45 protein-coding genes (1 of these 45 only partly in view) are annotated in these 41,403 nt (G+C 59.6%); 25 read left to right on the top strand and 20 right to left on the bottom strand.

Annotated features, from left to right (window positions below):
• Nucleotides 1-1,356: FdhF/YdeP family oxidoreductase (locus ACODTY_RS08530; RefSeq protein WP_488993856.1), on the bottom strand; the 1,356-nt coding region annotated here is incomplete at its 3' end.
• Between the two features lie 528 nt (nt 1,357-1,884).
• On the opposite strand from ACODTY_RS08530, the gene ACODTY_RS08525 reads away from it, so the two are divergent.
• The 9 genes from ACODTY_RS08525 (at nt 1,885) to ACODTY_RS08485 (ending at nt 9,572) form a co-directional block, all read left to right on the top strand.
• Nucleotides 1,885-2,847 carry a helix-turn-helix domain-containing protein gene (locus tag ACODTY_RS08525; RefSeq protein WP_488993855.1) on the top strand — a complete coding sequence of 321 codons (963 nt, stop codon included), beginning with the start codon at nt 1,885-1,887 and terminating at the stop codon, nt 2,845-2,847.
• Nucleotides 2,848-3,002: 155 nt separating this feature from the next.
• Nucleotides 3,003-4,520, top strand: a complete 1,518-nt coding sequence (gene adh / locus ACODTY_RS08520; protein WP_488993854.1) for an aldehyde dehydrogenase — start codon at nt 3,003-3,005, stop codon at nt 4,518-4,520.
• Between the two features lie 171 nt (nt 4,521-4,691).
• Nucleotides 4,692-5,048, top strand: coding sequence for a DUF779 domain-containing protein (locus tag ACODTY_RS08515; protein ID WP_488993853.1), 357 nt, complete (start codon nt 4,692-4,694; stop codon nt 5,046-5,048).
• A 128-nt stretch (nt 5,049-5,176) separates the two neighbouring features.
• Nucleotides 5,177-5,410, top strand: coding sequence for a hypothetical protein (locus ACODTY_RS08510; protein ID WP_488993852.1), 234 nt, complete (start codon nt 5,177-5,179; stop codon nt 5,408-5,410).
• Nucleotides 5,404-6,462, top strand: coding sequence for a FecCD family ABC transporter permease (locus ACODTY_RS08505; RefSeq protein ID WP_488993851.1), 1,059 nt, complete (start codon nt 5,404-5,406; stop codon nt 6,460-6,462). Before ACODTY_RS08510 ends, ACODTY_RS08505 begins: the two co-directional genes overlap by 7 nt.
• Nucleotides 6,453-7,262: an ABC transporter ATP-binding protein gene (locus tag ACODTY_RS08500; protein WP_488993850.1), complete on the top strand. Its 810-nt coding sequence runs from the start codon at nt 6,453-6,455 to the stop codon at nt 7,260-7,262. Before ACODTY_RS08505 ends, ACODTY_RS08500 begins: the two co-directional genes overlap by 10 nt.
• Complete coding sequence (locus ACODTY_RS08495; protein ID WP_488993849.1) at nt 7,255-8,268, top strand: ABC transporter substrate-binding protein; 1,014 nt, start codon at nt 7,255-7,257, stop codon at nt 8,266-8,268. Before ACODTY_RS08500 ends, ACODTY_RS08495 begins: the two co-directional genes overlap by 8 nt.
• A gap of 18 nt (nt 8,269-8,286) precedes the next feature.
• Entirely contained in the window at nt 8,287-8,523 is a 237-nt protein-coding gene (locus ACODTY_RS08490) for a hypothetical protein (RefSeq protein WP_488993848.1), read from the top strand.
• A 92-nt stretch (nt 8,524-8,615) separates the two neighbouring features.
• Entirely contained in the window at nt 8,616-9,572 is a 957-nt protein-coding gene (locus ACODTY_RS08485; RefSeq protein WP_488993847.1) for an LLM class flavin-dependent oxidoreductase, read from the top strand.
• Between the two features lie 50 nt (nt 9,573-9,622).
• Here ACODTY_RS08485 and ACODTY_RS08480 read toward each other — a convergent pair whose 3' ends face one another.
• The 7 genes from ACODTY_RS08480 to ACODTY_RS08450 form a co-directional block, all read right to left on the bottom strand.
• A complete protein-coding gene (locus tag ACODTY_RS08480) occupies nt 9,623-9,922 on the bottom strand; it encodes a hypothetical protein (RefSeq protein WP_488993846.1) in 300 nt (99 codons plus the stop codon).
• 106 nt (nt 9,923-10,028) lie between these two features.
• Nucleotides 10,029-10,571 carry a MerR family transcriptional regulator gene (locus tag ACODTY_RS08475; RefSeq protein ID WP_488993845.1) on the bottom strand — a complete coding sequence of 181 codons (543 nt, stop codon included), beginning with the start codon at nt 10,569-10,571 and terminating at the stop codon, nt 10,029-10,031.
• Between the two features lie 196 nt (nt 10,572-10,767).
• Complete coding sequence (locus ACODTY_RS08470; protein ID WP_056243190.1) at nt 10,768-11,091, bottom strand: integration host factor subunit alpha; 324 nt, start codon at nt 11,089-11,091, stop codon at nt 10,768-10,770.
• Between the two features lie 99 nt (nt 11,092-11,190).
• Nucleotides 11,191-12,162: a beta-ketoacyl-ACP synthase III gene (locus ACODTY_RS08465; protein ID WP_488993844.1), complete on the bottom strand. Its 972-nt coding sequence runs from the start codon at nt 12,160-12,162 to the stop codon at nt 11,191-11,193.
• A 7-nt stretch (nt 12,163-12,169) separates the two neighbouring features.
• Complete coding sequence (gene plsX / locus ACODTY_RS08460) at nt 12,170-13,240, bottom strand: phosphate acyltransferase PlsX (protein WP_488993843.1); 1,071 nt, start codon at nt 13,238-13,240, stop codon at nt 12,170-12,172.
• Nucleotides 13,241-13,338: 98 nt separating this feature from the next.
• Nucleotides 13,339-13,887: a YceD family protein gene (locus ACODTY_RS08455; protein WP_488993842.1), complete on the bottom strand. Its 549-nt coding sequence runs from the start codon at nt 13,885-13,887 to the stop codon at nt 13,339-13,341.
• Nucleotides 13,888-13,899: 12 nt separating this feature from the next.
• Entirely contained in the window at nt 13,900-14,436 is a 537-nt protein-coding gene (locus ACODTY_RS08450; RefSeq protein ID WP_488993841.1) for a ubiquinol-cytochrome C chaperone family protein, read from the bottom strand.
• 121 nt (nt 14,437-14,557) lie between these two features.
• On the opposite strand from ACODTY_RS08450, the gene ACODTY_RS08445 reads away from it, so the two are divergent.
• A complete protein-coding gene (locus tag ACODTY_RS08445) occupies nt 14,558-15,076 on the top strand; it encodes an outer membrane protein assembly factor BamE (protein WP_488993840.1) in 519 nt (172 codons plus the stop codon).
• Between the two features lie 323 nt (nt 15,077-15,399).
• Here the strand turns inward: ACODTY_RS08445 and ACODTY_RS08440 are convergent, their stop codons facing one another.
• The 3 genes from ACODTY_RS08440 to ACODTY_RS08430 all read right to left on the bottom strand — a co-directional run bounded on the left by ACODTY_RS08440 (nt 15,400) and on the right by ACODTY_RS08430 (nt 17,433).
• Complete coding sequence (locus ACODTY_RS08440; protein ID WP_488993839.1) at nt 15,400-15,759, bottom strand: hypothetical protein; 360 nt, start codon at nt 15,757-15,759, stop codon at nt 15,400-15,402.
• An 81-nt stretch (nt 15,760-15,840) separates the two neighbouring features.
• Nucleotides 15,841-17,220, bottom strand: coding sequence for an aspartate aminotransferase family protein (locus ACODTY_RS08435; protein ID WP_488993838.1), 1,380 nt, complete (start codon nt 17,218-17,220; stop codon nt 15,841-15,843).
• A gap of 54 nt (nt 17,221-17,274) precedes the next feature.
• Entirely contained in the window at nt 17,275-17,433 is a 159-nt protein-coding gene (locus ACODTY_RS08430) for a capsid protein (protein WP_488993837.1), read from the bottom strand.
• Nucleotides 17,434-17,568: 135 nt separating this feature from the next.
• On the opposite strand from ACODTY_RS08430, the gene ACODTY_RS08425 reads away from it, so the two are divergent.
• From ACODTY_RS08425 to ACODTY_RS08415, 3 genes are all read left to right on the top strand, one after another.
• A complete protein-coding gene (locus tag ACODTY_RS08425) occupies nt 17,569-19,134 on the top strand; it encodes a trimethylamine methyltransferase family protein (protein WP_488993836.1) in 1,566 nt (521 codons plus the stop codon).
• A 71-nt stretch (nt 19,135-19,205) separates the two neighbouring features.
• Nucleotides 19,206-21,776 (top strand): GcvT family protein, encoded by a 2,571-nt coding sequence (locus ACODTY_RS08420; protein WP_488993835.1) that lies wholly within the window; start codon nt 19,206-19,208, stop codon nt 21,774-21,776.
• A 20-nt stretch (nt 21,777-21,796) separates the two neighbouring features.
• Entirely contained in the window at nt 21,797-23,158 is a 1,362-nt protein-coding gene (locus ACODTY_RS08415) for a M24 family metallopeptidase (RefSeq protein WP_488993834.1), read from the top strand.
• Here the strand turns inward: ACODTY_RS08415 and ACODTY_RS08410 are convergent.
• Both ACODTY_RS08410 and ACODTY_RS08405 read right to left on the bottom strand, forming a co-directional pair.
• A complete protein-coding gene (locus tag ACODTY_RS08410) occupies nt 23,155-23,976 on the bottom strand; it encodes a phosphate/phosphite/phosphonate ABC transporter substrate-binding protein (RefSeq protein ID WP_488993833.1) in 822 nt (273 codons plus the stop codon). The genes ACODTY_RS08415 and ACODTY_RS08410 overlap by 4 nt on opposite strands.
• Before the next feature lie 68 nt (nt 23,977-24,044).
• Nucleotides 24,045-25,055, bottom strand: a complete 1,011-nt coding sequence (locus tag ACODTY_RS08405) for a fatty acid desaturase (protein WP_488993832.1) — start codon at nt 25,053-25,055, stop codon at nt 24,045-24,047.
• Nucleotides 25,056-25,278: 223 nt separating this feature from the next.
• On the opposite strand from ACODTY_RS08405, the gene ACODTY_RS08400 reads away from it, so the two are divergent.
• Both ACODTY_RS08400 and bmt read left to right on the top strand, forming a co-directional pair.
• On the top strand, nt 25,279-26,127 hold the full coding sequence (locus ACODTY_RS08400; protein WP_488993831.1) for a helix-turn-helix domain-containing protein: 849 nt from the start codon (nt 25,279-25,281) through the stop codon (nt 26,125-26,127).
• An 81-nt stretch (nt 26,128-26,208) separates the two neighbouring features.
• On the top strand, nt 26,209-27,225 hold the full coding sequence (gene bmt / locus ACODTY_RS08395) for a betaine--homocysteine S-methyltransferase (protein ID WP_488993830.1): 1,017 nt from the start codon (nt 26,209-26,211) through the stop codon (nt 27,223-27,225).
• Nucleotides 27,226-27,654: 429 nt separating this feature from the next.
• On the opposite strand, the gene ACODTY_RS08390 is transcribed toward bmt, so the two are convergent.
• From ACODTY_RS08390 to ACODTY_RS08370, 5 genes are all read right to left on the bottom strand, one after another.
• Entirely contained in the window at nt 27,655-29,664 is a 2,010-nt protein-coding gene (locus ACODTY_RS08390; protein ID WP_488993829.1) for a vWA domain-containing protein, read from the bottom strand.
• Nucleotides 29,665-29,666: 2 nt separating this feature from the next.
• A complete protein-coding gene (locus ACODTY_RS08385) occupies nt 29,667-30,227 on the bottom strand; it encodes an RNA polymerase sigma factor (protein WP_488993828.1) in 561 nt (186 codons plus the stop codon).
• An 85-nt stretch (nt 30,228-30,312) separates the two neighbouring features.
• Nucleotides 30,313-30,816: a cytochrome b gene (locus ACODTY_RS08380; RefSeq protein ID WP_488993827.1), complete on the bottom strand. Its 504-nt coding sequence runs from the start codon at nt 30,814-30,816 to the stop codon at nt 30,313-30,315.
• A gap of 88 nt (nt 30,817-30,904) precedes the next feature.
• The gene (locus ACODTY_RS08375) at nt 30,905-31,564 is read right to left on the bottom strand and encodes a hypothetical protein (RefSeq protein WP_488993826.1); all 660 of its coding nucleotides are present in this window, start codon (nt 31,562-31,564) and stop codon (nt 30,905-30,907) included.
• The gene (locus tag ACODTY_RS08370; RefSeq protein ID WP_488993825.1) at nt 31,561-32,187 is read right to left on the bottom strand and encodes a LysE family translocator; all 627 of its coding nucleotides are present in this window, start codon (nt 32,185-32,187) and stop codon (nt 31,561-31,563) included. The genes ACODTY_RS08375 and ACODTY_RS08370 overlap by 4 nt, the downstream gene beginning before the upstream one ends.
• A gap of 336 nt (nt 32,188-32,523) precedes the next feature.
• On the opposite strand from ACODTY_RS08370, the gene ACODTY_RS08365 reads away from it, so the two are divergent.
• Nucleotides 32,524-32,757: a hexameric tyrosine-coordinated heme protein gene (locus ACODTY_RS08365; RefSeq protein WP_488993824.1), complete on the top strand. Its 234-nt coding sequence runs from the start codon at nt 32,524-32,526 to the stop codon at nt 32,755-32,757.
• An 11-nt stretch (nt 32,758-32,768) separates the two neighbouring features.
• Complete coding sequence (locus tag ACODTY_RS08360) at nt 32,769-33,320, top strand: redoxin domain-containing protein (RefSeq protein ID WP_488993823.1); 552 nt, start codon at nt 32,769-32,771, stop codon at nt 33,318-33,320.
• Between the two features lie 138 nt (nt 33,321-33,458).
• On the opposite strand, the gene ACODTY_RS08355 is transcribed toward ACODTY_RS08360, so the two are convergent.
• Nucleotides 33,459-35,033, bottom strand: coding sequence for a trimethylamine methyltransferase family protein (locus ACODTY_RS08355; protein WP_488993822.1), 1,575 nt, complete (start codon nt 35,031-35,033; stop codon nt 33,459-33,461).
• 256 nt (nt 35,034-35,289) lie between these two features.
• On the opposite strand from ACODTY_RS08355, the gene ACODTY_RS08350 reads away from it, so the two are divergent.
• Nucleotides 35,290-35,991, top strand: coding sequence for a corrinoid protein (locus tag ACODTY_RS08350; RefSeq protein ID WP_488993821.1), 702 nt, complete (start codon nt 35,290-35,292; stop codon nt 35,989-35,991).
• 65 nt (nt 35,992-36,056) lie between these two features.
• Here ACODTY_RS08350 and ACODTY_RS08345 read toward each other — a convergent pair whose 3' ends face one another.
• Nucleotides 36,057-36,194: a hypothetical protein gene (locus ACODTY_RS08345; RefSeq protein WP_488993820.1), complete on the bottom strand. Its 138-nt coding sequence runs from the start codon at nt 36,192-36,194 to the stop codon at nt 36,057-36,059.
• A 64-nt stretch (nt 36,195-36,258) separates the two neighbouring features.
• On the opposite strand from ACODTY_RS08345, the gene ACODTY_RS08340 reads away from it, so the two are divergent.
• The 7 genes from ACODTY_RS08340 to ACODTY_RS08310 form a co-directional block, all read left to right on the top strand.
• Nucleotides 36,259-36,891 carry a DUF1638 domain-containing protein gene (locus ACODTY_RS08340; protein WP_488993861.1) on the top strand — a complete coding sequence of 211 codons (633 nt, stop codon included), beginning with the start codon at nt 36,259-36,261 and terminating at the stop codon, nt 36,889-36,891.
• Nucleotides 36,892-36,914: 23 nt separating this feature from the next.
• Nucleotides 36,915-37,490 (top strand): DUF4893 domain-containing protein, encoded by a 576-nt coding sequence (locus ACODTY_RS08335; RefSeq protein ID WP_488993819.1) that lies wholly within the window; start codon nt 36,915-36,917, stop codon nt 37,488-37,490.
• 194 nt (nt 37,491-37,684) lie between these two features.
• A complete protein-coding gene (locus ACODTY_RS08330; RefSeq protein ID WP_488993818.1) occupies nt 37,685-37,987 on the top strand; it encodes a virulence factor in 303 nt (100 codons plus the stop codon).
• Complete coding sequence (locus tag ACODTY_RS08325) at nt 37,980-38,639, top strand: methylenetetrahydrofolate reductase C-terminal domain-containing protein (protein ID WP_488993817.1); 660 nt, start codon at nt 37,980-37,982, stop codon at nt 38,637-38,639. Before ACODTY_RS08330 ends, ACODTY_RS08325 begins: the two co-directional genes overlap by 8 nt.
• Nucleotides 38,636-39,736 carry a methylenetetrahydrofolate reductase gene (locus ACODTY_RS08320; protein WP_488993816.1) on the top strand — a complete coding sequence of 367 codons (1,101 nt, stop codon included), beginning with the start codon at nt 38,636-38,638 and terminating at the stop codon, nt 39,734-39,736. The genes ACODTY_RS08325 and ACODTY_RS08320 overlap by 4 nt, the downstream gene beginning before the upstream one ends.
• Before the next feature lie 74 nt (nt 39,737-39,810).
• A complete protein-coding gene (locus ACODTY_RS08315) occupies nt 39,811-40,779 on the top strand; it encodes a methyltetrahydrofolate cobalamin methyltransferase (RefSeq protein WP_488993815.1) in 969 nt (322 codons plus the stop codon).
• A 192-nt stretch (nt 40,780-40,971) separates the two neighbouring features.
• Nucleotides 40,972-41,403 carry the 5' portion of an ASKHA domain-containing protein gene (locus ACODTY_RS08310; protein ID WP_488993814.1) on the top strand. Its footprint extends 1,641 nt past the window's final position, so 432 of the gene's 2,073 nt are visible here — the first part of the coding sequence; it begins with the start codon at nt 40,972-40,974; its stop codon lies beyond the right edge, outside the window.

Genomic DNA, 41,403 nt, shown 5'->3' with positions numbered 1-41,403 from the left:
AACCGGGGTCCCTTTTACATGAAAAAAAAGGGTCCCGATTCCGCGGTCATTGACACCCAACTCTCTCTCAAGTGCATCAAGGAAGGCCGCCGGCGGCTTCTCGTTGATGCCAACCGTTCGATCGCCCTGAACATTGGAGTGTCCCCGCACCGGGCAGAAGCCAGCGCCCGGCCGGCCGACATTGCCGCGCAGGAACATGAAGTTCGCAATCTCGCGGATGGTGACGACGGAATGCAGATGCTGCGTGACGCCCATGGCCCATGTGCAGATCACACGCTCGGCGTTGATGTAGACATCCGCCGCTTCCTCGATCTGCTCGCGCGTCAGGCCAGACTGGTCTTCGATCTGCTCCCAACTCGTGGCATCAACGGCGACGCGGTACTCTGCAAAATCGACGCAATGCTCGGCCAGGAATGCATGGTCAAGGATCGAAGGCCGGCCAGCCGCAACCGCTGCATCCTCTGCCGCCAGAACGGCTTTGCTCATGCCGCGGACCGCGGCCATGTCGCCGCCGAGACGCGGCTGGTAGTAGTGGCTGGCGATGTTTTGCGAACCGCCCCGGATCATCTCGATCTTGTCCTGCGGATCGGAGAAGCGCTCCAGTCCGCGCTCTCTCACAGGGTTGAACACGGCGATGCGAGCGCCGCGCATGGCCGCACGCCGGAGATCCCCCAGCATGCGGGGGTGGTTGGTTCCAGGGTTCTGGCCGATAACGAAGATGGCATCGGCCTCCTCGAAATCCTCCAGCAGAACCGTACCCTTGCCCACGCCGATCGAGTGGCGCAGCCCTACCCCGCTCGCTTCGTGGCACATGTTGGAGCAATCCGGGAAATTGTTGGTGCCGTAGATGCGAACGAACAACTGGTAGAGGTAGGCAGCTTCGTTGCTGGCGCGGCCTGACGTGTAGAACTCGGCGCGGTTAGGGCTGTCGAGGCCTTGCAGGATCGCGCCGATTTCGGCAAAGGCGTCATCCCAGCTAACGGGCAGGTAGCGGTCGCTGGCCGCGTCGTAGCGCATGGGATGCGTAAGGCGACCGTTGAGCTCCAACTCGTAGTCGGTCTGCTCACGCAGTTCGGAAACGGTATGGGCAGCGAAAAACTCAGGCGTGGCGCGCTTTTCCGTCGCCTCCCAGGCGACAGCCTTGACGCCATTCTCGCAGAATTCGAATGAGGACCCATGCTCGGGATCGCCCCAGGCGCAGCCGGGGCAGTCAAAGCCGTCAGGCTGGTTGGCCTTGAGCATTGCGCGGGCGCTCGTAAGTGGCGATCCGCTCTCCAGAAGCCGCTTGCCGCAGCTCTTGAGCGCTCCCCAACCACCCGCAGCGGAAGATTTTTTGCCGATGAAAACTGTGGCCATGTCCTAGTCTCTTCGTCGCAATACGGACCGGGTTCGCCCACTAATGCGAGGGCAACTTCATCCAAAAACACAGGGGCAATGGTCTCGGTATATGGGCCCACTTCCGGCGGGTCAGAGCCCTACGGCAGGAGGCATACGTTCCAAGGAAATAGATAGTACGAGGTATAACTCTCGTAAATATGAGTTATTTTTCAAGTATTTGCGCATTTTTGATCAATTAGAACCGAGATATCGAAATATATAATATGAAAGGAATTTCATATCATTCCTCAGCTCACCTGTTCTGCCTGCCCGCGATTGCCATGACGGCATGTGCCTCTGCCGATGCCAAGGGCGCAGACCTCTGCCCAATATCCGGGTGCTATACTTCGAGCGTGAAGCACGTTATATTTCTTCGCATCTAACGGATTAGCCCTACATCGCGAACCGTCAGGCTACGAAGGCCGAGTGCGCACTTTGCGGGCACAAAGTGCGTGATACGGATGACAAGTTCTTTGGGAAGAGGAAGGCAAGTTCGGGAGGAGCCGAATGAGCGCACCCACATTCGCTCAGCACGCAGACAAGATACAAACGGCAATCGAATCCAATGCCGCAGCGAAGTCCGCGCTCGTCGCCTCATGGCGACGATCCGCAACACTTCATCATCTTGACCCCACTACCCGGCAAGCACCCCGACGACTGTCAGAGGCGGAACTTGCACAAGCACGCGAACGGATCGGTTTGCTCCTGCATGCTGCGCAGAACTCGCTCGACCGCCTTTATCTGGCGGTAGGCGGCGTTGGTTGTTGCGTGTTGCTGGCCGACCGTGACGGTGTTCCCGTCGAGCGCAGAGGGTCTGTCGTCGATGACGATACGTTCGAAGAGTGGGGCCTTTGGACGGGCACCATCTGGAGCGAAGACAGCGAAGGCACCAATGGAATCGGCACTTGCCTGACCGAGCAACGGGCTCTCACCATCCATCGCGATCAGCACTTCTTCTCGCGCAACACGCTGTTGTCGTGCACCACAGCGCCAATCTACGATCACGAGGGTAATCTTGCAGCAGCGCTCGATGTGTCATCGTGCCGGGCAGACCTCACGGAAGGATTTGTCCAACTGATTGCCATGGCGGTGGGCGATGCTGCCCGCAGCATCGAGGCTGAGAATTTCCGCTCTGCCTTTGCCGGTGCGCGGATCATGCTGGCGCCGGGGACCGATAGAAGCGCCAGCGCGATGATTGCGGTGGATGCCGACGATCTCGTAGTCGGCGCGACGCGGTCGGCGCGGCTGGCTCTCAACCTCACGCCCGAAGCGCTGTCGAAGCCCCTGCCCGCACGAGATTTGCTTGGCATGAGCGAATGTGAAGGCCTCACTGATGCCGAGCGCGGCGTTCTGCAAAGAGCGCTAGCGCGTGCTGATGGCAACGTGTCGGCCGCTGCCGCCAGTCTCGGCATTTCGCGCGCAACATTGCATCGCAAACTCATTCGGTTTGGCATTCGCCGCGCGCACTAAAGCCCGATTGACGACTCGATTGTCTGGACTGTCGCAACATTGCGACAGTCCGAATGGTTGGCTTTGCCTCCCTGGGCTGACACACAAACGGAATTCAACAACGCTCCATTTCGGAAGCGCCGCGAGGTGCGGCGCGCTTCATGGGAGGAGCCCACATGAACAAGGTTGAATTTTCCCGCACGGCCAAGGTTCCCTTTGCCAAACGCTACGACAATTTTATTGGCGGCAAATGGGTCGCTCCGAAATCCGGCCAGTATTTCGAGAACATCTCGCCGGTGACCGGCCGCCCGCTGGGCGAAATCGCCCGCTCCAATGCCGCGGACGTCGAGGCGGCACTAGACGCCGCACACAAGGCCAAGGATGCCTGGGGCAAGACCAGCGCCGCCCAGCGGTCCCTGCTGTTGAATCGCATTGCCGACCGCATGGAAGAAAACCTCGACCTCCTTGCCTTGGCCGAGACTTGGGACAACGGCAAGCCGATCCGCGAAACCACGGCTGCCGACGTGCCGCTGGCCATCGACCACTTCCGGTATTTCGCCGGCGTGCTGCGCGGACAGGAAGGCGCCATCTCCGAAATCGACCACGACACGATAGCCTACCATTTCCACGAGCCGCTGGGTGTCGTCGGCCAGATCATTCCTTGGAATTTCCCACTCCTGATGGCGTGCTGGAAACTCGCGCCCGCTCTCGCAGCCGGCAACTGCGTCGTGATGAAACCCGCCGAACAGACACCGGCATCCATCATGCTGTGGGCCGACCTGATCGGCGACCTGCTTCCCGATGGCGTGCTGAACATCGTCAACGGTTTCGGCCTGGAAGCCGGCAAGCCGCTGGCCTCCTCCAACCGCATCGCCAAGATCGCCTTCACCGGTGAAACGACGACGGGGCGGCTGATCATGCAGTATGCCTCGCAGAACCTCATTCCGGTAACGCTGGAGCTTGGCGGCAAGAGCCCCAACATCTTCTTCCAGGACGTGACGTCCGAAGACGACGACTTCTTCGACAAGGCGGTCGAGGGCTTCGTCATGTTCGCGTTGAACCAGGGCGAAGTCTGCACGTGCCCAAGCCGTGCGCTGGTGCATGAGAAGATCTACGACAAGTTCATGGAGCGTGCCGTCAAGCGCACTCAAGCGACCATCCAGGGCGATCCGCTCGATCCGGCCACCATGATCGGCGCGCAGGCTTCCAGTGAACAGCTCGAGAAGATCCTGTCCTACATCGACATAGGCAAGCAGGAAGGCGCCAAGGTTCTGACAGGTGGCGAACAGAACCATCTGCCCGGCGATCTGGCCGGCGGCTACTACGTCAAGCCGACGATCTTCCAGGGCAACAACAAGATGCGTATCTTCCAGGAAGAAATCTTCGGACCGGTCGTGTCCGTGACCACCTTCAAGGACGACGCCGACGCGCTCTCGATTGCCAACGACACGCTCTATGGTTTGGGCGCAGGTATCTGGAGCCGTGACGCCAACCGTCTGTACCGCTTCGGCCGCGCCATCCAGGCAGGCCGTGTATGGACAAACTGCTACCATGCCTATCCGGCGCATGCAGCGTTCGGCGGCTACAAGCAGTCGGGCATTGGTCGCGAGAACCACAAGATGATGCTCGACCACTACCAGCAGACCAAGAACATGCTGGTGAGCTACAGCCCGAAGAAGCTCGGCTTCTTCTAAGCAGAATATCCCTGCGACCCTCTTTGCCCATCAAGAGGGTCGCAGGGCATTTCCCAACCGAATTGAGCTCGTATAGTCATCCATCGGCTGCGAACCAGCCGAACTCGAAAGCCTGAGAACCCTCCCGCCGTTGGCCAACTACGTGCGGCGCGGACCTCTTGGAGACATGCCATGTCCGATCGCCTTGTCCTCGACAAAGTCACTGCCACGCCCGAAGCGATGCAGTTCCTGAACGAGATCATCGCCGACCACGGCCCCGTGCTATTCCATCAATCGGGCGGCTGTTGCGACGGTTCCTCACCCATGTGCTATCCGCGCAGCGACTACATTGTAGGCGAACGGGATGTGCTGCTGGGCAACATCGGCGACACCCCGGTTTATATCAGTGAATCGCAATACGAGGCCTGGAAGCATACGGACCTCATCCTCGATGTCGTGCCCGGACGGGGTGGCATGTTCTCGCTGGATAACGGCCGCGAAAAGCGGTTCCTCACGCGCTCCGTGATTTGCGCCGCACCTGGCAGCTAACGCGCCGTTTCTCTGCGGTGCATTGTAGCACCCTTACCCTGCAGAATGCTTCTTGCCTGTCCGGCGGAGCTGTGTTTCACTTCCATCGTTATATATAAAAAAATACATTGATGGAGGAAGCACGCCTTATGTCCAAACCTGTCGTACTGACCAAAATGTGCGAATTGCACGTTATTGATATGCCGCAGGACGAAAAGCTTGCAGAGCGTTTCCAGACTTCGTTCCCCACTGCTCGATATGACGAGTCAGCGGGGCAATGGCGCATGGTGTGGAAAAAGGGAACCTACGCGGAATCTAATGCCCGCCTTGAAGCCTTTTTCGCCGAGAATGGAGTCGCCGTTACTCACATCGATAAATGCTAGAACGCACAGGTCTAGCCAGCATCGCGGATGGCAGGCGGGCAGCGGCGCGCCGTGAGTGGGCCGTGCTCGGTGCGCTGTTGGCGCTTCTCGTCGCGTTGGCGGTATTGTCGATCGGCCTGGGCCGGGTTTCGATAGCACCGGATCGGGTCATCGCCATCCTTTTATCGAAGATTGCCCCGGTAACGCAGGACTGGAGCAACGCTGACGAGTTGATCGTCATGAACGTTCGCTTGCCACGTATCTGCGCGGCGATGCTGGTTGGGGCAGCACTGGCCGCCGCGGGCGCCGGCTACCAGAACCTGTTTCGCAATCCCATCGTTTCGCCCGACATTCTTGGAGTGTCGGCAGGAGCGGGATTCGGTGCATCGCTGGCCGTCATGCTCAACATCGGCGCCTTTGGAATTCAGGCCTCGGCGTTCGTTGCCGGCCTGATTGCAGTGACCCTGTGCTTCGCCATCGGCCAAGCCATCAACCGGCATTCGCTAATTGTGCTCGTGCTGGTCGGCGTCGTCATCGCGGCGTTCTTCCAGGCGTTGATTTCAGTGCTGAAGATCGTCGCCGATCCGGTCGATGTGCTGCCGGTCATCACCTTCTGGCTATTGGGTGGTCTCAACAAGATAACGCCTTCGGACCTGCCTGTTTCAGCGGCGATGATCGGTGCAAGCCTGGTGCTGCTCTATGCACTGCGCTGGCAAGTGAACGTCATGAGCGTGGGCGAGGAAGAAGCCCGCAATCTCGGCGTGAACGTCAGCCTGACGCGCATCATGCTGGTTCTGACGGCTACCTTGATGACGGCCGCAGCGGTCAGCATTTCGGGAATCGTCGGCTGGGTCGGACTGGTCGTGCCCCATATGGCGCGCATGCTTGTGGGTCCGAGTTTTGACCGCATGCTGCCGGTCGCCATCGTATCGGGCGCGCTTTTCGTCCTGCTGGTCGATAATTTCGCGCGCGCCGCAAGCTCGATGGAATTGCCGCTCGGCATCGTTACCAGCGTCATCGGCGCACCGCTTTTCATCGTTCTCCTGCTCCGTACGAAGGTGTCGTGGTCGTGACGCTGAAGGTCGAAAACCTCGCTTTCAGTTTTCCCCATGGCGAGCGCAGCCTGGTCGACATCAGCTTTGAATTTAAACCCAAGGACGTCGTTTGTGTTCTTGGTCCCAACGGCGCAGGCAAGACGACGCTGATAAGATGCGTGATGGGCGCACTGCCCATAGCGGGCGGCGCGGTGACCATTGACGGTCTTCCCGCACGCAACTTCACCACGCGGCAATTTGCATCGAAGATTGCCCACGTCCCCCAAAGCACCAACTCGGTCTTCGGGCATCTGGTCAGGGACATCGTCTTGATGGGGCGGTCCGCGCATCTGGGCATGATCGAAGTTCCAGGCGTCCGCGATCGCGAAATCACCGAGCGCGCACTCAACCTCGTCGGCATTGCCCATCTGGCCGACCGGCAGTTTTCGACGGTCAGCGGCGGTGAACGCCAGCTTTGCCTGCTGGCCCGCGCATTGGCGCAGGAAGCCCGCATCCTGATCATGGACGAACCGGCGGCAAGCCTCGATTTCGGTAACCAGATCAGGATCCTCGATATCGTCGCCTCATTGGCCAGGGATGGCTACGCGGTGCTGATGACCACGCACCATCCCGACCATGCCCTGCTCATCGGCACGCAAATCCTGACTTTGCGTGAGGGCCGCATCTTCGGCGTTGGAACGCCGCATTCGCTTCTGTCGTCGCGCTTCCTGTCCGACCTTTACGGCGTGCAGGTGCGCATCCTCGAAGAAAGTGACGGTACGCGGGCTTGCGTGCCGATCCTGTCGCAACACCAATCGGAGAATTTGGAAAATGCGTAAACTCGTTATCGGGCTTCTGGCCGCAGTGGGAACAGTGCTGCTCGCCGGCAGTGCTTTTGCCCGCGATATCACCGACATGACCGGGCGTACCGTAACCGTTCCTGACAAGATCGAACGTGTCATCACGATCGGCTCGGTGCCGGTGATCAACAGCTTCGTCTTTGCCGTCGGCAAGGCGGACACTTTGGCCGAGGGCCTGCCCACCCGCTTCAATCCCAAGCGCTGGGCATGGCAGTTCGAATTTGCTCCTCAACTCAAGACCGGACCCGAGTTGCAGGATTCCAACTACGCGCCGGACGTGGAAAAGATCCTTGCTGCCCAGCCCGATGTCGCGTTGAGCTTCGAGAAATCTACCGCCGATATCCTCGGGTCGAGCGGCGTGCCCACGGTCCTGCTGCGCATCCAGACACCGGATGACGTCAAGGCCGGCGTCAAACTGGTAGGCGACCTGCTTGGCAACGCCGAGATCGGCGAGCAGTACGCTCAGTACTTCGACGCAACGCTGGCGCGCATCGCCGCCAAGATCGACACCTTGCCGCAGGATAAGAGGCCGACAGCGCTTTACATCAATCCGGGCAACATGACCCAGCCGCACATCGTCGCCGAGTGGTGGTTGAAAGCCGGCGGCGCGCGCAGCGTGACTGACGACGGTCGTTCAGAAGAAGTGCTGACCCTGACGACGGAGGCGGTAATCGGTGCCAATCCGGACTACATCGTGTTGTCCGATCCTTCCCATATCGAAGCCCTCAAGACCAACGAGACCCTGTCGCAACTGGATGCAGTCAAGAACGACAAGATCCTGGTTACGCCGATGGGTGCGCATACCTGGGGCAATCGCACCGTCGAACAGATTCTGACCGTTCTCTGGGCTGCCAGCGAATTCCACCCCGACCTGTTCCCGCATGCCGAACTGGTGGCGGAAGTGAAGGGCTTCTACGGCAACTTCTTCAAGAAGGACCTGAGCGACGAACAGGTCGAGGCGATCCTTGCCGGCGGGCGCAGCTAGGAAGCGAAGGAGCGTACGATGCACCACGCCAATTATCCGCACCAGTTCGACAAAGAGCAGCCCAGCCACGCCTTCAGCATTCCGCGCGAAGGCGAACTGGCCAAGCTTTTCCAGAAGGCATTTCCCGAGGGCTATTTTGACGAGACCCATAAGGAATGGCGGATCGATTGGGACCACAAGCAGTTTCCGGATCAGGGGCAGCGGATCGAAGCATTCGCGACCGCCCATGATCTGGAGGTGCTGCATCGGTATTGAGCCGCGGCCCGATTGCCGAAGATTTTTGGGTGACGGACATGGCGGGAGATCACAAACGCTTCCGGATTGGGCTTTCCGGGTGCAGCGGCGCCTTGGAATCGGTTTCCACTTCGGAGTTGCTTGATCTCGCAAGCTTTATCGAAACCCTTGGCTACGATGCCCTGTGGCTGAACGAAGAACATTTCCAGGGCGGAGCCGGCGGCGGTGCCGACGGCCGCCGTTGCCTGTCGCCGCTCATCCTGGCTTCCGCGATGCTTGCCAGAACAAGCCGGCTCCGGGTCGGCTTTTCGGTATTGCTAATGGCGATGCATCATCCGCTTCGCCTTGCGGAAGAGCTTGCGAGCCTCGATGTCCTGTCGGACGGCAGGGTGGATTTCGGCGTCTCGCGCGGGGCAAATCCTCGTTATCTTTCCGCCTTCGGCATTTCTGAAGAACTGACCTCACACGAAAGCTTTGTGGCCAGCCTGAAACTGATGAAGGACGCGTGGTCCGAAAACGCCATTGAAATCGGTGCAGACCAGATCTCCTTCCAGCCGAAGCCGATCCAACGCCCGCATCCGCCGATCTATATTGGCACGTACACGCCGAAAACCGCTGTCTGGGCGGCACGGCAAGGTCATCGCATCATCTGCCACGGCGTCAACAACCTCGCCTCCATCGCACCGGTAATGCAGAGCTATGTGGCGGCGGGCGGTGACGCGTCGAAAATTCCGTTTGGCCGGTTTGTCTATGTCAGCGACAGCGACGAAAGCGCCAAGGCGGAACTGTGGGAAACAGTCCTCAAGCTGACCACTCGGTTGAAAAGCATTGGCCTTGCCAAGCGCAACAATGTCGTGGCGGAAGAAGATCTTGAGCCCGAAAACTTCTATGCGAAGATGGTCATAGCCGGCGGGCCAGACACATGCGCGCGCCAAATCCTAAACCTACGGGAGCAGTTTGGCGTCGGTTACCTGAATGCCTTGGCCGCATTCTTTGGCTACCTGCCGCTAGAGCTTCTCAAGAAGTCCCTGACCCTGCTTGCAAGGGAAGTACGCCCGCAGTTGGGATAGCAAGAAGCACAGTTGCCCGCCCCCGCCGCAATACGCAGAGCGCCTTGGCGTCACCGCCTGCTGAAGAGCAGAGTTGCCAAAAGCCCAAGAACAACAAATCCGACAGCCGCCGCTGCGACAGGATGCTCCCGCGCTGTCCCCTCTATGGCACGCGCCCGCTTTTGCAGGTCGGGAAGCCGGTCGCTCATGCTTTCGGCGATGTCGGAATAATAGTCCGATACGGCGTCGCGACTATCGGCATAGAGCGTGCCACCTCGCCTGGACATCTGCTTTTTTAGAGCTGCGAGCTCTTTCGACAGGCTCGCAACCTGTTTTTCGAGATCGATATCGCGGATTGATGAAAATACCATGCGGTTCGTCCTTCCTTATCAACTAACAAGGAAGTCCAACGAGGCTGGCTATCTTTCGTTCCCTGAAGCGTTCGTCAGGTCAAACGACGACGCTTGATCGCGAAGCCTACCGGACCTGATCCAGCAGGCGCTTGCATTCCAGAAGGTCGAACAATGCCTCCTGCAACAGGGCGCGGTTGTCGCGAGAGAGCTTGCCACCGTCAGACTGCACAGGCCCATCGTCTTCGGCCTTGCCCATTCCGAAGAAGCGGCGGCTCGGCTTCACCTTAGGCTGGCCCACCAGCATCTCATCATCATGGGCGCGCGGTTGGGCTGCCGGTGTCAACGCCACCGCGTCCGCTTGCTTGCGCTGGGCAATGGCCTCAACAGCCGCCATGTCGCCATTGCCGATGGCGACGAGGAAATGGTTGCCGTTTTCACGCAGAAGCTTCTGCACGCCTTTGATCGTGTAGCCCTGATCGTAGAGCATATGGCGGATGCCCTTGATCAAGTCGACATCTTGCGGCCGGTAGTAGCGCCTGCCGCCACCCCGCTTCATCGGCTTGATCTGATTGAAGCGCGTTTCCCAAAAGCGCAGCACGTGCTGCGGCAAATCCAGATCCTCAGCCACCTCGCTGATGGTGCGGAAGGCATCAGGGCTCTTGTCCATGGCCAGTCCTCGCTATGCACGTTCAGCGGCGACGGCGTCCGATCTGGTAGAAGTCACGCAAATGCGAATCGACAGACAGGCACGGCGCTCCGCGAACCTGATCTTATTTCAATCCTTTGCAGGGCAATATTCAAGCCTGCCGTAAAAGCCGGACAGGTTTTTCAACCGCCGCTTCATTCAAAGCGGCACGCAGGGCTTATTTGCCGCCCTTGCTCTTGCTGTTCTGATGAGAACGCAAAATGCGGCTCTTGAGCACGTTGGAAGCCTTGAATGTCATCACCCGCCGCGGCAGGATCGGAACTTCTTCACCAGTTTTCGGATTGCGACCAATGCGTTCATTCTTCGAACGCACGTGAAAAGTGGCGAAAGACGACAATTTTACCGTCTCCCCGCGCACTATGGCTTCGCAAATCTCGTCCAGGACAGCTTCCACGAGTTCGGCCGACTCGGTTCTCGACAGGCCAACCTTGCGGTAAACAGCCTCGGCAAGGTCAGCACGCGTAAGTGTCTTTCCCCCCATCCGACCGTCCCATCAGCTCAAAACATCATTCAATAAAGCGACGGCGGAGCCTAAGTAATTGATCCGTAAAGGTCAAGGACCGACTGCGACGCTTGGAATTTACCAGCGCACGAGGACCGCACCCCAGGTAAATCCGCCCCCCATGGCTTCCAATAACACAAGGTCGCCGCGCTTGATACGACCGTCTGCGACGGCTGCCGACAACGCAAGCGGCACAGACGCAGCAGAGGTATTACCGTGGAGATTGACCGTCACAACCACTTTTTCGTCGGCAATCCCAAGCTTCTTGGCCGAAGCGTCAATAATTCGTTTATTGGCCTGATGCGGCACGAACCAGTCGATATCCTGGGCAGTGACGCCGGCTTGGGAAAACACCGCCTCGATCACATCGGTGATCATGCCGACCGCGTGCTTGAACACCTCGCGGCCTTCCATCCTGAGATGACCGATGGTCCCAGTCGTCGAAGGGCCGCCATCGACGAAGAGCTTATCCTTGTGTTCGCCATCGGAGCGCAGGCTGGCCGCAAGCACGCCCCTGTCGTCGATTGAGCCCGCCCCTTCGGCCGCTTCCAATACAATGGCACCTGCCCCGTCACCGAAAAGCACGCAGGTCGAGCGGTCGCTCCAGTCGAGAATGCGCGAAAATGTCTCCGAGCCGATGACAAGCACCCGCTTGGCAAGCCCACCGCGAATGTAGAGATCAGCAGTGGTCACGGCGTAGACAAAGCCGGAGCAGACCGCCTGCATGTCGAAGGCGAAGCCGTGCCGCATGCCGAGACGGTTCTGGATCTCGACAGAAGTCGCCGGAAAAGTGTTGTTGGGCGTCGATGTCGCCAGAACAATCAGGTCGATATCGGCAGGTGTCAGGCCGGCATTGGCGAGCGCGGCGCGCGCTGCAGCCTCGCCCAGCGAAGCGGTTGTCTCGTCATCGGCCGCAATATGGCGCTGACGGATGCCGGTGCGTTGAGCAATCCATTCATCGGACGTCTCGACCATGCCTTCAAAATCGGCGTTCTTCATGATGCGGCGGGGCAACGAAGCGCCTATGCCGCGCACGACTGACCTGATCAAAGCGTACCTATCCTTCTTCGCCGGTTTCGACGACCGATCTTCTTGTTGCCGGCTTATGCGGGTTGCGCGCATGGAACAGGTCGAGATCGGCCTCGATCCGGTCCAGAAGCCGGTTGCGGACCATGTCATAACCAAGCTCGACTGCCGCTGCAAACCCCGACGAGTCGGCGCCACCGTGACTTTTCACCACAATGCCGTTCAGTCCGAGAAAGACGCCGCCATTGGAGCGGCTTACGTCCATCTTCTCGCGCAGCAGGTCGAACGCGCCCTTGGCAAAGAAATATCCGATACGGGCCATGAGAGTTCGGCTCATGGCGGCTCGAAGGTAGCCACCAATCTGGCGTGCGGTTCCCTCTGCAGTCTTTAGCGCAATATTGCCGGAGAAACCTTCCGTGACCACGACATCGACGGTACCCTTGCCGATATCGTCGCCCTCGACAAAGCCTCGATAATCCATCGACGCCATATCGGCTTCGCGCAGCATGCGCCCCGCCTCCTTGACCTCTTCCTGCCCCTTGATTTCCTCGACGCCGACATTGAGCAGGCCGACCGTGGGTCGGGTGATGCCAAAGATGGAACGCGCCATGCCGGTTCCCAGGATGGCGAAATCGATCAACTGGTGCGCATCCGCCCCAATGGTCGCACCGACATCCAGAACAACGCTTTCACCACGCAGATTTGGCCAGATGGCCGCGATAGCTGGCCGATCGATGGTTGCCATGGTGCGCAGGCAGAATTTCGCCATCGCCATCAGCGCACCGGTATTGCCGGCAGATATGCAGGCATCCGCGGAACCTGTCTTGACGGCTTCAATGGCCTTCCACATCGACGACTTCCAGCGGCCGTGCCGCAGGGCCTGGCTTGGCTTGTCATCCATTTTGACGGCGACTTCGCAATGCACGAATTCGCTGACAGCGGCCAGCTTGGGAAACTTGTCCAGTTGCGGAAGTACGATGGCTTCGTCGCCGTAGATGATGAAGCGGATATCCGTGCGCCGTGTCGCGACCGTCATGAGTGCAGGGATAACCACGCTCGCACCGTGGTCGCCGCCCATGGCATCGATAGAAATTGTTATCACGCGGTGACTAGCTCACGATTCTCTTGGCCGCATTGAATTTCGGCGAAAATAGCGTTTTTGGCCCGGCGCACAACCGACATTCGTCCAAAGGGGTCGTTTCAGGATTTTCCAAGGGCCTCACGCAGCTTCTTCTGGAATTCGGTTTCTTCGGCCGCATTGTCACCCGATGTGTCGAGTGAGACGCCGGGTTTACGCGGATAAGGATCGATAGCAAGGCCAAAGAACTGTTCCGCGAGTTCTCCAGCGTCGATCGTATCACCTGAAAACAGTTCCGGGCTGTCTGCTCCATCGGCATCGATGACAATTTCGCCGCCGCCATCGAAGCCGAGCCGGCCTAGCTTCGAATCAGCCGGGAGGAACAACCCCTCGACGTCCTCTTCTATGTGCGCCTCGATCGGGTCCAGCGATACCACGCATTCCTGCGTGATATTTGCCTCAACCGTGCCCGTTACCTTGACCCCATGGCGCTTCCACGCGGTCACCAGCAAATCCGTCTTGTAGGCCTCGACGGAACTCAAACCATGCGCCTTGGCGAGCTCCTCGCGCTGAGCTTGATCCGCCTCGAACACCACCGGCAACCCGTCTTTTGGCAATCGGGCGACGTGCACTTCGAATGAAACCGGGCTTTTTGCATCTTCATGCTTCATGGCAACGTTCTTTCAGGCAGCTACCGGAAAAGTCATCTCGCCATTGCAAATGGAATCGGACGATTGCGCGGCAAGATGGCCAACCGCACTCATTATATAGGCAGCCAGAAGGGGCGCCTCCGGCCAATCCTGTACATCCGGCGCGATATTGCGCTTGAGCGCACCGATCAACGCGACCTCATCGGAACGCTCGAGTGCGTCGGCATAGGCTGCGGTGCGGCCATAGTACATCTTTGCCAGCTTCTTCATCCGCTTGGGAACGCCGACATCGCTGATTCCCAGCTCACGCAGCGAATGATCGACGTCCAGGAAGAACTCGTCGATCAGGATCTGCGCGATGGAGGCAGCAATGCCCTGTTCGCCATGCACCCGATGTTGAAACAGGAACATATGTAGCGAAAGCATCTCGAACCGCCCCAGCGGCGTATCCGGCACATTCCAGTGCGAATAGAACAGCGGCTGCCGCGCGGCTGCCACGATTTGACCGTACAGCGCCTCGGTGATTGCGCGGTTGGCTTGGCGTTCGCGGCCGAACAGGCGCTGGAACATCGGAGGCGGTCTCCCGGGACCTTGTTTGTTAGGACACCGTGTTGCATCGGCGGCAAAGCTGGTTTACCGCTTTTGCCACTCCGCGCAAGCGGCGTGCAAGGCTGATTGGATGGAGTTGTCGTTGCGCGTGCAGAAATTCAAGTCGACGTTTTCGTTGCGCCCCGCCCAGTTCGCCTCGCTTCTGGTGGCGGCTGCGGCCTTGTCCGCCTGCAACACCTCGAAGATGGTTGGCGACCTGAATCCACGAGACACGCTGCACCAGGGCTATGTCGTCGACCAGCAATCGCTTGACCTGGTGCCGGTCGGGTCCAGCCGCGAACAAGTGCTGCTTGCGCTTGGCACGCCCTCGACAACGGCGACCTTCGACAACGAAGTCTTTTACTACATCTCCCAGACCCGTGAGCGTCCGGTCGCTTTCGCCAAGCCGAAGCTGGTCGATCAACGCGTTCTCGCCGTTTATTTCGGCCAGGATGGTCGCGTCAGCAATATCGCCAATTACGGCCTCAAGGACGGCAAGGTGTTTGACTTCATTTCCCGCACCACGCCGACAGGCGGCAAAGACCAGAACTTCCTGGCGCAGATCATCAGCGGCGCCGGCAAGATGTCCCCCAGTTCGGTTGGCAACCTCCTCGGCGGTTAACCCCGACTTCTAGGTATCAGCTTCAGAAGGGCTCGCCGGTGCGGCGAGCCTTTCATCATTTGACGGCTGGGCACATATTTCCGCTAAGTCACGAAAAACACCGCAAATTTAGGTTTGCTTAAGCTCTCGATAACCGCGCGGTAACGATGTGCCTGTAGAACCGGTTGCGAGGCGGTCATCCGCCCGGCGCTCCGGATCAGGTCTCGCGTACCGGAGCCCGCAAGACTAGTACGTTTCGCAAGTGCTTTGTAGCGAAACACCATGCGTATCTGGCAGGACCGCGTTCCCAAAAGGAGCGCGGTTTTTGCGTTTTGGAGCCTCGATCAGGACGATCGACGTGACAGACGTCGGAAATTTGCCTTAACCTTGCGGCTTGCCGGTCGAATGGCGGCCTCCGTAGCACGCTTGAGCGCGATCTGGGTAACTGTCGATGGTGAGCGGCCTGCAAGCACCTGCGGCCAGAAAGTGAGCGTTGAGCCAAACAGGGAAAGTTGCGCCGCCAGCGCGCCTTCGAAAGCTGCAGTCATCTTTTCGGAAGCGGCGCGCATGGTTTCGCCACTCCACCCAGTGTCCCTTTGCGCTTCGGCCGCCATGATCGGCAACCGTAGAGCGACCACCCACGGTGCCAGCATGAAATTCTGCGCACCGGCAGGGAGTCCGGAGCCGACGATTGCCTTGAGCATTGGGTATCCCTCGCTTGATCAAGCGGCAGACAACGTTGCGGCCAGCCATTCGTTCCAGCCGGCCGCAACAAGAAGATGACATCAGGCCTTGTGCAGGTCTTTTGCTGCCAGATCGAGCGCCTTGCCAATACGCTCGCAAGCCATGTCGATGGTGGAGCGCGTCCATATCAGCGGCGGGGACAGGATCATGGTGTCGCCTGTGGCACGCAACATCATGCCGTTGGCGATGGCGTGATCGCGAACGACAACGGCAGCACTACCTGCAGGCGCAAAGCGCTCCTTGGTCGCCTTGTCCTTGACGATCTCGATCGCGCCCATGAGGCCGAAAGAACGGACTTCTCCCACCAGCGCATGCCCGGCAATGCGCTCTTGCAGCGCCTTCGCGAAATAAGGGCCGGTGTCGGACTTCACACGCTCGACCAGTCCTTCCTTCTCGATGATCTCCAGGTTGGCCAAGGCCACGGCACAGGCAACCGGATGTCCTGCATAGGTGTAGCCATGGGCGAACTCACCGCCCTTTTCGACCAGCGTCGCGGCGATACGATCACCGACCAACAGCGCCGACAACGGCTGGTATCCGGATGTCAACGCCTTGGCAGTGGTGATGGTGTCGGGCTCGATGCCGAATGACTGGGCCGCGAACCATTCGCCCGTGCGGCCGTAACCGGTGATGACCTCGTCCAGCATCAGAAGCACATCATGCTTTCGGCAGATGCGCTGGACTTCCGGCCAGTAGCTCATCGGAGGGATCTTCACGCCCCCTGCCCCCATGATCGGCTCGCCGATGAAGGCCGCGACATTCTCGGCCCCGGCCTCGAGGATTGCATCCTCGACCGCCTTGGCTGCGCGAAGGCCGAAATCATGGTCGCTTTCACCGGGCAATGCCAGTTCATAGGCATATGGCATCATGACATGGACGATGTTCGGCACCGCACCGCCAAGCTGCTTATGCATCCCGTCCATACCGCCGAGCGAGGTGCCGGCAACGGTCGAGCCGTGATAGGCGTTCTTGCGGGAGATAATGCGGTTCTTCTCAGGCTTGCCTTCAAGCATCCAGTAATAGCGAACAAGCCGCAACGCGGTGTCGTTAGCCTCAGAACCCGATGATCCGAAGAACACCTGGTTGACGTTCTTCGGTGCGATTTCCGCAAGCCTCTTGGCGAGAAGAACCGGTGTCGGCGTCGAACATTTGAAGAATGAATTGTAGTAGGGCAGTTCCTTCATCTGCTTGTAGGCGGCTTCGGCTAGCTCCTCACGGCCATAGCCGACGTTTACGCACCAAAGGCCAGCCATGCCGTCAAGGATCTCGGCACCTTCGGAATCGTAGATGTAAGGGCCTTCGGCGCGCGTGATGATGCGCGAACCTGCGGCCCTGAGTTCCTTGTGGTCGGTGAACGGATGCAGGTGATGCAGTGCGTCGATCTGCTGAAGCTGCTTCAGCGAGTAGTTTTGATAGGTCATTTCGAGGCCTTTCCTCTTCAAATCGTTCCGGCAGCCGAGTGCCGGGGCGGATCGTCAGAGGTCGAAAGGCGGCGAATAGCCGATGCGGGCGCACAGGCGCAAAAGCTCGGTATGACGCGTACGCAACGAGGGCGTTGCGGCAATCATAAGCTTTCCGGGCTGGATGCTGACCACACTCATGCCGGCCAGTGTAGCCGAGAGGTGCCAATGCATTCAAGCATGGTGAGAGAGCGGCAAAGCCGACCAAAAGCCATGTCGCTTTGTTCGCCCTAGTGGTCGCCGCCTCCGCAATAACCATCCGACAGCCGGTCCATTATGGCCCCAATCGCTTATGTAATGAGGACTGCCATGACTGCCGCGCTACATCCTGCCGAACCGGCAACAGCTAGAAGAGGCGGCCGAGCAGGCAAACGGGCCAGCGGCGCGGGAAGTTTCGAGCAGCAGCCCTTTCGCCAACTCAAAATCCCCTTCCCGCCGACCAAACTGATCTCCGATGACGAATTGGAGTCGATTCACCTCGCTTCCCTTCGCGTATTGAAGGAAATCGGCGTGGAAGTGCTGCACGACGAAGCGCGTGAAATCATGAAGAAAAACGGCGCGGAGGTGAGCGAAGGTTCGCAGCGCGTACGCTTCGACCCCGACATGATACTGCAATTCATCGCCTCAGTGCCCTCTGAGGTCACGCTGCATGCGCGCAACCCAGAGCACAATGTGCAATTCGGCGGCAACAACCTGATCTTCGCCCAGATGGCGTCGGCGCCTAACTGTTCGGACGTTGATCGTGGACGTCGCCCCGGCAATCATCAGGACTTCCGCAATCTGGTGAAACTCGGCCAGATGCACAACATCCTGCATGTGACCGGCGGTTATCCGGTGGAGCCGGTCGATATCCATCCATCAATCCGCCACCTCGAGTGCCTGCGCGATTTTGCGACACTCACCGACAAGGTGTTCCACTGCTATTCGCTGGGCAAGGAACGCAACGTGGACGGCATGGAAATCGCGCGCATCGCTCGCGGCGTATCCAAGGAGCAGTTCGTCCAGGAGCCGTCCGTGCTCACGATCATCAACACGAACTCGCCCCTCAAGCTCGATATTCCGATGATGGAAGGCATCATTCAGATGTCATCACATGGGCAACTTGTCGTCGTCACGCCCTTCACTCTGGCGGGTGCGATGGCCCCTGTGACCGTAGCCGGCGCGCTTGTGCAGCAAAATGCCGAGGCTCTTGCGGCAATCGCATTTAGCCAGATGGTGCGAAAGGGAGCGCCGGTCGGTTATGGTGGCTTCACGTCGAATGTCGACATGAAGTCGGGCGCGCCAGCCTTCGGCACACCGGAGTACATGAAGGCGCAGCTTGTGGGTGGGCAACTCGCCCGCCGCTACAACATCCCCTACCGCACCTCGAACGTCTGCGCAGCGAACACCGTCGATGCGCAAGCAGCCTATGAAAGCGTGTTTTCATTGTGGGGCTGCATCCAGAGCGGTGGCAACTTCATCAAGCACGCGGCAGGCTGGCTGGAAGGCGGCCTAAGCTGCTCTTACGAAAAGACCATGCTGGACATCGATCTTTTGCAGATGGTCGCGGAGTTCCTCACTCCGCTCGATTTGTCCGAAGATGCACTGGGCGTCGATGCGATCCGCTCTGTCGGCCCCGGCGGCCACTTCTTTGGTACCGCGCACACGCAGGAGCGCTACAAAACCGCCTTCTACTCTCCGATTATCTCAGACTGGCGCAACTACGAGACCTGGGCCGAAGCAGGCCGGCCAACGGCGATCGACCGCGCGAACCGCCTTTGGAAGCAGCGCCTCGCCAGCTACGAAGAACCGTACATGGACCCCGCCATTCGCGAAGAACTTGATGCCTTCGTTGCCAAGCGCAAGGCCGAAGGCGGCGCGCCTACAGATTTCTAAACTGGCGGGATGAGCTTTTCATCCGCCGGCCCTTCCTTTGACTCAAATTCAAAACACTCGGATCTATCTAAATGAAATCTCACGCAAAAGCGGTTGTCATAGGCGGCGGCGTCGTCGGCTGTTCGGTTCTGTACCATCTGGCCAAGGCCGGCTGGAAAGACATCATGTTGATCGAGCGCTCGGAACTGACCTCCGGCTCGTCGTGGCATGCTGCCGGCGGCTTCCACACGCTGAACGGCGATCCCAATGTGGCCAAGCTGCAGGCCTACACCGTGCAGCTCTACAAGGAGATCGAGGAGCTTTCGGGCCAATCCTGTTCGCTGCATCTTACCGGCGGCGTGATGCTGGCGGATTCTCCGGAACGCATGGATTTCCTCCGCCTCGCCCACGCCAAGGGCCGCTATCTCGGCATGGATACCGAACTGATTACGCCGTCCGAAGCCAAGGCCATGTTCCCGCTGATGGACGAGACGAACTTCGTTGGCGCCATGTGGGACCCGGTGGAAGGCCATCTTGATCCTTCCGGCACCACCATTGCCTATTCCAAGGCCGCCAAGAAGCTCGGCGCAGAAATCGTTCTGCGCAACCGCGTGACGGATTTGACGCAGGAGCCGGACGGCACCTGGAACGTGGTGACTGAACAGGGCACGGTGAAGGCCGAGCATGTTGTCAATTGCGGCGGCCTGTGGGCGCGCGAAGTCGGCCGCATGGTCGGCCTGGAATTGCCGCTGCTCGCCATGGAACATATGTACCTGCTCACCGAGCCGATGCCGGAAGTGGAAGCCTTCAACAAGGCCACCGGCCGCGAAATGGTCGGCGTGCTCGACTTCAAAGGCGAGATTTATACGCGTCAGGAACGCAATGGAATATTGCTCGGCACCTATGAGAAGGCGTGCAAGCCATGGTCTCCCGTCAATACGCCGTGGAACTTCGGCCACGAACTGTTGCAGCCGGACATCGACCGCATCGCGCCCTCGCTGGAGGTGGGCTTCAAACACTTCCCCGGCATCGAAAAGGCCGGCATCAAGCAGATCATCAATGGACCCTTCACCTTCGCCCCCGACGGCAATCCGCTCGTTGGCCCGGTGCCGGGCCTGACCAATTTCTGGTGCGCTTGCGCGGTAATGGCCGGCTTCAGCCAGGGCGGCGGCGTTGGCCTCGCGCTCTCCAACTGGATGGTGAACGGCGATCCGGGCTTCGACGTGTGGGGCATGGATGTCGCGCGCTTCGGCGAATGGGCGACACTGCGCTACACCAACGCCAAGGTGCGCGAGAACTACTCCCGCCGCTTTTCCATCCGCTTCCCCAACGAGGAGCTGCCGGCTGCAAGACCGACGCAGACAACGCCACTCTACGACACGATGGTCGCCAACAATGCCGTGATGGGCGATAGCTGGGGTTTGGAAACGCCATTGTGGTTTGCGCCGAAAGGCACCGAACCGAAGGACATCGTGTCGTTCCATCGTTCCAACGATTTCGAGCACATCGGTAACGAGGTGCGGGCAACGCGCGAACGCGTGGGCGTCACCGAGATTGCCAATTTCGCCAAATACGAAGTGAGCGGCGCCGGCGCGGAAGATTTCCTCAACCGCCTGATGACCAATCGCATGCCGAAGACCGGCCGCATCGTGTTGACGCCGATGCTGAACGAATTCGGCAAGCTGATCGGCGACTTCACCATAGCCAAGGCCGGCGACGACCGCTTCATGATCTGGGGCTCGTCCGCCGCCGCCAGATACCACATGCGCTGGTTCGGCAAGCATTTGCCAAAGGATGGCAGCGTCCGCATCCACCGCTTCGACCAGACACTGGTCGGCCTTTCCATCGCCGGTCCGAAATCGCAGGAACTGCTGCAGAAGCTGGCGGATGTTGACGTTTCGTCGAAGGCCTTCCGGTTCATGGATTTCCGCGAAATGGCCGTCGGCGGTGCGCCGTGCATGGTCAATCGCATCACTTACACCGGCGACCTTGGCTACGAGATCTGGATGCAACCGGCCTATCAGCGGCTGGTCTACAAGGCGATCAAGCAAGCCGGCGAGGAATTCGGCATCGTCGATTTCGGCATGCGCGCCCTGCTCTCTATGCGGCTGGAAAAGAACTTCCCGACCTGGTTTCGCGAACTTCGCCCCATCTACGGACCGTTCGAAGGCGGCATGGATCGCTTCATCAAGCTGGAGAAGAACGCTTTCATTGGCCGCGAAGCGGCAGCAAAGGAACAGCAGGCTGGCCCGAAGCTTCGCCGCGCGTCTTTCGTTGTCGATGCCGGCGATGCCGACGTGATGGGCGACGAGCCGATCTGGGCCAAGGTATCGAAGGACTTTGGCACGGTGGACAAGCCGCACGGCTATGGCGCGCCGCGCTTCGATGAAGCTGGCAAGGAAGTGCGCGGTTCGACGGCGGCCAAGGGCGCGTCCGCCGTGCGCGGCATCATCGATGGCGACTGGCGCGTTGTTGGCTGGGTCACATCTGGCGGCTACGCCCACTATGTAGGCAAGTCGATGGCGCAAGGTTACGTGCCGGCAGCACTCGCCGACAACGAGAGCAAAGGGTTGTTCGAAATCGAAATCCTCGGCCATCGCCGCCCGGCACACATCAATGTCGAGCCTCTGTTCGATCCAACCGGCGAGAAAATGCGCAACTGAGCACCGGCTTTGGTGCCGTGATGGACACACCTAAAGGCAAGTTTGGCCGCCACCGAAAGATCATGCCGTTCGAGCCCAATTCGGCGGACGATCTGGAGGCGCTTCGCCGTCAGTCCCGCGAGAAAGCGGCGGGACTGAACCAGCACGTTCTCGGCTATGGTGCACTGGCCGAATCTGAATGGGCCGCGGCGGGCATCGCGGCTCCGGATTTGCCGGCCATGCGCCGTTACCGGCTTGAACGGATACGTGCAGAGCTTCGCAAACGCGACCTCGTCGGTGTCTTGCTCTATGACCCGGTGAACATCCGCTACGCCACCGATTCCACCAACATGCAGTTGTGGGTGGCGCACAATCCGACCCGCCACTGCTTTGTCGCCACCGATGGGCCTGTGGTGCTGTTCGACTACTTTTCCTGTGAACACTTGTCCGATCATTCCGGCGTGGTCGACGAGGTGCGACCGGCCGTCTCGTGGATGTATCTTTATAGCGGCGAACTCACCGACCAGAAGGTGCGCCGCTGGGCATCAGGAATTGTCGAGCTTGTGCGTGAACATGGCGGCGGCAACCGTCGCATCGCTATCGACCATATCAACCCGGAAGGGTTTGCCGAACTCGAGCGGCTCGGCATTGACGTGCACAGCGGCGAGGCAGTGATGGAAAACGCCCGCCTGATCAAATCGCCGGACGAATTACTCGCCATGCGTCGATCCATCGTCGCTTGCGAAGCTGCCATGAGGGAAATGCAGGCAGCGCTCAAGCCCGGCATCTCGGAAAACGAACTCTGGGCGCAACTGCATCGCGGCAACATCGCGCGTGGCGGCGAATGGATCGAAACGCGGCTTTTGTCATCCGGCCCGCGCACCAATCCCTGGTTCCAGGAATGCTCGTCGCGCGTCATCGAGAATGGTGATCTCGTCGCCTTCGACACCGATCTCATCGGACCGTATGGCTTTTGTGCCGACCTGTCGCGCACATGGCTCTGCGGCGACAAACGTCCGACCAACGAGCAGCGCGATCTCTACCGCATCGCGGCTGAACAGATCTCCTACAATCTCGACCTGATGCAGCCAGGTGTCTCGTTTCGCGATCTTTCCGAGCGCTCGAAAGTGCCGCCGCCCGATTGCTTCCTGACCCGCTACGGCGTCCTCTACCATGGCGTCGGACTTGCCGATGAATACCCGACACTGCCCCACGCCTCAGACTGGACTGACGACACACCGGACGGCGTACTGGAACCCGGTATGGTGCTTTGCGTGGAAAGTTATATCGGCAGGCTTGGTGGGCATGAGGGCGTGAAGATCGAGGAACAGGTGCTGATCACCGACACCGGCAACGAACAACTCTCGACCTATCCTCTGGAGCAGGCGCTTCTGGCCGGCTAGGCAGGCTCGAAAACAACTGGTTTTTCGGCTGCCAGCACTTGCTCAAGCGCTGCGACAACATCTGGCGGTGTTTCAAGGGAGGTGATGAAGGGCAGGCCCTTGCGCCGCCCAGTCCAGCCAATCACCTCAAGCTCGGCGGCGGCAGGTTCAAAGCGCTTCGCAAGCACCCAACTCAGGCAATCGATCACCGCAATATCCGCGCGGCCCTCAGCCAATGAGCGGACAGAGACGCGGTGTGCGCCGCTCGCTTCGCAGGTCGCAAACAACGACAGGCTTTCACCCATGGCCTCAAGGTCACGCTTCAGCCCGTTGAATCCAGACATGGACTCGCCATCGTTGTAGGCGAAGCGCTTGCCTCGCAAGGCGTCGAGCGGAATGCGAGGGCGACCGTCAGCCGGAGACGGCACGTGCCCGCTGGACTGACGCCGCGTCACAATGGCGCTCGAATAAAGTTCGCCCTCACCGCCTTCAATACCGTTGTAGCTTGGTTGGCCAACCACCCGCACATCGTCAACCAGGCCGAAGTCCATCGGCCCCCAGCACGTTTGCGACAGAAGAAGAGCCGGATGCCGCCACAACACAGGCAGGTCGAATTCCTCCGGCGCAAGCGTCGCCGGGTCGGGAGCAATAAGATCGCCGACAGCATTTCTGATCCCGCCCGCTACTGGCGAGAGGTCGGAGTTTCGGCGCGACAGCCGCTCAGGGGCGTCTATGCCACGCGCGCGCAAAGCATTCCTCAAACGGGCCCAGAAACCATCCGTCTCGTCGCGGAGTTCCGGCCAGTCGTACATCGGCAAAGCTGCAATCGTGTCGGCCATGCCGCGTCATATCCAATTGATGAAAACAGGGTCTAGCACGTCGCGCGAGCGAATGCCTATCCGCGCAACTACTCTTTCGGAGGTTCCGCCGGGACGGGAGCGGTACCGAAACCATTGAGGTTGCGAGTACGCACCCGCGGCACGAATGCCCTGCCCTGTTCCGGTACACGGCATAGCACCGGATGCACTATCGGCTCCTTGGCCTTGAAGGCGTAGGCCTTCAACAGCGCCCAGTAATTTGGGTAGACATAGCCCTTGTTCGCGGCCATCCATTCCTCGCGCCGCGCGTGGAACAGGGTCGGCAGCCGATACCACGGAACGGTCGGCTGCTTGTGATGTACGAAATGCAGGTTGTTGTTGAGGAACAGGAAGGCGAGCGGCGACCGTTCGACGATGACGGTGCGACCCTCGGGATGCTCAGACCACTGGTGTTCGGCAAAGGTGCGGATGGAAATCAGCGATTGCCCGATCCACATCGGCACCAGCATATAGAGCCAAATCGGAATGCCAAACCCGAACTGGACTATGGGCAACACAATCGCGAGGCCTGCGCCATGCAGTAGCCAGGCTTTGCGGATTGCCTTGTCTCCGGCCAAAATCTGCTTTGCGTCATCGATGATAAAGCCGACCGCTGAAAGCCAAGGACCCAGCACGAAGCGCCCGACCATGGTGTTGTTGATCCTCAGCAACGTCTTCATCGCTGCCGGCATGTCTTCATGCACCCAGAGCGCCTGGTAGTAGCTTTCAGGATCGTCAAAGGGATCGGTCAGCCGCTCATCGGCATGGTGACGCAAATGCAGCGTCTTGAACCGGCGGAACGGCCAGACCAGGCCAATGGGAAGAAACACGAAGGCTTCGTTGACGAGAGCGTTGCGCGTGGGGTGGCCATGCAGGATTTCGTGGACCAGCGAGGATTGCAGCGCCACGGTGAAGGCCAGAATTGCGAGCGCCAGAACCGGATAAGCGTTCCAGACCAGCAGGCCCGCGATCAGCCAGGTTCCGTAGCAGAACACGGCGAGAAACACCGTAGGCCATTCGACCGCTGGTAGACGCTCTGCTCTGCCTGATCTTCTCACCATATCCTTGGCCCCGCCCCGGCGCCGGAACCTTGATCGATTCCTGACAGCATTGTGTCAGTAGTCTTTTACGCCGACAACGCGATAATGCGCACAAGTCGTTGCGATTGGGCATATAAAGTCTCATATGTTGTCTAAAGTAAACACTTTAAGGATTCATTTACGCCTGACACGGGGAGATGAGGCCTTGGAGAGAAATTTTTCCTTCCTTTCGGAATGAAGCTCGATGGACAAGCGTGATCTCTCAAGTCTGTTTCGGGAGCGTCTCAAGATGCTCCTGACAAGATCGGACCTGAACCAGTCCGCATTCGCGGCAGCGGTCGGCATTGACCGCTCGGCACTTTCCCAACTGCTTTCGGGTGCAACGACGCGCCTGCCGCGTGCAGAGACGCTGCTCAACATAGCGGCGGAGTTCAAGGTTTCCCTCGATTGGCTGCTGGGGCTGAGTCAGGACGAAGGCTTGACCGGCGAAATCCGGGAAAGCCTCGAGATCGAGGAAGCAGCCGGCGGCTTCGACCGCACTTTGCTGGCCAAATGGCATGCAGAAGCGGCGGGCTCCAAGATCCGCTACGTACCGGCAGGCATTCCCGATCTTTTACGCACCGAAGCGCTTGTCGAATACGAGGCGGGTATCACCAACAAGAGCAGGCGGGCCCAGGCCGGCGAGACGCAATATCGTATCGACTACAACCGGCGTCCCGAGACCGACATGGAGGTCTGCATGCCGCGCCACACGCTGGAGATTTTCGCCCGTGGGCTCGGTGTCTGGGACGGGTTTCCGGAGACCGACCGGCGCGAGCAACTGCTGCATATGTCGGCATTGCTGGATGATCTCTACCCGACCTTCCGGCTGTTCCTTTACGACGGCCGTATGCGCTATTCCATTCCCTACACGATCTTCGGCCCCTATCGGGCCGCGATTTATGTCGGCGATATGTATCTGGTGCTCAATGCAACGCAGCCGATCCGCACGCTGACCAGCCATTTCGACAATCTGATCCGTGCTGCCGAGATCAATGCGCATGAAGCGGCAGCCTTTGCCCAACGGCTTTCGGAGATGCGTTTCGACGACTGAAGTCAACCGAGACATTGACCTGACATAAAGATTTGTTTATATCATTATCTCAACAAGACCTCGTTGAAGGCTAAATTCCCTATGACCAATCCGATCGATGCGCTCATTGCAGAAAAGGGCGTGCTGCTGGCCGATGGCGCGACAGGCACCAACCTGTTCGCGATGGGCCTTCAAGCCGGCGAGGCTCCGGAACTGCTGAACGAGACGGCACCCGACACCATTACCAGCCTTCACCAGAATTTCGTCGATGCCGGCGCGGATATCATCCTGACCAATTCCTTCGGAGGCACGCGCCATCGCCTTAAGCTGCATCACGCGCAGGATCGCGTGCATGAGCTCAACAAGCGTGCCGCAGAAATCGCCAGGGCAGTTGCCGACAAGGCGGGTCGCAAAGTGATCGTGGCCGGTTCGGTAGGTCCGACGGGCGAGTTGCTCATTCCGCTCGGTGCGATGTCCTACGAGGAAGCGGTCGACGCCTTTGCAGAGCAGATCGAAGGCTTGAAGGCCGGTGGAGCTGAAGTTGCGTGGATTGAAACGATGTCCGCGCCCGACGAGATCCGCGCTGCTGCCGAGGCTGCAATCCGGGTTGGCCTTCCCTATACCTACACCGGTTCTTTCGACACCGCTGGTCGCACCATGATGGGTCTGCTTCCCAAGGATATCCATGCGGTTGCCAACGGTCTTGAGCAAGCACCGGTCGGCGTTGGAGCCAATTGTGGCGTCGGCGCTTCGGACATTCTTGCGTCCCTGCTCGACATGACCGAGGCGAAGCCGGAAGCAACAGTCATCGTCAAGGGCAACTGCGGCATTCCCGAATTCCGTGGATCGGAAATCCATTATTCCGGAACCCCTGAGCTTATGGCCGACTATGTGCGCCTCGCTATCGATGCTGGCGCGAAGATCGTAGGCGGTTGTTGCGGCACGTCGTTCCAGCACTTGGCCGCGATGCGGCAAGCGCTCGACACGCACCACAAGTCGGCGCGCCCGACCGTGGACTCGATCGTCGAACGCATCGGCCCGCTTCGCAACAAGCAGGCCACTGCAAACGTTGCTGAAAGTTCCGAAGGTCGCCGCGAGCGCCGCCGTTCGCGCGGCTGAGCCTCTTATTCGCTGTTGTCAGCGTAGGCAGACATGACGGACTTGTGGTCTGCGTTAGCCCCGTCGTCACGCCCCATGAGCATCAATGCGTCTGACGAACGGGGGTCGGATAGTTTTTCCAGCGCGGCCCTGAAACGTTCGTTGTGCAGCGCCGATAGCGCCACCCGCCTCGCAGTATCGACATCGTTCATGATTCGGCTGGTTTCGACGGATCTCGACTCCGAAATTGGCGAGCCACGGCTAGCCGAGGCTGGTGTCCAACCGGAGTTTCCGTCGATGCGCATTCTGAGCCCTCAAAGCTGCATTGCACCAATTTCTAGCATTGTGAAATTTCAATGCAGTACCCAAAATCTCCCGCATTTTAACGACTGTCGAAAAAAGGCGGGCAGGCAAATTCGCCCACCCGCCCCGCATAAAGAAAGGCGGTCGCTACTTGCCGGCAAGAGCCGACGCCAGCCTAATCAGTGCCAGGAATTCCGACCGGTAACCGAACGGATCGGCCCCGCGAGCAGCCGAAGCCATGTCCAGGATGCGACCATAGCCAAAGTCCGACATCGCATCTTCGTTGCGCAGTTTCTGGCCGAAAGCAGCCACGGCAATTGAGAACCGCTGGTCCTCGCCCGCTGCATCGAAGGAAGCGACTTCGTTCGACGCCGTCACCGCGGAGGTGATGAGCTTTGACGTCTCGGCATTGGGCAGCTTGTAGCGGATCTTCACAAAGGCATATTCGTCGGCATTGGCAACGCCGCCATTGGCGGTTGCCGCCTCGCCATAGCGCAGCGGATCGATCTGCTGGGCAGCGCCCTTGGGCGAAATTTCATAAATCGCGGTGACCGAGTGGCCGGAGCCGATATCGCCGGCATCGACGCGATCATTGTTGAAATCTTCCCGGTTGAGCGCACGGGTTTCGTAGCCGATGAGACGATACTCGGCGACCTTCTGAGGATTGAACTCGACCTGTATCTTCACGTCCTTGGCTATCGGGAACAGCGTCGAGGATGCGTCTTCGACCAGCACCTTTTCCGCCTCTGCCAGCGTGTCGATATAGGCGGCTGTGCCGTTGCCGTTCTGGGCAATGGTCTGCATCATCTGGTCGTTGAGATTGCCGCGTCCGAACCCGAGCACCGACAGGAAAACACCGGTCTTGCGCTTGTCTTCGACCAGGCGCTTGAGATCGTCGTCGTCGGTCTGGCCAACATTGAAATCGCCGTCCGTGGCGAGCATGACGCGATTGATGCCATCCTTGACGAAAGACTGCTGGGCAAGCCGATAAGCTTCGCGGATACCCGCCTCGCCCGCCGTCGATCCGCCTGACTGCAATCCGTCAATTGCAGCGAGGACTTTCGTCTTGTCAGACGCCTTGGTCGGCTCCAGCACCGTTCCCGCATTGCCTGCGTATGTAACGATGGAAACAGTATCGTCAGGCTGCAATTTGTTGACCAGAAGGCGGAACGCCGACTGCAGCAGCGGAAGCTTGTCCGGTTCGTTCATCGAGCCGGAAACATCGATCAGGAACACAAGATTGGCCTTCGGCTGCGCTGCGGGCTGCACATCATAGCCCTTGATCGCCACGTGCATCAGCTTGTGCTGCGCGTTCCACGGCGCAGGCATCACCGTCACCGTTGAATTGAAAGGCGTCTCTGCCGTTTCCGGCCCCTTCCAGTCGTAGGGAAAGTAGTTGACCATCTCCTCGACACGCACGGTGTCGGCTTGCGGCAAGAGGCCTTCCTTCAACGAGCGACGAACGAACGCATAGGAAGCGGTGTCGACATCTATGGAAAACGTCGAGATCGGATCTTCTGCTGCGGAGCGGACCGGATTTGTCTTGAATGTTTCGAGCCGATCGCGGTTTTCCGGTTGCGGCAGATAGAGATCGGCGGGCGCGGCCGGCTCCACCATCGTCCTCAGATCGGCGACACCGGGCGCAGCGCCACCTGCCGCACTCTCCGCCAACGCAGTGGCTGCCGGCGCCATCGCGTTCTGCTGCATGACGCTCAGATCGGCAGGCGCTTCCCGCTTCAAAACCTGCGCTGCCGTCAAGGCATCGCTTTCTGCGTCGGCTTTCTTCTTGAGCTCGGCCGGTGCAACTGGCTTGGGCGCAGGTTCGTTCACGGCAACATCGCTCACCTTCTCCTCCGCCCGGAACCTGAACGGAGAATCCTGGAGCAGGTAGAGCGCCGTATAGCCGGCAATCGGCAGGGCAACGAGACCGGCAATGGCCGGCGCGGCAAACAGTTTCTTTTGCATGATGTCTCTCCAGAGCTTGCGTGCTCGTTGGGTGAGACGTGATGTGGAAGGCGATCCTTGGGGTGCGGATGCAATTTCTTCCTGCGCGTCGAATGCCGCCATCGCCGCATGCAGCGCAGCCACCTTTGCCTCGGGGCGTGGCTTGGGGGCGGCAAGGCCGCGCAACTCGTTGAGTTTGCCGTCGTTGACCATGGTCACACTTCCCCGGCCGAGCGCATCAGCACTTTCAGCCGTTTCTTCGCTTCATGGATGTGCCACGACACCGTCGCTTCCGAAATTGCCATCGCCTCGCCGGCAGCGGCGTGGCTCAACCCCTCGCCATAGACCAGAAGCACCGCATCGCGCTGCTTGTCGGGTAACTCGCGCACTGCAAGCCAGAGCTCATCAAGCTGGGCTCCTTGATCATCCGTCCCCTCGCCCGTGATTGACGCATGCACGCCATAGGCGTCAGTCCTGGCTGTATCGCGAGCGGTCTTGCGGGCAAGGTCGCGGGCCGCATTCATGGTCATGGCGTAAAGCCAAGTGGTGAAGGCACCCGCGCCGCGATAGTCGCGGATGGAGCGCCCAAGCCTGATGCACACTTCCTGGGCGATATCTTCCGCGTCATCACGACGACCGCACCAGCGCCATGCGATGCGGTGGACGAAATCATAGTGCCTTTCGACGAGCGCGCCGAAAGCCTGCCTATCTCCGTCCTTTGCCCTGGCGATCAGTTCCACTTCGGAAACGTCGCCATCGTCCAGCATCATCGCCATCATCACTTTCTAGACGACGGCGAGCGGCAATTCCTTGGGTGGACAGAGAAATTTATTTGCAACCACCTGAATTTTCTATTCGGGGTTAAGAAACCGGCTTTACCATGCGGCGAAATACATCGGTCCTGGCGATGAAATGCTGCCAGAGAGCCCCTGCAGCATGCAAGACAACGACAATGATGAGAACCGGCTTGGCCAGTTCGTGGACATCGCCCGCTCCACCAATGCCACCAAACCAAGCGACCATGCCTGAAATCGGCATCGCAAATATCACGACATAGAGCAGGAAATGCGCGGCGGAAGCAGCCCAGCGCTGAAAGGCGCTCTCGCCCGCCGGCGCGGCAGGCACTCCATTTCGCCACCGCAGAAACAACCGCACAACTGCAAGAAGCAGGATGGAAATACCGACATAAACATGAATGTTTGCGCTAAAGACGTCCGCTTCCGCCGCTACAGTTCCTCGTTCGAACGCCCGATATGCAGGTTTGATCAGGTCGCCCATCACAAGCTGGAATATGACCAACGCCGCTATGATCCAGTGAAGGGCAATATGCGCCGCGCTGTATCCTAAAGGCCGTCGAGCAACCATGATCCGCTCCTTGTCCGCCTGAGTACTATTGGCTCATTTGCACCAAAGGATTGCGACGCATTTTCGACATCGCGGGAGCTGCAAGCGCCTAGCGGGCGAAGGCCGCCATGTGAAAGGCCTGCACTTCGGCGGGGTACCGATAGTTTGTCCCGTAAGGGCAGGCATTGCGGTCCAAGCAACCGAGGCTCATGCACGGTTCACCAGCCGCAGCGCGAACATGGGCGAGACAGTCCTGATAGGCAAAGCCGGTCGGTGAATATGCATCGACAGGACAGGATTTCATGCAAGGTTTTCCGACGCATGTATCACAAAGGTGATTCACTTTGTCAGGAGTTCGAAATTCCATCTCATGATCGAAAAGCAGCGCGCCACGATAGGCGTGCCAGAGGCCGTATTCTGGGTGCATGAGGATACCGAGCGGCGACGGCTTCAACCCTTCTGCCCGCATCGCCCATTGCTGGAACGGCAGAAACGGTTTGTCATTAGGCGAAACCGCCCTCGCCCCGAAACGGCTGGCGATCTCGCCAATCACCTCGCGTGACCAAGTGTCGAGCGGGTTTGCCATGTCAGGTGCTTTTGACTGTCGCCACCGCAGAAAATGGGGCCACGGCGCAGCACCAGCCTGCCCTACCAGCAGGACGGCTTTGGCAGGCTCGCCGGCAATAGAGGTCGGCGCGGCATCTGCGTCTGTGAAGTTGAAGCCGCCCCGTGCGATCAGGCCGTGCGCGGCAAGGGCTTCCTCGATCACGGCGTCAGCGGGTTGCGGCTATCGGCGAGAATGCGGCCGCCTAGCACAATGAAGCAGGCCCCCGCGGCGCGCTCGATCCAGTGACGCGCCTCGCCGAAAGCGCGAATAACCGGTGCCGAGGACATGAACAGGCTGACCAGTGAGTACCAGGCAAGAGAACTTGCCACGACCAGCGCGATCATCGTCACCATTAACCAGACAGGCGTCGCTGCTGTCACGGAAGTGGCGAACACGCTGGCAAACAATACGATAGCCTTGGGATTGGTCAGCGTAACGCCCAGGCCGAACAAAAGCGGATTACCAGCCTTCGCGTGGCTGTCGATCTCAACGGCCTCCGGCTTCGCAAACAGCAGCCGTACACCGAGATAGACGAGGTACGCTCCGCCGGCGACGCGGATCAGCCAGGCGAGCCACTCGAACTTTGCCAGCACTGCCGACAGGCCGAGCAGGCCAAGTGTGGCGTAGATGCCGAGCCCGATCGAAACGCCGACCGTCGTCAAAAGGCCAGCCTTAGTGCCTCGCGTCATTGACGAGCGCACCACGCCGACGAAGTCCGGCCCCGGCAACATGAGAGCCGGAATGAAAATCGCAAAAACGCTGATGAGAACGACTGTTGGCTGCATGGCCGGGCACCATTGGGGACTTAGGAGGAAATCATGCGGAGCCGTCTTCAGCAAGCGTGAACCGCTGTGCCAACACGATAGAAGCAGCGATGGCTCCGACAGATTCCACATTGCCAAGCGTCATTTCATATAGTATCGAGTCGCTATTAATAGTCGACAGACGCCCGGAACTATGGCCGCGGCGAAGTCACGTAAATCTGAGGTGAATACCTGCTGCTGACCCCACATCGCCATTCCCTTTGCCAAGGCGCAGGAGCATCATGACGGGGTGAGACAGATGTTCTCCCAACAGTCGGCGCAAGCCATCCGCATTTCGAAAGCCAAGCAGACATCACAATGAACACGACACCTTCATGGCTCCCCAGCCTTTTGACCCAGAACCCTGAAACCGGTTTTGCGCTCGCGCTGAAACTCTCGCGCATGGCGGTGAAATTCACCCAGCCCTCGGAAGAAGTTCGCTCGGAGTTGCGCCCCGACTACGAACATGACGCAGATTCCCTCATCGCCGCTTCGCATGTAGTTGCAGTCAATTTTGCGACAATCGCTGCAGCGAACGGCTACTGGCGGTAGGCACACCCACCATGACCAACAAAGACGTCAAAGCGCCCGAACTGATGGTCGAGCGCTGGTTCAACAGTGCTGCCCCGATCACACTGGAAAGCCTTCGCGGCCGCCCTGTGCTTCTGCACACGTTTCAGATGTTGTGCCCCGGTTGCGTGACCCAGGCCATACCGCAGGTCAAACGCATTGCGGCGATGTTCCGCAAGGAAGACCTCGCGGTAATTGGCCTCCACACCGTGTTCGAACATCATGACGCAATGACGCCTGTGTCGCTCGAGGCATTCCTGCATGAATACCGCATCACCTTCCCGGTTGGTGTCGACCAGCCCAGCGAAGACGGCCCCATCCCACGGACAATGGCTGCCTACGGCTTCCGCGGCACGCCCTCCCTTGTGCTGATCGACAGGGCCGGGAACGTCCGCCATCACGGCTTTGGCCAGGAGGACGACATCGCATTGGGTTTCCGGCTCGGAATGCTGATGTCGGAGACAGCGCCCGCTCAACGGGATCAGGCGGAAGACCCACAAGACGGCTGCGACGCTGAGGGTTGCGCCGCGCCGTCGCACGGGTAGGCCGCTATTTCACCAAGGCAAGGGGCGGCAACGGAGACTTTAGCCGACACTCCCCTTGTCCGGGTCAGAGAACGCGCTCCGCCAGACTTCCTTGTGAATGATGTTGGCCACTTTAGCCCGGCCTGTATCGGGCTCCTTTCAAGTGAAGGCGTCGGGCATCGACTCCTTCTTCTTCGAAATGAAGTCCTTCAGCCCGTCATCGATGCCCGGATCGAGGAACGGTGCTTCGTAGCTTTCCAGCCAGTGGCGCGCGAGCGCATTGGCGCGCTGCGGAGCAGTCTTCTCGCCCTCAGCCAACCATTGCTCGAACGAATTGTTGTCCGCGATCGAGGAACGGTAGAACGCGGTCTGGAAATTGGATTGGGTATGGTCGCAGCCTAGATAGTGGCTGCCGGGCCCAACCTGCCGGATGGCGTCCATGGCCTGTCCGTTTTCGGACAGATCGACGCCTTCGCTGAACTTCTGCTGCATGCCGAGCTGGTCGATGTCCATCATGAACTTTTCGTAGCAGGAGGCCAGGCCGCCTTCGAGCCAGCCGGCCGAATGCAGCACGAAATTGGTGCCGGCCAGAATCGTCGAGTTCAGCGTATTGGCGCTCTCGTATGCCGCCTGCGCATCCGGAATCTTGGAAGCGCAGAGCGAACCGCCGGTACGGAAAGGTAGGCCGAGGCGACGCGCCAGCTGCGCTGCGCCGTAGGAAACAAGCGACGGCTCCGGCGTACCGAAGGTGGGCGCTCCGGACTGCATGGAGATCGAAGAAGCGAAAGTGCCGAACAGCACCGGCGCGCCGGGGCGCACCAACTGTGTAAAGGATGCGCCTGCAAGCACTTCGGCCAACACCTGCGTCAAGGTCCCCGCAACCGTTACCGGGCTCATCGCGCCGGCAAGGATGAACGGCGTCACGATGCAAGCCTGATTGTGGCGCGCATAGACCTTGAGCGCGCCGAGCATTGTCTCGTCGAACACCATCGGCGAGTTGGCATTGATGAGCGAGGTCAACACCGTGTTGTTCTCGACGAAGTCGTCACCGAACACGATCTTTGCCATCGCAACCGTATCTTCCGCACGCTCCGGCGCTGTAACCGAGCCCATGAACGGCTTGTCGGAATATTTGATATGGCTGTAGACCATGTCGAGGTGGCGCTTGTTAACCGGCACGTCGACCGGCTCGCACACCGTTCCACCCGAGTGGTGGATGGACGGCGCCATATAGGCAAGCTTCACGAAGTTACGGAAATCCTCGATCGTGGCGTAGCGGCGATTGCCGTCGAGGTCGCGCACGAAGGGCGGACCATAGACGGGTGCAAAGACCGTTGCATTGCCGCCGATCTGCACCGAACGCTCGCCATTGCGGGCGTGCTGGATATAGGTGGACGGTGCGGTCTTGAGCAGCGAGCGGCAGAGACCCTTGGGAAAATGCACCCGCTCGCCTTTGACGTCGGCACCGGCTTCTTTCCACATCTGCAATGCCTCGGCATCGTCGCGGAAGATGATACCGGTCTCTTCGAGGACAATGTCGGTATTCTTCTCGATAAGCGCCAGTCCCTCCTCGTCGAGGACCTCGTAAACATTGATCTTGCGCTTGATATAAGTGAGCTGGGTGCCGGGGCCGCCGCCGCTGCGCGCCGCGCGTCGCGCTGCCGCGCCGCCGCTTGCGCCACGACCGCGCCTGCCACCCGCCGATTCCTGCTCGACTGCCGCGTTTTCGCTCATGATATTCTTCCCTGAAATCCGGTTTGGCCGCGCTTTTCACGGCCCCTTGGCGGATCGTAGCCATGCACCCTATTCGAAACGGCCCGTCCGCGCCAACGCCTGTCGCAAAATCGACAAGAATTCAAAGAGATTTCCAGTCGCTTTCCCATTGCAGGAAGTCGCAAATCAGCTATGGAACAATTCGTGCTAGCGATACGTATTGGCAGACCGATCATTGCCCTGCGACATCGTCGCGCGGCAGCATGGAGCTGAAGACATGGCCGACGATGACGAGATCATCCTTTCCGAACTTTCCGACGACGAACTCGTGCAGCAAATGCACGACGATCTTTATGACGGCCTGAAGGAAGAAATCGAGGAAGGTACCAATATCCTTCTGGAGCGTGGCTGGGCGCCTTACAAGGTGCTGACCGAGGCTCTGGTTGAAGGAATGCGTATCGTCGGCGAGGATTTCCGCGACGGCATCCTGTTCGTTCCTGAAGTGCTGCTCTCGGCCAACGCGATGAAGGCGGGCATGCACATCCTGCGTCCTCTGCTCGCCGCCACCGGCGCGCCGAAGCAGGGCAAGATGGTGATCGGAACGGTCAAGGGCGACATCCACGACATCGGCAAGAACCTTGTCGGCATGATGATGGAAGGCGCTGGCTTCGACATCATCGACCTCGGCATCAACAACTCGGTCGAAAAATATCTTGCCGCCATCGAGGAACACCAGCCGGACATTCTCGGCATGTCGGCGCTGCTGACAACCACCATGCCCTACATGAAGGTCGTCATCGACACTTTGAAGGAAAAGGGCATTCGCGACGACTACGTCGTCATGGTCGGCGGCGCGCCGCTGAATGAAGAGTTCGGCAAGGCCGTCGGTGCCGACGCTTACTGCCGCGACGCTGCTGTGGCGGTTGAAACCGCCAAGGATTTCATGAAGCGCAAGCACAACCTGCGCGCTTCCGCCTGACGAAAAAGGCCGCGCCTTGCGGCGCGGCCCTTCCGCCCCCACATCCGGGACGGGAAACAGAAGTGCTAATTGTTGACTGTATCTTCGACGGCGTTGGCCGTCGCTTTGACATCCTTGCCCACACCGCGAACGGTGTTGGCACACGCAGCTAGCGCCAAGGCACAGCAGATAACAGCTACAGGCGCAAGAAGTGACAGCTTCATGGACGGTGTCTCCCGCTTTCGGTAGGCTCGCATGAAAGCAACGGAAACCGCCCCGACTGGTTCCATGGACACCGCAGGAAAAGAGCAACCCAACCAAGGCGACAAGGTTCTTGTTATCGCCTGCGGCATGCTTGCGCGCGAAATCCTGGCCGTCAAAGAGCAGCTGAAGCTCAGCCACCTCGAATTGACCTGCCTGCCCGCGGACTTCCATTTTTATCCGGACCGCATTGCACCTGCCATGGACAAGGCGATCGAGGAAGCCAAGGCGAAAGGCTACGAGAATATCTTCGTCGGCTATGCCGATTGCGGCACCGGTGGCATGCTTGATCGCGTCTGCGAAAAGCATGGCGTCGAGCGCATGGCCGGCCCGCACTGCTTCGCCTTCTATCAAGGCATGGTTGCTTACGCGAAAATTGCCGATGACGACATGATGTCGTTCTACATGACCGATTTCCTGTGCCGGCAGTTCGATGCCTTCTTCATGAAGCCGCTCGGTCTCGACAAGCATCCGGAATTGATTGCCGACTATTTCGGCAACTATGAGAAGCTGATCTACCTCGCCCAGACCGACGACCCTGAACTGGACAAGGTCGCCGAAAGTGCCGCCAAACTGCTTGGTCTTGTCTATGAGCGTCGTCCGACTGGCTATGGCGACCTGACGGCAGGGCTTGCAAGGGCCGCCACGCCCGTCGTGTAATGGCGTCCCACCGGGAGAACGCCATGAAGGTTGTCACGATCGTACTTGCAGCAGTCGCAACGCTTGTGGCCACGGCCGCATTTGCTGCCGGCGAAGTCCAGAAGCTGATGACTGAAGCCGACAAAGCCCGGCTCGAAGCCTATGGCGAAACGCGCAAGGCCGCGCTGGAGGAAGCTAAAGGCGGCGATCCGGCAGAGGTCAAGGAGCTTGACGAAGTTCTTGGTCGCAACATCGTTTCCTTTTCCAATCAGGATCTTACCGGCAAGTGGCAATGCCGGACGATAAAGGCCGGCGGCCTCGGCGCACTCGTCATATACGACTGGTTCAAATGCGAGGTATCAGACGATGGCTCCGGCTGGATGCTGAAGAAGACAACCGGATCGCAACGGACCACTGGCCGTCTCTACGACGACGGCGAAAGGCGCGCCATCTATCTCGGCTCATTGCACTACAATGACGATCCGGTGAAACCTTACGGCACGGATCCCGAGATGGATCAGGTGGGCTATGCCTTCCGCACCGGTCCCGATGGTTGGCGCATAGAGTTTCCCAAACCCGTTCACGAATCCGTTCTCAACATCATCGAGCTTCGGCGCTGATCCGAAATCGACCTCCTGATTCATTCTATCTGTGGACCAATCCGGCCAAACCTGCCCGGTAGCGTCTCGGTATGCGACATCATCTCAAATTGCGTCGCATTCAGGCGTCGCTTTTGAATGCACGCGCGTCGTCCCATGAGAAGCGGGACGATATAGCTTACGGCAATGCTCATAAACGCAAGGAGTTGGAATTCATGGCCGATCTTATCGTTGTTTTCTGGCGCGACATCCCAGCCCAGGTCATCGTGAAAAAGGGTCGGCAAAGCGCCAAGCGTGAATTGCCGTTGCGCTTCATCGAAGCGATCGACATGTGCGCCATGCGCAGCGGCGCAAAGGACAGCAGCGACTATCTGGAAGACTGGCGCAAGGCGCCCCCAATCCCGGTAGGCGACGATCTCGACGCGGAAGCAGATCAGGCTGCTGCAAAACTCGAAACTGAATACGACAAGGCGAGGCTTGTTGCTCTCGTCAATTCTGGCGGCAAGGAAAATGCCTGATACCCAGCCGATACCGACAACCGCTTCCGTGCCTGCGGGTGATCCGCAGGCCACGCCACCGAGTGCGCCGCCCGGAGTGACCCAGGCGACCGCCGTCAAGAAGGCGGCGCCAAAGACGGACTACAAGCCGTCCGACGTGTCGCCCCAACGGCGCGTACAGCGCTCGTTCGCGGTTAGGCTTTGGTCAATCCGGCATTCGCGTCTGCTCGAGTGGTTCTACGCGAGGTTCGCCGACGCCTTCCTGCTGCTCCATCCCCTATGGAAAACCATCGGCTACGGGCGCGTTGAAGCGCCGATCAAATTCATCGAAAAGCGCGTCAAAGGCTTCATGTTCGACTGCCGTATGTGTGGCCAGTGCGTGCTTTCCTCCACCGGCATGTCCTGTCCGATGAACTGCCCCAAGCAGTTGCGCAACGGACCATGCGGCGGCGTGCGGGCAAACGGCCACTGCGAAGTCGAGCCGGATATGCCCTGCGTCTGGGTCAAGGCATGGGAAGGCTCGCGCAACATGGTGCACGGCGATGCCATCCTGAATGTGCAAAAGCCGGTCGACCAGTCGTTGCGCGAAACCTCCGCCTGGCTGCGCGTCACTGCGCAAGCCGCAGCAGCAAAGGAAGCGGCCCGTAACGCAGCCAATGGAGCGTCGGCATGAGCGCGGCACCCACGCATCAGCGCGACGAGAATCCGGCTGGCCCGCACCTGCCGCTGGAACCCCTGCCCGGCCACACCTCGCGTGGGCGGCTTGAGCGCGTCTTGCGGCGTGGCGAATTTGCGGTGACCACCGAGCTCAATCCGCCCGACAGCGCCGATCCCGAAGATGTCTACAACCGCGCGAGGATCTTTGATGGCTGGGTCGACGCTATCAACGCCGTCGATGCGTCCGGCGCAAATTGCCATATGTCGTCGGTCGGCATCTGCGCCCTGCTGACGCGCATGGGCTATGCGCCGATCATGCAGATCGCTTGCCGAGACAAGAATCGCATCGCCATTCAGGGCGACGTTCTGGGCGGCGCGGCCATGGGCGTCGCCAACATGCTGTGCCTCACCGGCGACGGCGTGCAGGCCGGCGACCAGCCCGGTGCCAAGCCCGTATTCGATCTCGACTGTATGTCTCTGCTCGAAACCGTTCGCGTCATGCGCGACAATGGAAAGTTCCTTTCCGGCCGCAAACTGACGACACCGCCGCAAGTCTTTCTCGGCGCAGCGATAAACCCATTCGCCCCACCCTATGACTTCCGGCCGCACCGCTTGGGCAAGAAGATCGCGGCAGGCGCGCAGTTCGTTCAGAGCCAGTACTGCTTCGATGTTGAAATGTTCCGCACCTACATGCAGCGCGTGCGCGATCTCGGCTTCACCGACAAGGTCTTCATCCTCTGCGGCGTCGGCCCGTTGGCGTCCGCGAAGACTGCAAAATGGATCAGGTCCAACGTGCCCGGCATCCATATCCCCGACGCCGTCGTCAAGCGACTCGAAGGCGCACAGGACCAGAAGAAAGAGGGCAAGCAACTCTGCATCGACATCATCAACGAGGTGAAGGAAATCCCCGGCGTCTCCGGCATCCATGTGATGGCCTACCGCCAGGAGGAATATGTCGCCGAAATCGTCGATGAATCGGGGGTTCTGAAAGGGCGCAAGCCTTGGAAACGCGAAGCGCGCAGCGACGACCAGATCGTTGCCGAGCGCCTCGATCAGATACTGCACAAGGAAATGACCGAAACCCAGGTGGACATGGTCAAGAGCGCGCATTGAAAACGCTGACCTGGCGCTTGATCGGAAACAGATAACGATATAAAGAAATCTTTATATCACAACGGAGAGATTGTATGACCCGCACGATCGTCGCTTCTGCGACCCGCGAAATCGTTATCGGTTTCGATCAGCCCTTCTGCGTGATTGGCGAGCGCATCAACCCGACCGGACGCAAAAAGCTGGCGGCAGAGATGCAGGCAGGCAACTTCGAAACTGTCATCAAGGACGCGCTCGAGCAGGCAGCCTGTGGCGCCACCATGCTCGACGTCAATGCCGGCGTGACTTCCGTCAATCCAAACGAGACCGAGCCCGGTCTCTTGGTGCAGACGCTCGAGATCGTGCAGAACCTTGTCGACCTGCCGCTGTCGATCGACTCCTCCGTTTCCGGCGCGATCGAAGCAGCCCTCAAGGTTGCCAAGGGCCGCCCGTTGGTGAACTCCGTCACCGGCGAAGAAGAAAAGCTCGAGGCCATCCTGCCGCTGGTCAAGAAATACAACGTGCCTGTCGTTGCCATTTCCAATGACGAGACCGGCATTTCGATGGACCCCGATGTCCGTTTCGCCGTTGCCAAGAAGATCGTCGAACGCTGCGCGGACTTCGGCATCCCTGCTCACGATGTGGTTGTTGATCCCCTCGTCATGCCGATCGGCGCGCTGGGCGATGCGGGTCGCCAGGTTTTTGCACTGCTGCGCCGCCTGCGCGAAGAACTCAAGGTCAACACAACCTGCGGCCTTTCCAACATCTCGTTCGGTCTTCCGCACCGCCACGGCATCAACGCCGGCTTCATTCCGATGGTGATCGGCGCCGGCATGACGTCCGCGATCATGAATCCTGTTCGCCCCCAGGAAATGGAGGCCGTCCGCGCAGCCAACGTGCTTGCCGGCACCGACAAGGATTGCACGAACTGGATCAAGACCTACAAGGACTATAAGCCGGGCGAACACGCGGCGCCGGCGCCGGTCGCCGTTTCGGCACCCGGCGAGGCTGGTGCCAATGGCGGACGCCGCCGCGGCGGACGCGAAGCTCGTATGGCGCGGGGGTGAACCAACATCTGAAATGACTGCATTCCTGCATAAGCATTTCCGGTCTGCCGGCCATCTTCCTTCCGAGGAACGACGCCCGACACCACTGTTTTTTTCGCCGGTTTCCAACGCCGCAGGACATGCGTCGACCTCGCAACCGCCCGTCCTATTCCTTGAGGGGAAAATGGCTGGCGGGCTGAAGGGGATTTTCAGATGAACTCTCCCGCCAACATCACCGATCCGCTCGTCCTGTTCATGCCATCGGGCAAGCGCGGACGCTTCCCCGTAGGCACACCCGTGCTGGATGCAGCCCGCCAGCTTGGCGTCTATGTCGAGAGTGTGTGCGGCGGACGCGCCACCTGCGGCCGCTGCCAGATCGAAGTGCAGGAAGGCAATTTCGCCAAGCACAAGATCGTGTCTTCCAACGACCACATTTCGCCCAAGGGGCCCAAGGAAGAGCGCTACGAGCGCGTGCGTGGCCTGCCCGAGGGCCGCCGCCTCTCCTGCTCCGCCACCATCCAGGGCGACCTCGTTGTCGACGTGCCGCAGGATACGGTCATCAATGCACAGACCATCCGCAAGGCCGCGACCGACCGGGCGATTGAGCGCAATGCCGCCGTCCAGATGTGCTATGTCGAGGTGGAT

It is taken from the genome of Mesorhizobium sp. FG116, assembly GCF_057809835.1.
This window is presented reverse-complemented; position numbering and strand designations above follow the sequence as displayed.

Excerpts from the sequence above, each read along its gene's own strand:
- ACODTY_RS08440 (WP_488993839.1), bottom strand. The coding sequence starts at position 15,759 with ATGCTCAAGGCAATCGTCGGCTCCGGACTCCCTGCCGGTGCGCAGAAT.
- ACODTY_RS08475 (WP_488993845.1), bottom strand. The coding sequence starts at position 10,571 with ATGGACAAGAGCCCTGATGCCTTCCGCACCATCAGCGAGGTGGCTGAG.
- ACODTY_RS08365 (WP_488993824.1), top strand. The coding sequence starts at position 32,524 with ATGAACACGACACCTTCATGGCTCCCCAGCCTTTTGACCCAGAACCCT.
- ACODTY_RS08435 (WP_488993838.1), bottom strand. The coding sequence starts at position 17,220 with ATGACCTATCAAAACTACTCGCTGAAGCAGCTTCAGCAGATCGACGCA.
- ACODTY_RS08415 (WP_488993834.1), top strand. The coding sequence starts at position 21,797 with ATGGACACACCTAAAGGCAAGTTTGGCCGCCACCGAAAGATCATGCCG.
- ACODTY_RS08385 (WP_488993828.1), bottom strand. The coding sequence starts at position 30,227 with ATGGCGATGATGCTGGACGATGGCGACGTTTCCGAAGTGGAACTGATC.
- ACODTY_RS08370 (WP_488993825.1), bottom strand. The coding sequence starts at position 32,187 with ATGCAGCCAACAGTCGTTCTCATCAGCGTTTTTGCGATTTTCATTCCG.
- ACODTY_RS08350 (WP_488993821.1), top strand. The coding sequence starts at position 35,290 with ATGGCCGACGATGACGAGATCATCCTTTCCGAACTTTCCGACGACGAA.
- ACODTY_RS08355 (WP_488993822.1), bottom strand. The coding sequence starts at position 35,033 with ATGAGCGAAAACGCGGCAGTCGAGCAGGAATCGGCGGGTGGCAGGCGC.
- ACODTY_RS08360 (WP_488993823.1), top strand. The coding sequence starts at position 32,769 with ATGACCAACAAAGACGTCAAAGCGCCCGAACTGATGGTCGAGCGCTGG.
- ACODTY_RS08450 (WP_488993841.1), bottom strand. The coding sequence starts at position 14,436 with ATGTTCCAGCGCCTGTTCGGCCGCGAACGCCAAGCCAACCGCGCAATC.
- ACODTY_RS08480 (WP_488993846.1), bottom strand. The coding sequence starts at position 9,922 with ATGGTATTTTCATCAATCCGCGATATCGATCTCGAAAAACAGGTTGCG.
- ACODTY_RS08515 (WP_488993853.1), top strand. The coding sequence starts at position 4,692 with ATGTCCGATCGCCTTGTCCTCGACAAAGTCACTGCCACGCCCGAAGCG.
- bmt (WP_488993830.1), top strand. The coding sequence starts at position 26,209 with ATGACCAATCCGATCGATGCGCTCATTGCAGAAAAGGGCGTGCTGCTG.
- ACODTY_RS08410 (WP_488993833.1), bottom strand. The coding sequence starts at position 23,976 with ATGGCCGACACGATTGCAGCTTTGCCGATGTACGACTGGCCGGAACTC.
- ACODTY_RS08525 (WP_488993855.1), top strand. The coding sequence starts at position 1,885 with ATGAGCGCACCCACATTCGCTCAGCACGCAGACAAGATACAAACGGCA.
- ACODTY_RS08505 (WP_488993851.1), top strand. The coding sequence starts at position 5,404 with ATGCTAGAACGCACAGGTCTAGCCAGCATCGCGGATGGCAGGCGGGCA.
- ACODTY_RS08345 (WP_488993820.1), bottom strand. The coding sequence starts at position 36,194 with ATGAAGCTGTCACTTCTTGCGCCTGTAGCTGTTATCTGCTGTGCCTTG.
- ACODTY_RS08425 (WP_488993836.1), top strand. The coding sequence starts at position 17,569 with ATGACTGCCGCGCTACATCCTGCCGAACCGGCAACAGCTAGAAGAGGC.
- ACODTY_RS08320 (WP_488993816.1), top strand. The coding sequence starts at position 38,636 with ATGAGCGCGGCACCCACGCATCAGCGCGACGAGAATCCGGCTGGCCCG.
- ACODTY_RS08340 (WP_488993861.1), top strand. The coding sequence starts at position 36,259 with ATGGACACCGCAGGAAAAGAGCAACCCAACCAAGGCGACAAGGTTCTT.
- ACODTY_RS08400 (WP_488993831.1), top strand. The coding sequence starts at position 25,279 with ATGGACAAGCGTGATCTCTCAAGTCTGTTTCGGGAGCGTCTCAAGATG.
- ACODTY_RS08430 (WP_488993837.1), bottom strand. The coding sequence starts at position 17,433 with ATGCATTGGCACCTCTCGGCTACACTGGCCGGCATGAGTGTGGTCAGC.
- ACODTY_RS08390 (WP_488993829.1), bottom strand. The coding sequence starts at position 29,664 with ATGGTCAACGACGGCAAACTCAACGAGTTGCGCGGCCTTGCCGCCCCC.
- ACODTY_RS08405 (WP_488993832.1), bottom strand. The coding sequence starts at position 25,055 with ATGGTGAGAAGATCAGGCAGAGCAGAGCGTCTACCAGCGGTCGAATGG.
- ACODTY_RS08490 (WP_488993848.1), top strand. The coding sequence starts at position 8,287 with ATGCACCACGCCAATTATCCGCACCAGTTCGACAAAGAGCAGCCCAGC.
- ACODTY_RS08335 (WP_488993819.1), top strand. The coding sequence starts at position 36,915 with ATGAAGGTTGTCACGATCGTACTTGCAGCAGTCGCAACGCTTGTGGCC.
- ACODTY_RS08325 (WP_488993817.1), top strand. The coding sequence starts at position 37,980 with ATGCCTGATACCCAGCCGATACCGACAACCGCTTCCGTGCCTGCGGGT.
- ACODTY_RS08420 (WP_488993835.1), top strand. The coding sequence starts at position 19,206 with ATGAAATCTCACGCAAAAGCGGTTGTCATAGGCGGCGGCGTCGTCGGC.
- ACODTY_RS08380 (WP_488993827.1), bottom strand. The coding sequence starts at position 30,816 with ATGGTTGCTCGACGGCCTTTAGGATACAGCGCGGCGCATATTGCCCTT.
- ACODTY_RS08495 (WP_488993849.1), top strand. The coding sequence starts at position 7,255 with ATGCGTAAACTCGTTATCGGGCTTCTGGCCGCAGTGGGAACAGTGCTG.
- ACODTY_RS08510 (WP_488993852.1), top strand. The coding sequence starts at position 5,177 with ATGTCCAAACCTGTCGTACTGACCAAAATGTGCGAATTGCACGTTATT.
- ACODTY_RS08315 (WP_488993815.1), top strand. The coding sequence starts at position 39,811 with ATGACCCGCACGATCGTCGCTTCTGCGACCCGCGAAATCGTTATCGGT.
- ACODTY_RS08330 (WP_488993818.1), top strand. The coding sequence starts at position 37,685 with ATGGCCGATCTTATCGTTGTTTTCTGGCGCGACATCCCAGCCCAGGTC.
- ACODTY_RS08470 (WP_056243190.1), bottom strand. The coding sequence starts at position 11,091 with ATGGGGGGAAAGACACTTACGCGTGCTGACCTTGCCGAGGCTGTTTAC.
- adh (WP_488993854.1), top strand. The coding sequence starts at position 3,003 with ATGAACAAGGTTGAATTTTCCCGCACGGCCAAGGTTCCCTTTGCCAAA.
- ACODTY_RS08455 (WP_488993842.1), bottom strand. The coding sequence starts at position 13,887 with ATGAAGCATGAAGATGCAAAAAGCCCGGTTTCATTCGAAGTGCACGTC.